Source organism: Stenotrophomonas koreensis (assembly GCF_001431525.1).
GTDB classification, from domain to species: domain Bacteria; phylum Pseudomonadota; class Gammaproteobacteria; order Xanthomonadales; family Xanthomonadaceae; genus Stenotrophomonas; species Stenotrophomonas koreensis.
The window spans coordinates 1-55,578 of sequence record NZ_LDJH01000012.1; the positions used below are offsets into that span (position 1 = coordinate 1).

The window sequence follows — 55,578 nt, forward strand, 5'->3', positions numbered from 1 at the left end:
CTGATCTGCGATGAACCAAAAAACACCCGGCACAGACCGGGTGTTTTCATTCTCGGCCCAGGGCGTGGCGGCCGTCTCAGCGGTTGGCCACGTCCTGGTCACGCAGTTCGCGGCGCAGGATCTTGCCGACGTTGGTCTTGGGCAGCTCGTTGCGGAATTCGACATACCGCGGCAGTTTGTAGCCGGTGAGCTGGCTGCGGGCGTAGTCCTTGACCTGGGCCTCGGTCAGGGCCGGGTCCTTCTTGACGATGACCACCTTGACCGCCTCGCCGGATTTCTCATCCGGCACGCCGTAGGCGGCCACTTCCAGCACGCCGGGCATTGCCGCCAGCACGTCCTCGATCTCGTTGGGGTACACGTTGAAGCCGGAGACCAGGATCATGTCCTTCTTGCGGTCAACGATGTAGACAAAACCGTTGGCATCCATCCGCGCCATGTCGCCGGTGGCCAGCCAGCCATCGGCATCGATCGCCTTGGCGGTTTCCTCCGGGCGCTTCCAGTAACCGACCATCACCTGCGGGCCGCGGATGCACAGCTCGCCGACCTCGTCCACGCCCAGCGCCTGGCCATCCTCGCCACGGATCATCGCCTCGGTGGACGGTACCGGCAGGCCGATGGCGCCATTGAACTGCTCAAGGTCCATCGGGTTGATGCAGGCGGCAGGGCTGGTTTCGGTCAGGCCATAGGCCTCCACCAGGGTGACCCCGGTGACCTGTTTCCAGCGTTCGGCCACTGCCCGCTGCACCGCCATGCCACCGCCCAGGGTCAGCTTGAGGGTGGAGAAATCCAGCTGCTCGAAGCCCGGGGTGTTGAGCAGGCCATTGAACAGGGTGTTGACCCCGGTGATCGCAGTGAAGGGCACCTTGCCCAGCTCCTTGACAAAGCCAGGCAGGTCGCGCGGGTTGGTGATCAGGTGGTTGCGCGAACCAAACTTCATGAAGACCAGGCAGTTCGCGGTCAGGGCGAAGATGTGGTAAAGCGGCAGCGCGGTGATAACGATCTCATGGCCGGGCTTGACGTTGGTGCCGACCCAGGCCGCGGCCTGCTGCATGTTGGCCACCATGTTGCGGTGGCTGAGCATCGCGCCCTTGGCCACGCCGGTGGTGCCGCCGGTGTACTGCAGGAAGGCGATGTCATCCAGGCCGATGTCCACCTGCGGCAGTGCATGCGCGGCGCCACGCTTGAGCGCCTGGTTGAAGCGGACGGCGCCATCGAGGTGGTAGTCGGGCACCATCTTCTTGACGTGCTTGAGCACGAAATTCACCAGCAGGCCCTTGGCGCCGCCGAGCATGTCGCCCAGACCGGTGGTGATCACATGCCGCAGCTGGCTGTCGGCAATGACCTGCTGCACGGTGTGGCCGAAGTTGTCCAGCACCAGCATCGCCACCGCACCGGAGTCCACCAGCTGGTGCCGGAGTTCGCGCGGGGTGTACATCGGGTTGGTGTTGACCACGGTCAGGCCGGCACGCAGCGCACCGAACACCGCCACCGGGTACTGCAGGCAGTTGGGCATCATGATCGCGATGCGGTCGCCCTTTTTCAGTTTCAGCTCGCCCAGCAGGTAGGCGGCAAACTGACGGCTGAGCGTATCGAGTTGTGCGTAATCCAGCTCACGGCCCATGTGCGAAAACGCGGGACGGTTGCGATAGTTGTCTACGCTTTCCTGCAGGACCGAGATGATCGAGGTGTACGGTGCCAGTTCGATCTGGTGCGGGACGCCGGCAGGATAGTGAGCAAGCCACGGACGCTCATGCATGGGTGATGTCTCTTCCTAAAGATAAATTTTTGCTGAATTCCCCAAGCGATTGAATCACATCGTCTTGCACCCGTGCATGCGGCGCTGCCGCACAAGGCTATGCGTTGGCACGCGCCAGCGTGAGCAGGCGCTCGGCGATCCGCTCCAGCGGCACGATTTCCTCGGCAGCCCCGAGCTTGTGTGCGGCACCGGGCATGCCCCAGACCACCGCGGTCGCCTCGTCCTGGATCAGGGTGCGTGCGCCGGCCTGGCGCATGGCCAGCAGGCCACGGGCGCCGTCATCGCCCATCCCGGTCAGGATCGCGCCGATGGCATTGGCACCGACGGTCTGTGCCACCGAATGGAACAGCACGTCCACTGCCGGCTTGTGGCGGTTCACTGCCGGGCCATCATCGATGCGGCAGCGCCAGCGGGCGCCATCGCCGATCACCCGCAGATGCTGGCCACCCTTGGGGATATAGGCATGGCCTGGCAGGATCGCCTCGCCATCGCTGGCCTCACGCACGGCCATCGCGCTGTGCCGGTCCAGGCGCTCGGCGAAGGCCGCACTGAAACTGGCAGGCAGGTGCTGGGTGATGACCACCGCCGGGGCATCGGCCGGCATGCCTTCCAGCACCACCCGCAGGGCCTCGGTACCACCGGCCGAGGCACCAATGGCGATCAGCCGGTCGGTGGTACGGAAGCGCGCGCGTGCGGCGGTCAGTACGGTGGTATCCGGCGCGGATTGGGTGCCAGTGCTGCCGGGCGCCGGCAACAGCGGCCGCTCCGGCACGCGTACCCGGGCGCGCGCGGCCATCTTGACCTTGGTGATGATTTCCTCGGCAAAGCCACGCAGCCCGCGCTGCACGTCCAGGGTCGGCTTGCTGACAAAATCCACCGCACCCAGGGCCAGTGCCTGCAACGTGGTGTCGGCGCCGCGCTGGGTCAGCGAGGAGATCATCACCACCGGGATCGGGTGCAGCCGCATCAGGTTGTGCAGGAACATCAACCCGTCCATCCGCGGCATTTCCACATCCAGGGTGAGCACGTCCGGCTTCAGGAGTTTGATTTTCTCGCGGGCCACATACGGGTCGGAGGCGGTGCCGACCACCTCGATTTCCGCATCGCCAGCCAGGATCTCGCCGAGCAGCTGGCGCACCACCGCCGAGTCGTCCACGATCAGCACCCTGCAGCGCGACGGCAGGCTCATTCGAACAGCTCCACGCCACCGGTGACCGGGGCCCTGGACAGGCGCGCACGCACTGCCGATTCGGCCGCGGCCACCTCGGCTTCGTGCGCATGCGGCAGGCGCTGGACCATGACCTTGCCGGTGGTCGGGAAGTACCACACCCGGCGCGGGTGGATGCCACACAGGTCCTCGGCCAGGATCGGGATGTGCTCGTTGGTCAGGTACTGGCGCACGAATTCGGCATTGCGCGTACCTACCGGGTTGGAGGTGAATCCCTTGAGCACGTTGGCGCCGCCAAACACCTTCGCTTCCAGCCGCTTGCGGTTGGCGCCGCGCTTGAGCAGGTCGTTGATCAGCAGTTCCATCGCATAACTGCCATAGCGGGCCGGGGCGCCATCACCGCTGTTGCCATCGGGCAGCAGGAAATGATTCATGCCGCCGATGCCCAACAGTGGGTCGCGGATGCAGGCCGCCACGCAGCTGCCCAGCGTCGTGGTCAGGGCGGTCTGGTCATCCACCACCAGGTACTGGGTGGGCAGCAGCTTGGCGGTCAGCGTGCCAAAGCGTGCATCGTGGTAACGCATGACCTCGTCGCTGGCGTGGGCGGCGGTGCTCATGCGCCGGCCTTGCGTGCACGCTGGTACAGGGTGCGCCCGCACGGGGTGATCAGGTCGGCCGCGTGCAGGTAGTTTTCCGAATGGCCGGTGTAGAGCAGGCCGTCATCGGCCATGTGTGTGACCAGCCGCGCCAGGATGTCGCGCTGGGTCGGCTTGTCGAAATAGATCATCACATTGCGGCAGAACAGCGCGGTAAACGGCCCGCCGACGTCATAACGGGCATCGAGCAGGTTCAGCTGCTGGAACTGGACCAGCTTCTGCAATGCCGGCAGCACCCGGCACTTGCCCGCATTCGGGCCGGTACCGCGCTGGAAGTAACGCCGCTTGATCGCCTCGTCCAGGCCGGCAATCCGGTCGATCGAGTACACCCCGCGCGCAGCGGTGGCCAGCACCTGGGTATCGATGTCGGTGGCGATGATGCGTACCGGCGGGCTCAGGCTGTCGAAGGCCTCGCAGGCGGTGATGGCCATCGAGTAGGGCTCCTCGCCGGTGGAGGCCGCGCAGGACCAGAGCTTGATCACGCCGCCATCATGCGGATGGGCCGCCAGCTCTTCGCCCAGCCGTTGGAAATGGTGTGGTTCACGGAAGAACGCGGTCAGGTTGGTGGTCAGCGCATTGGTGAAGGCTTCCCACTCGTTGCTGCCCTGCGGGCTTTGCAGATGGTCCAGGTACTGCTGGAAGCTGCCCATGCCCAGGCTGCGCAGGCGGCGCGACAGCCGCCCGTAGACCATGTCGCGCTTGGCTGGTGCCAGGGCAATCCCGGCACGCTGGTAAATCAACTCGCAGACGCGACGGAAATCCCGTTCGGCAAACTCGAATTCGCGGTTTTCAGGCAACGCAGAAGCAGCGGTAGACATGTCGGCTCGATCAAGGAGGACACCCGGGTTATCGGCCGCAGGCCCCGCTTATTGATAGCTGCCCGCGCAGCGGTTGTGCCTGGCTGGCGGCGTGTTCATTGCTGCGGTCGCCGCTTCCGGCCATGGCTGCCGCTGGCAACGCAAACGCCCTGGCATGCGTCTGGCCAGGGCGTTGCCGACAGTGTGGGCGCAGCCCGCATGCCTGGACGCAGACATTCGAGCGCTGCAGCGGTGCCGGCCACCGGGCTGGCACAGGCCCGCACCGATGCGCGGCGTCAGCCCCGGCTGCCTTGCAGGTCGCTGCCGGTGCGGAAGGCGGCCACCGCCACGTTGAGCTGCCTGGCCTGTTCTTCCATCGCATGCGCCGCGGCAGCGGCTTCCTCCACCAGCGCGGCATTCTGCTGGGTGGTCTGGTCCATGTTGATCGCGGCAACGCTGTCGAGCATCGCGGCCGCTTCCTGGCGAGCTTCGCGTGAGCGGTCCATGTCGCGCGAGGCCATCTGGGTCACCGTCTCGCGAACCTTGGAAATGGCATCTTTGGAGCTGTGGGCCAGCTTGCGGATCTGCTCGTTGAAGGTGGTCGAGCGCTCGGACAGGTTGCGTACCTCGTCGGCAACCACCGCAAAACCGCGCCCGGCCTCGCCCGCGCGTGCCGCTTCGATGGCCGCGTTCAAGGCCAGCAGGTTGGTCTGGTCGGCGATCGACTTCACGTCTTCGAGCAGGGCGAAAATGCCGTCCAGGTGCTGTGCCATCTGGTCGATGTGGGCCACCGTGACATTGCTCTGGCCGCTGACCTGTTCCAGTGCCTCCACCAGCTGCTCCATGCGCTGGCTGGCATGCTGGGCAAAGCGCGCCACATCCACGCCATTGCTGCCGTCTTCACCGGCGCGGTCGACGATGCGCGAAACGGCCTGGCTCTGCTGGCGTGACTTGCGGTTCATCGCATCAAAGCTGCTGCCCAGGCTGGCCACTGCCTGGCGGATCAGCTCACGCGCACGTTCCACCTCGGCGCGGCTGCCTTCCACTTCACTGCCGATGAAGCCGCGCAGTTCGCCCAGCAGCTGTTCCTGTTCGCGCAGCAGGCGGCTGTTTTCCTTGTTGGGGCTGTGGCTGCTGCGCTGATGCAGCTGCCACCAGGCAAATGCTCCCCAGCTGGCAATCTGGGTAAGCAACAGTGCCCACTGCAGCGGAGCGGGTAGGGCCAGTGCCAGACTCAGGACCAGCAGCAGGGAAAAGGCTATCGGGGCGGCAAGCAGAATCAGGGGACGAGGGGTCATGTCCGTTCTCGGGAGAGTCACTACCCCCATATCGGCCCCTGGGCCTGCGGCTTTAGCCCGCCGATGGGTTTTGCCGGCTGCAGTTATTGCAGCCCACGTTCCACCGCCGCCAGCAGCCGTGCGCGGAAGAACAGGAAGTCCCAGTAATTGCCGCCGAGCTGGCGCCACAGCATCGCCGAACGTACCGCTGCCAGCAGCAGGGCGCGGATTTCGGCCACCACGCCGGGCTGGGCCAGATAGTGCGGATTGCCCTGGACCATCACCCGCGGCCGCAGCTGGCTGATGGTATCGGCATACAGGGCGCCCACCGCGGCCAGGACGTCCGGATGGGCGGCATCACCCAGCCGCTGGACCTGGCTGGCAACCGGGGCAATCCCGGCGGCAACGGCCTGGATGCAGGCCGGAGTGGCCGAAAAGCGGCGTTCCACCTGCAGTACCGCCAGGGCCAGCTTTCCCAGTGCCTTGTCCTGGTTCTGGCCGCTGAACTGGTTGTGCAGCAGGCGCAGGCCAGGTCCCAGTGCCTGGCGGCCGCCATACACGGCGGCAACGCTGGGCGCATCGATCTGCAGCACGCTGTTGATCGCGGTGGCGACAATGCGGCTGTCGGATTGGCCGGTATCGGCAATGCGGCGGACCTGCTGCAGTGCCTGTGCCATTCCGGCCAGGGCAAGAATACGGTCGTCGATGGTCGAACTCATGGGTCAGATCTCGTCTAGGGAAGTGCCGGCCAGGCGCCGTTCCATCGGGGCATCGGTGGCCGCGATCACCGCGCCACCCAGGCAGACCGCACCGTCGTACAGGACAAGTGACTGCCCCGGGGTGACGGCGCGTTGTGGCCGGTCAAAACGTACCAGCAGGGTGCCGTCGCTCAGTACGGTGACCTCGCAGTCCTCATCGGGCTGGCGGTAACGGGTCTGTGCGCTGCAGCGGAACACCCGCGCCGGCGCACTGCCGCCGATCCAGTGCATGGTCTCGCTGCGCAGCCGGCGCGACAGCATCCACGGGCTGTTGCTGTCCTGGTCGACATACAGGATGTTGTTGGCCACATCCTTGCCGACGACAAACCAGGGGGCCTGTGCGCGGCCGCGGACGCCGCCGATGTTGAGCCCCTCGCGCTGGCCGATGGTGTAGTAGAACACGCCCGGGTGCTGGGCAATGATCACCCCGTCAGGATCGCAGATGTCGCCCTGCCGCGCGGGCAGGTACTGCGACAGGAACTGGCGGAAGTCGCGTTCGCCGATGAAGCAGATGCCGGTGGAATCCTTTTTTCCGGCGGTCGCCAGGCCGGCCTCGGCGGCCAGTGCCCGCAGCGCGGGTTTTTCCAGGTCGCCGATCGGAAACAGGGTACGGGACAGTTGCTCCTGGCCGAGCTGGTGCAGGAAGTAACTCTGGTCCTTGCCGCGGTCGGCACCACGCAGCAGGCGCCAGTGGCCCAGGTGCTGGTCGATCCGCGCATAGTGGCCAGTGGCGATGCGCTCGGCGCCCAGCGCCTGCGCCGCGTCCAGGAAATGCTTGAACTTGACCTCGCGGTTGCACAGCACATCCGGGTTGGGGGTGCGTCCGGCCGCGTACTCGGCCAGGAAGTGTTCGAACACCCCGGCCCAGTACTGCTGGGAAAAATCACGGAAGTGGAAGGGAATGCCGAGCCTGCCGCAGACAGCCACCGCATCGCGGCGATCCTCTTCGGCACGGCACTGGCCGCTGCCGTCGTCGGCCCAGTTCTGCATGAACAGGCCAGCCACCGGTTCGCCGGCCTGCACCAGGCGCAAGGCAGCCACCGAGGAGTCCACGCCGCCAGAAACGCCGACGACAATGCGGGGTGTGGTCATCACACAACTTCCAATACAGATAAGGGGTAGTGCCGGCCGGCCTGCCAGTCGGCCACGCAGCGTGCCACCAGCGGGCTGCGCAGGGCCGGGTGGCCGGCCAGTTCAGCCGGATCCAGCCACAGCGCGTGCTCGATGGCGCCATCCAGCGGCCGCTGCGGATGGTGGCGCAGCGGCCTGGCGGCAAAGGCCACCCGCAGGAATTCACTGCCGTTGGGGGCCTGCCATTGGTAGAGGCCGACCAGGGCGGTCAGCTCGACCTCCCAGCCGGTTTCTTCCAGGGTCTCGCGCACGGCTGCCTGCGCCAGTGACTCACCGCTTTCCAGATGCCCGGCCGGCTGGTTCAGTACGCTGCGGCCATCAATGCTTTCGCTGACCAGCAAGACGCGGCGACCATCACTGACGATGGTGGCCACGGTGACATGGGGTGCCCAGCGGCCATCGACAAGGGGCATGTCAGAACTCGTCGGCGCCCAGGGTCAGCTCCTGCTCGAGCTTGTCGGCAGTCTTGATCGCGGCATCAATGGCATCGGAGAGCTGGTCGGCACTGGCGTTGGAATCGATCTTGACCACGTACATGGCGATGTCGCCCTGGCGTACCCAGCTGCCGATCTTGGCCGTGTTGGAATCCACCAGCAGGCGGTTGGCAACGGCCGCCGGAAAATCGCCGCCCTTGATCCGGAACCCCGGTGACCAGATCTCGCGCACGCTCAGGCTGCCGTAGTTCTCGATCGCCGAGCGCACATAGACCAGCTGGCTGCGGCCGTCGTCCATGTCAAACACCATCTGGTAGTCGCCATCGGCGTCGATTTCATGGTTGTAGCCCAGGCTGTCGAGCTGGCGGCCGATACTGCGGTCAGCCTCCGCTGCCTGGGCGGCCGCGGCGCCGAGCATCAGCGCAACACCGAGCCAACTGAGCATTTTCATCGTGTTTGCCCCTGAAGTTGTTCGCAGCGGACATTTTGCAGTGCCACGGCGGGGGCGTCCATTGCCGGCAGTCGCGGCCGGCTATAATCGGCCGATGACGCAGCAATTTGAACATGAGCATGATCTGGCCGTGGCCCCGGGGCGGGCCCAGATCAAACCGCCAGGGCGTTGGCAGGTACTACTGCTCAACGATGACTACACCCCGATGGATTTCGTCATCGAGGTGCTGCAGCACTTTTTTGCCATGGATATCGAGCAGGCCACCCAGGTCATGCTGCACGTGCATACCCGTGGCAAAGGGGTGTGCGGGACCTACAGCCGGGAGGTGGCCGAGACCAAGGTCGCCCAGGTCAATGATTTTTCGAGGATGAACCAGCACCCACTGCTGTGCACGATGCAAGCCCTGTAAGCCTTCCCTAACGCCACTTGTACAGGCCGATTGGATAGGGTGGTGATAAGCGCGCCTGGCGCCCCCATAGTGTCGACACAGCCACCGGAGCAGCTCATGTTCAGTAAAGACCTCGAACAGACCATAGGCCAGTGCTACAAGCGGGCACGCGAAGCGCGTCATGAGTTCATGACCGTGGAACATCTGTTGCTTGCCCTGATCGACAACCCTTCCGCGCAGGCGGTGCTCAGGGCCTGTGGCGTCGATGCGCCGCGGCTGGCGGCCGATCTGGAGGGCGCAATCCAGTCCTCGGTGCAGAGCATGGCCGAGGAGGATGGCCGCGACACCCAGCCGACCCTGGGCTTCCAGCGGGTGCTGCAGCGGGCGGTGTACCACGTGCAGTCCTCCGGCCGTAAAGAGGTCACCGGCGCCAATGTGCTGGTGGCGATCTTCGGCGAGAAGGATTCCCATGCGGTGTATTTCCTGTCCCAGCAGGACATCCATCGCCTGGATGTGGTCAATTACCTCTCCCATGGCGTGGCCCGCAGTGGTGCCGAGGAGGGCGAAGTGCCGCCTGCCGGCGATGCCGAGGGGCGCGCCGAGGTCGAAGGCGAGGTGCGCAACGACGTGCTGGCCGAGTTCACCGACAACCTCAATGAACTGGCCCGCGCCGGCCGCATCGATCCGCTGGTCGGCCGGGTGGAGGAAGTGGAGCGCACCATCCAGGTGCTGTGCCGTCGGCGCAAGAACAATCCGCTGTATGTCGGCGAAGCCGGCGTCGGCAAGACCGCCATCGCCGAAGGCCTGGCCAAGCGGATTGTCGATGGCGAGGTGCCTGAAGTGCTTGCCGATGCGGTGATCTACTCGCTGGATCTGGGCGCCCTGGTGGCCGGCACCAAGTACCGCGGTGATTTTGAAAAGCGCCTGAAGAGTGTGCTGGCAGCGATGCGCAAGCACCCGCAGGCGATTTTGTTCATCGACGAGATCCACACCATCATCGGGGCCGGCTCGGCCTCCGGCGGCACCATGGATGCCTCCAACCTGATCAAGCCGGCGCTGTCCTCTGGCGAGCTGCGCTGCATCGGCTCGACCACGTTCCAGGAATACCGGGGCATTTTCGAAAAGGACCGTGCGCTGGCCCGGCGCTTCCAGAAGATCGATATTGTCGAGCCCAGCGTCGGCGAGGCGGTGCAGATCCTGCTGGGCCTCAAGCCCAAGTACGAGCAGCACCATGGCGTGACCTATGACGACGAGGCGATCAAGGCGGCAGTGGACCTGTCGGTCAAGCACATCGCCGACCGTCTGTTGCCGGACAAGGCGATCGATGTGATCGACGAGGCTGGAGCCCGCCAGCGCCTGTTGCCGCAGGCGCAACGCAAGACCCAGATCGACGTGGCCGAGATCGAGGCCATCGTCGCCAGGATCGCGCGGATTCCGGCCAAGCAGGTAACGGTCAGTGACAAGGACACCCTGCGCCATCTGGAGCGCAATCTGAAGATGGTGATCTTCGGCCAGGATCCGGCCATTGAAACCCTGAGCTCGGCGATCAAGATGGCGCGTTCGGGCCTGGGCAGTGCCGACAAGCCGATCGGCAGCTTCCTGTTTGCCGGTCCCACCGGGGTGGGCAAGACCGAGGTCACCCGGCAGCTGGCGATGCAGCTGGGGATCGAGCTGGTGCGTTTTGACATGAGTGAATACATGGAGCCGCATTCGGTCAGCCGGCTGATCGGTGCGCCCCCGGGCTATGTAGGTTTCGACCAGGGCGGCCTGCTGACCGAGAAGATCGTCAAGACCCCGCACTGCGTGCTGCTGCTGGACGAGATCGAAAAGGCCCACCCGGATATTTTCAACCTGCTGCTGCAGGTGATGGACCGCGGCGTGCTTACCGATACCAATGGCCGCGAGGCCAACTTCCGCAACGTGGTGCTGGTGATGACCACCAATGCCGGTGCCAGCCAGGCGGCGCGGCGTTCGATCGGCTTTACCCGGCAGAACCATGCCACCGATGCGATGGAGATCATCCGCAAGAGCTTCAGCCCGGAGTTCCGCAACCGCCTGGATGCGATCGTCCAGTTCCAGGGGCTGGGCGAGGAGCATGTACTGCGCGTGGTCGACAAGTTCCTGATCGAGCTGGAGGCGCTGCTGATCGACAAGCATGTGACGCTGGCGGTCACCGCGCAGGCACGGACCTGGCTGGCCGAGCATGGCTTCGACCCGGAGATGGGTGCGCGGCCGATGACCCGGGTGATCCAGGACCGGATCAAGCGGCGTCTGGCCGATGAGCTGCTGTTCGGTGCGCTGGTCGAGGGTGGCCGGGTGCAGGTGGATGTGCGCGATGGCCAGCTGGTGGTTGACGTGCTTTCCGAGGCTTCGGCGCCGGCCGTGCAACCGGCCGAGGCCTGATCTGCCCGCGCTGCGCCGGCCCGGTGGCTGGCGCAGCGCATACCGCCGGGGCAACGAAAAAAGCCAGCAGATGCTGGCTTTTTCTTTCCCGGGCTTACCGGGCGGTACCGCTTACTTCATGCGGTAGGTGATACGACCCTTGGTCAGGTCATACGGGGTCATTTCAACCTTGACCCGGTCACCGGTAAGGATGCGGATGTAGTTCTTGCGCATGCGGCCGGAAATGTGGGCAATGATCTCGTGACCATTTTCCAGGCGGACGCGGAAGGTGGTGTTCGGCAGGGTCTCGCTGACGGTACCTTCGAACTCGATGGAGTCGTCTTTCGACATGTAATCCTGTGCAGTTCTGTGCGGCCAACGGGCCGGGTAAGACGGGGATTTTACCCGCTCATGCCCCAAGGTGCAAAGCCTGTGTAATTTTCGTTCAGGCCAACAGGGTCGTGGCAGCCACGGTGCCGGCCTGGGCAGACCAGTTTCCCGGTGTACGTGACTGCCGGCAAAGCCGGTCGATCCGGGTCAGGAACTCGCGGCGTGGCAGGGGGCGGGCGCCCAGCAGGGCCAGGTGCGGGTTGTACACCTGGGCGTCCATCAGCGGCATCTGCCATTGCGCCAGCCAGTGACAGGCGCCAGCCAGGGCCAGTTTGGAGGCGCCGGGACGGCCGCTGAACATGCTCTCGGCAAAGAACATATGGCCGATGGCCACCCCGTACAGGCCGCCGATCAAGGTGTCCTGCGCATACACCTCGAAGCTGTGCGCGTGGCCGAGGCGGTGCAGCTGGCAATAGGCGGCAATCATCTCCTCGCTGATCCAGGTGCCATGCTGGCCGGGACGCCGGATGTGGGCGCACTGCTGGATAACCTCATCAAAGGCGGTATCCACCCGCAGCTGCCAGCCGGTGGGCCGCAGCTGGCGGCGGTTGCCGCGCGAGAGCCGGAAGCGGGCGGTATCGAACACGGTGCGCGGGTCCGGTGACCACCACAGCAACGGCTCGCCCGGCGATGACCACGGGAACACTCCGGCCGCATAGGCACGCAGCAGGCGCTGGCTGCTCAGGTCGCCACCAATGGCGAGCAGGCCATCGGGCTCCTCCAGCGCGGTGTCCGCCGGCGGGAAGGGCGCGTGCGGGTCATCACCCAGCTGCCAGGGAATCCGGATCGTCATGGGCAGGAACGGTCCGGGAGTACGCTGCCGCACTCCCGGTTGCCGGTCTTACTGGTTGGCCTGGGCCTCGAGCCAGCGCTCGGCATCCAGTGCGGCCATGCAGCCAAAACCGGCCGAGGTGATGGCCTGGCGGTAGTGCTGGTCGGTGACATCGCCTGCAGCAAAAACCCCTTCCACCGAGGTGGCGGTGGCATTGCCGTTGATCCCGGAGGCGATCTTCAGGTAGCCGTTGTCCATCTCCAGCTGGCCCTTGAACAGCTCGGTATTGGGCTGGTGGCCGATGGCCACGAAGAAGCCGTGGGCGGCGATCTCGCGGGTGCTGCCATCGAGGGTGGATTTGACCCGCACTCCGGTCACGCCCATCTCGTTGCCGAGCACCTCATCGACCTGGTGGTGCCACACGGTTTCGATCTTGCCGGCAGCAACCTTGGCAAACAGCTTGTCCTGCATGATCTTTTCCGCGCGCAGGGTGTCGCGACGGTGGACCAGGTAGACCTTGCGGGCAATGTTGGACAGATACAGGGCTTCTTCGACGGCGGTGTTGCCGCCACCGACCACGACCACGTCCTGGTCGCGGTAGAAGAAACCGTCGCAGGTGGCGCAGGCCGACACGCCGCGGCCCTTGAAGGCTTCTTCGGACGGGATGCCCAGGTACTTGGCGGTGGCGCCGGTGGCCAGGATCAATGCATCACAGGTATAGGTGCCGTTGTCGCCGGTCAGGGTGAACGGGCGCTTGGACAGATCGGCGCTGTGGATGTGGTCGAAGATGACCTCGGTATCGAAGCGTTCGGCATGGGCCTGCATGCGTGCCATCAGGTCCGGGCCCATCAGTCCATGCGCATCACCGGGCCAGTTGTCGACCTCGGTGGTGGTCATCAGCTGCCCACCCTGCTGCAGGCCGGTGATCACCACCGGCTTGAGGTTGGCGCGCGCGGCGTAGACCGCAGCGGTCCAGCCGGCCGGGCCGGAACCAAGGATCAACAGGCGAATATGCTTGGGGGTGCTCATAGGGGCTCGCAGAATCATCGTCGGGCGCAACAGCGCGCAGAAGCCCATAGCGTGGCGTGAGTCCGCCGCCTGATCAAGGTCGGCCGTGCAACAGCCCGATCCGGCATCGTGTCCTGGCCACTTCAGGGCTCAACGTGCAGCTGCCGCATCGTTTACCATCAACAGGTAACGTGACATTTTTGAAGGATCAGGCGCAGTGGCCAAACGGATCAGCGACAACGGCAAGACGACCAGCAAGGCGGGCGCGGCAGCCAGGTCCGGCGGCCCGGCGTTGGCCGCTGGCCTGCAGCGTTTCTGGCGTGACCTGAGCCTGATCGCCATTGCCCCGGCCCTGCTGTACCTGGTCGCCAGCCTGCTGACCTATTCCCCGGAGGATCCGGGCTGGTCGCGTACCGGCTCGCTGGTCGGGCCGGTGCACAATGTCGGTGGCCGCTTCGGTGCGTGGACGGCCGATGTGCTGATGCAATTGCTCGGCTATCTGGCCTTCCTGCTGCCGGTGATCCTGGGCGCGGTGGCGTGGTATGCGCTGTTCGGTGGGCGGCGCAACCAGCCGCGGGCCGAAGGTGAGCTGGAACCGGCCCTGCGCCTGATCGGCCTGGTGGGTTTCATCGTCGCTGGCGCCGGCTTCCTGCACCTGCGTCTGTTCAGTGGCGACGTCGCCCAGGCCGGCGGCATTCTTGGCCGGCTGGTCAGCAACTCGCTGGCCGCCGCGTTTGGCCCGTTGGGCAGCAACCTGTTCGTGATCATGCTGCTGCTGGCCTCGATCACCCTGGCCACCGGGCTGAGCTGGCTGGCGGTGATGGAGCGCATCGGCAAGTGGGTGATGGCGCTGGGGCCGTTGCTTGCGCGTGGCCAGAAGCAGGCGGTCCAGATCCAGCAGGCCCGCGCCGCACGCGAGGAGCGCGAGGTGGTGCGCAAGGTCGATGCCGAGGTGCGTGCCAAGCGCGAGCCGGTACGGATCGAACCGCCGCCGGCAGCACCGGTGGAAAAAAGCGAGCGCGCCAAGCGCGAGACCCAGATTCCGATGTTCACCGGGGTGCGCACCGCGGCCACCGGTGATCTGCCCTCGCTGTCGCTGCTGGATGACCCCAAGCCGCAGCCGGCCGGCTATGACGCGCAGACGCTGGAAACGCTGTCGCGGCAGATTGAATTCAAGCTCAAGGATTTCCGCATCGAGGCCCAGGTGGTCGGCGCCTATCCGGGCCCGGTGATCACCCGCTTCGAGATCGAACCCGCACCGGGGGTGAAGGTCAGCCAGATCTCCTCGCTGGACAAGGACATCGCCCGTGGCCTGTCGGTCAAGTCGGTGCGCGTGGTGGATGTGATTCCGGGCAAGTCGGTGGTCGGACTGGAAATTCCCAACGTCACCCGCGAGATGATCTTCCTGTCCGAGCTGCTGCGCTCCAAGGAATACGACAAGTCGGCCAGCGTGCTGACCCTGGCGCTGGGCAAGGATATCGGCGGCCGCCCGACGGTAGCCGACCTGGCACGCATGCCGCACCTGCTGGTGGCCGGTACGACCGGTTCGGGTAAATCGGTCGCTGTGAATGCCATGGTGCTGAGCCTGTTGTTCAAGGCCAGCCCGAAAGAGCTGCGCATGCTGATGATCGACCCGAAGATGCTCGAGCTCAGCGTCTACGAGGGCATCCCGCACCTGCTGGCGCCGGTGGTCACCGACATGAAGGAGGCCGCCAATGGCCTGCGCTGGTGCGTGGCCGAGATGGAGCGCCGCTACAAGCTGATGAGCGCGGTCGGCGTGCGCAACCTGGCCGGCTTCAACAAGAAGGTGCGCGAGGCTGCCGAGGCTGGCCAGCCGTTGATGGACCCGCTGTTCAAGCCCAATCCGGACGCCGGCGAGATGCCGCGCGAGCTGGAGCCGATGCCCTACATCGTGATCTTCATCGACGAATTTGCCGACATGATGATGATCGTCGGCAAGAAGGTCGAAGAGCTGATCGCCCGGCTGGCGCAGAAGGCGCGTGCGGCCGGCATGCACCTGATCCTGGCCACCCAGCGTCCGTCGGTGGATGTGATCACCGGCCTGATCAAGGCCAACATCCCGACCCGGATCGGCTTCCAGGTTTCCTCCAAGATCGACTCGCGCACCATTCTGGACCAGAGCGGCGCCGAGGCCCTGCTGGGCAACGGCGACATGCTGTATCTGCCACCGGGTACCGCCTTGCCCGAGCGTGTGCATGGCGCCTTTGTCAGTGACGAGGAAGTGCATCGGGTGGTCGAGGACCTGAAGGCCTCCGGCCCGGTGGTCTATGTGGAAGGGGTGCTGGACGAGGTGCAGACGATGGGCGACGGCACCATCGTCGGCGCCACCGGCCTGCCGGAAAGTGGCGGCGGTGGTGATGAGTCCGATCCGCTGTATGACGATGCGGTGCGGATCGTCACCGAGACCCGGCGTGCCTCGATTTCCGGCGTGCAGCGCCGCCTGAAGATTGGTTACAACCGTGCCGCGCGCCTGATCGAGGCGATGGAGGCGGCCGGCATCGTCAGCCCGCCCGAGCACAATGGTGACCGCAAGGTGATTGCGCCGCCGCCGCCCTCGCATTGATTGTCGGTTGTGTCGCCACGCATTCAGCTTGTTGCGCACACACTTGAACCATCCCACATCACAGGTGTTCCCATGCAGCTGACGATCCGTACGCTTGCCGCTGCTTTTGTGTTGACTGCCACCACGCTGGCCGCGCTGCCGGCCCAGGCCGGTGGCCGCGATGACCTGAAGCGTTTTACTGCCAACCTGCAGGGTCTGGATGGCCAGTTCAGCCAGCAGGTCACCGACAGCCGCGGGCGTGTCAAGGAGCGCTCTTCCGGCCGCGTGGCCATCGCCGCTCCGCGCCAGCTGCGCTGGGAATATGTCCGCCCGCATGCGCAGCTGATCATCGCCGATGGTCGTCGGGTGTGGGCTTACGAGCCGGATCTGGAGCAGGTCACGGTACGTGCGCAGGGTGAGGAAGAGCGCAACAGCCCATTGGCCGCGTTGGTCAACCCGGCGCTGCTGGAGCGTCAGTACGACCTGAGTGAGGAGGCAGCGCCGCGAGACGGCCTGAACTGGCTTGCGCTCAGCCCGAAGGCCGGCCAGGAGGCCAACTTCGATTACGCCTCGCTGGGTTTCAATGCCCAGGGGCTGGCGAAGATGGAAATCCTCGACAGCTTGGGCCAGCGCACGCTGATTGAATTCAGCCGTTGGCAGCGCAACCCCCGTTTTGCCGCTTCCACGTTCAAGTTCACGCCGCCGGCCGGGGTTGATGTGGTTGGCGAGCCCTGATCAGGCACGCGTAAACCACGGCATTGCCAGCCTCTGCGACGGGCCACCGGGTACACTTGCCCGGTGGCCCGTTCGCATTCCTCCTTCCCTCAAGACCAACCGGACCTGCTCAGCGGGGCCGGCCATGAGCCGTTGCGTCCGCTGGCTGAGCGGATGCGCCCGCAGACCCTGGACGAAGTGGTCGGCCAGCAGCGCCTGCTGGCCGCTGATAGTGCCTTGCGCCGTGCGGTGGAGTCCGGGCGCGTGCACTCGATGATCCTGTGGGGGCCGCCGGGGTGTGGCAAGACCACCCTGGCGCTGCTGCTGGCGCGTTACGCCGATGCCGGGTTCCGCGCGATCTCCGCCGTACTGTGTGGCCTGCCAGAAGTGCGGCAGGTGCTGGCCGAGGCGGCCAACCGCTTTGCCCAGGGGCAACGGACGGTGCTGTTCGTTGACGAGGTGCACCGCTTCAACAAGACCCAGCAGGATGCCTTTCTGCCGCATATCGAGCGCGGCACGATCATCTTTGTCGGTGCGACCACCGAAAACCCGTCCTTTGAACTCAACTCGGCGCTGCTTTCGCGTTGCCGCGTGCATGTGCTGGAGGCGGTGTCGCCGGAGGACGTGGTGGTGGCCTTGAACCGGGCGCTGCAGGACAGCACCCGCGGCTTGGGGGATATGCACATCCAGGTCGAGCCGGCGCTGTTGCTGGAAATTGCGCGGGCGGCCGATGGTGATGTGCGTCGTGCCCTGACCCTGCTGGAAATTGCTGCCGAACTGGCGGTGGGCGAGGGTGGGCAGATCACCGAGGCGACCCTGCTGCAGGTACTGGCCGACCGTACGCGCCGGTTCGACAAAAGTGGCGAGCAGTTCTATGACCAGATCTCGGCATTGCACAAATCCGTGCGCAGCTCCAATCCGGATGGGGCGATCTACTGGTTGGCGCGGATGCTCGATGGCGGCTGCGATCCCTCGTATCTGCTGCGCCGGATGACGATCATGGCGGTGGAGGATATCGGCCTGGCCGATCCGCGCGCGCTGGAGATGGCGCTCAACGTCTGGAATGCATTTGAGCGGATAGGTCCGCCTGAAGCCCATATCGCGCTGTCCAATCTGGCCATCTATCTGGCCAGCACGGCCAAGTCCAATGCCAGTTACATCGCCCTGAAGGCGGCGCGGGCGGACGTGCAGGCGCATGGCAGCCTGCCGGTGCCGATGCACCTGCGCAATGCGCCGACCAAGCTGATGGGCCAGCTCGGCTATGGTGCCGGCTACCAGTACGACCACGATGTTGCCGGCGGGGTGGCGTTGGAACAGACCGCCCTGCCCGATGCGCTGGACGAGAAGATCTATTACCAGCCGGTGGCGCGCGGGATGGAAATCAAGCTCAAGGAAAAACTCGACCGCCTGCGCGAGCAGCGCCTGCAGGCCCGCCAGCATCAGGCGGCACAGGACGGGAAACCACGGGGGCAATGATGCCGGTCGGTTCTCCAGGGGCAGGCATCACCCTGCTGTGGGTCATGCTCGGTGGCGCGCTCGGTGCCGGCCTGCGCTGGTGGGTGGGAGCCGCGCTGCTGCGCCAGCTGCAGGCGGGATTCCCCTGGGCCACGTTGACGGTGAACATTGCCGGTGCGCTGGCGGCCGGCTATTTATTGGTGCGGCTGCAGGGCCATCCCCAGGCGACGCTGCTGCGTGCGCTGCTGGTGGTTGGCTTTCTGGGTGGTTTGACCACCTTTTCCAGCCTGATGGTGGAGCTGTTGCTGCTTGCACGCCACGCCCGCCCAGGCCTGGCCGTGCTGTATCTGGCCGTCAGTATTGCCGGTGGTCTGTCCGCGGTGTGGGTCGGGGCGCGCCTGGCCGAGGCCAGCCTGCGCGGGTGAGGCTGCCTGGCCCGGGATCAGACCGGGCCGAACAGGTGCAGTGCCTGCTCGTGGCTGATCGTGTAGGGCGGGCGGACATGCAGCCAAACCTGCTGCGGGTCCACATCCGGGTGGACACCGAGGTGGCTGAGCACCGCATCGGTCGGGTCCAGTCCCCAGACGGTATCGGCCGACTGGGGAGCTGCCAACTGTGCGCGCACGCGCTCCAGCTGTGTCTCGTCGATCAGGAAGGTATGCTCGGCCAGCCCCTGGAAGGCGGCCAGGATATCCAGCGGGTTGTCACTGTCGCGGTCGCTGATCAGGGTGACGGCCTGATGCCGCGTCGGGGAGTAGCTGTACAGCCTTGCCATGCGGGTCGTTTCCTTGTGTTGCAAGCCATGCCCTGCCTCTGTCGGCACAGGGCGCCTGTTCCTGGTTGCTGCCCGCTTCCGCCCGGAAGGCAGGCGTGTCGATCACCCCAGTGCGCTGAGTGCAGGCACAGTGGCCAGTTCCGGCCAGCGCTTGAGGATGGCGTTGCGGATGCCGGCGGCGTCGATGCCGGCCTCGGCCAGCAGGTCCTCGCGGCTGGCGTGGTGCTGGTAGGCATCGGGCAGGCCCAGGTGCAGTACCGGGCGCAGCACGCCTTCGGCATTGAGCAGCTCGGCCACCGCCGAGCCGGCGCCGCCGGCCACCACGTTGTCCTCCACGGTGACGAAGCCCTCGTGGCTGGCGGCCAGCTCCAGCACCATGGCGCGGTCCAGCGGCTTGATGAAGCGCATGTTGACCACGCTCAGGCCCAGTTCGCGGCCGATGGTTTCCGCTGCCGGCACACAGGCGCCGAAGGCGAGGATGGCCAGCTTGCGGCCGCTCACGCGCAGCTGCGCCTTGCCGATCTCCAGCGTCGACAGATCGGTGCCGGCAGCCACGCCGGTACCCGAACCGCGCGGATAGCGCACCGCGGCCGGACCCTTGAATTCCAGACCGGTGGAGAGCATCTGGCGGCACTCGGCCTCGTCGGCCGGGGCCATCACCACCATGTTGGGCACGCAGCGCAGGTAGCTCAGGTCCAGGTTGCCGGCGTGGGTGGCGCCGTCCGGACCGACCACGCCGGCACGGTCGATGGCAAACAGCACATCCAGGTTCTGGGTCGCCACGTCGTGTACGAGCTGGTCATAGGCGCGCTGCAGGAAGGTGGAGTAGATCGCCACCACCGGTTTGGCGCCCTGGGTAGCCATGCCGGCTGCCAGGGTCACGGCATGCTGCTCGGCAATGGCGACATCGAAATAGCGGCTGGGATATTCCTTGGAAAAACGCACCAGACCCGAGCCCTCGCGCATGGCCGGGGTGATGCCCATCAACAGCGGCTCGGCGGCGGCGGCATCGCACAGCCAGTCGCTGAAGACATCGGTGTAGGTCGGTTTTTTCGGTGCGGACTTGGCCGGCAGGCCCTTGGACGGATCAAACGGCCCCACGGCGTGGTAGCCGATCTGGTCGCCTTCGGCCGGCTCGTAGCCCTTGCCCTTGGTGGTCATGATGTGCAGCAGCTGCGGGCCCTTGGCATCCTTCAGGCGCTTGAGCGTGGACAGCAGCAGGGGCAGGTCGTGACCATCGATCGGGCCGGTGTAATGGAAACCCATCTGCTCAAACGCGGTGGAGGGCACGAACATGCCTTTCCACTGTTCTTCCCAGCGTTTGACAAAGCGGGCCGGGGGGCTGCTGCGCTTGTCACCGAGGATCTTCTTGCCGCCCTCGCGCAGCGCATTGAAGGTGCGGCTGGCGGTGGCGCGGCCGAGCATCTTGGTCAGCCCGCCGACGGCTTCGGAGATGGACATGTTGTTGTCGTTGAGGATGACCAGCACGCTGGGCTCCTCATCCATGCCGCCGGCATGGGCCAGCGCCTCGAAGGCCATCCCGGCAGTCATCGCGCCATCGCCGATCACCGCCACCGCCTTGCGGCTGTCGCCACGGGCCTGGTTGGCAATGGCCATGCCCAGCGCGGCGGAGATCGAGGTGGAGGAATGACCGACGCCAAAGGTGTCGTATTCACTTTCCTCGCGCTTCGGGAACGGTGCCACGCCGTGCTTCTGCTTGACGGTGTGGATGCTGTCGCGGCGGCCGGTGAGGATCTTGTGCGGATAGGTCTGGTGGCCGACATCCCACACCAGCTGGTCCACCGGGGTGTTGTACAGGTAGTGCAGCGCCACGGTCAGTTCGATCACGCCCAGGCCGGCAGCAAAATGGCCACCACTCCTGCCTACCGATTCGATCAGGTAGGCCCGCAGTTCTTCGGCCACGCCAACCAGCTCGTCTTCAGCGAAGCGGCGCAGGTCATGGGGCGTCTGGATGCGCGAAAGGCGCGGATAGCGGGTCGAATCGATCATCTGTCTGCAGGCTCTATATCAACGGCTATTGTCACCGTGGCAGCCGGGAGCAGCAAGCAGTCGATCATGAATGCTGTGTTCGCTGCAGTGGGTTGTTGCGCGGCTCAGCCGCTATGGCGGCTGTTGCGCGGAAGCTGGGCGGCGAGGAAGGCCATCTGGTCGGCAAGGATATGCCGGTTGGACAGGATCATGTGCTCCACCCAGCTCGGGCTGTAGGGCACGGCCAGCAGGGGCATGCGTGCCTGGGCAGGGGTGCGTGCGGCTTTGCGGGCATTGCAGTGGGTGCAGGCGCTGACCACGTTTTCCCAGCAGTCCAGGCCGCCGTGCGAAAGCGGAATGACGTGATCGCGGGTGAGCTGGCTGCGCGAAAATTGCTCGCCGCAGTACAGGCACAGGAACTGGTCGCGGGCGAACAGCGCGCTGTTGCTCAGGTGTGGGGTCGGGTTGATGGCGCGGGTGCGTGCATGGCCACGCGCGGCGATGATCGGATGCAGGTCCAGATGGCTGCGCAGGCCGCTCAGGCGGCTGGTGCCACCGTGGATGCGCAGGCAGGGCTCGCCCAGGGTCCAGGCCACGGCACCGCGGCTGTACAGGCAGGCAGCCTGCTGCCAGGAAATCCATTCCAGCACCCGTCCCTGCGCATCCAGGGCAAGCAGGCGCACGGGCGAGGCGGGGGCCGACAGGGGAATGCACGGGTCTGCCGCTGGTACTGCAGCGGTGTCGATCAGACCCAGCGGGGAGGTGTCTGTCTCCATCGCCTGTCAGCTTATACCTGCACTGATGACCGTCTGTCGACAGTGGCAGACGGCGCTGGCCTGAAAAACGACAAGGCGGCTTGCGGCCGCCTTGTCGTTGTTTGCCGGAAGGATCTGCCGGTCAGGCGTCGAAGCGCTCGTCGGCCATGGCCATCAGGCTGTCGGCACCGGCGGCGATGCCGGCGGCGTGGCTCAGGGTGCGCGGCAGGATGCGTGCATAGTAGAAACGCGCGGTTTCCAGCTTGGCCTGCTTGAAGGCCTCGCTCTGGCTGGAGTGGGCCGTGGCCGCGACACTGCGCGCCCACCAGTAGGCCAGTACGACATAGCCCGAATAGAACAGGTAGTCGTTGGAGGCGGCACCAAGCTCTTCCGGGTTGCTGGCTGCGCGGGTCAGCACGTCGATGGTCAGCTTGCCCCACTCCTTGGCCTTGGCCCCGAGTGCCGGCAGGAACTCGGCCAGCAGCGGGTTGGCGGCATTGTCAGCGATGAACTGCTCGACCTCGGCCAGGAACAGCTTCAGCCCGGCGCCCTGGGAGGCGGCGGTCTTGCGGCCGATCAGGTCCAGTGCCTGGATACCCGTGGTGCCTTCATACAGGGTCAGGATGCGGGCATCGCGGGCCAGCTGTTCCATGCCGTGTTCGGCGATGAAACCGTGCCCGCCGAAGGCCTGGATGCCGTTGTAGGTCGCCTCGATGCTCCATTCGGTCAGGCAGGCCTTGGTGATCGGGGTGAGGAAGCTGACCAGGGTATGGGCACGCTCGCGCACAGCCGGATCGCTGGCATGTTCGGCGGTGTCCAGCTGGGTGTAGGCATGCATGGCCAGCAGGCGGCCGCCTTCGGTCAGCGCCTTGTTGGTCAGCAGCATGCGGCGCACGTCGGGCTGGGCGATGATCGGGTCGGCCGGTTTTTCCGGCAGCAGCGGACCCTTCGGGGCGCGGGTCTGCAGGCGCTCGCGGGCATAGCGCAGGGCGCCCTGGGTGGCACGCTCGGATTGCGACAGGCCCTGGATGCCCACGCCCAGGCGGGCGGAGTTCATCATCACGAACATTGCCTGCAGGCCCTTGTGCGGTTCGCCCACCAGCCAGCCTTGGGCGCCATCGAAGTTCATCACGCAGGTCGAGCTGCCGTGGATGCCCATCTTGTGTTCCAGCGAGGCGCAGCGCAGCGCATTGCGCTCGCCCATCGCACCGTCCTGGCCGACCTTGAACTTCGGGGTGACGAACAGCGAGATGCCCTTCGGCCCCGGCGGCGCGTCCGGCAGCTTGGCCAGCACCAGATGGACGATGTTTTCGGCCAGGTCATGCTCGCCGGCGGTAATGAAGATCTTGGTGCCGGTGATGGCGTAGGAGCCATCGTCATTGGCCTGGGCGCGGGTCTTGATCAGGCCCAGGTCGGTGCCGGCATGCGGCTCGGTCAGGCACATGGTGCCGGTCCAGCGGCCATCCACCAGTGGCTTGAGGAAGACTTCCTTCTGCCAGTCCAGGCCGTAATGCTTCAGTGCCTCCACCGCCCCGTGGGAAAGCAGCGGGAACAGGCTCCAGGCCAGGTTGCCGCCGGAGATCATCTCGCTGGTGGCCATGCCGAGGGTTTCGGGCATGCCCTGGCCGCCAAATTCCGGCGCCGAGGTCAGGCCGGTCCAGCCGCCTTCGACGAATTGTGCGAACGCTTCCTTGAACCCGGGAGCGGTGGTGACTTCGCCGGTGGCCTTGTCCAGCGTGCAGCCGTGTTGGTCGCCAATGGCATTCAGCGGTGACAGTACGCTGCTGCTGAAACGTGCGGCCTCTTCCAGGACCGCGTCGATCAGCTCGGTGTTGGCATCTTCAAAGCCAATGCTGGCAAACAGCGATTCAGCCTTGATCACGTCATGGAGGGCGAAGCGGATGTCGTTGAGTGGTGCGGTGTAGGTACTCATGGCGTCATGCCTCGTGCAAAAAAGTGGCGCACTGGGATGCAGTGCTCGGTGGAGGAGGGTGGAGCGTGCTCAGCGCAGCACGCCACTCAGCCCGGGGGCCGGGTGCAGCGAGCTGCGGAAGGTGATCGGGTACTCACGCGAGCGGCCATCCACGGGCGAGGCCTGTAGTTTGCCGCTGAGCTGATAGGGCAGGGCGCGTGCATCGGCCAGTGCCCCGGCTGCCAGCAGACGGCCTGTGGCAGTGGGCTGTACGCCGATGGGGTGGATGTCAGCCGATTCGGCGCCAACATTCAGATCCGGTTCGCTGCGCAGTCTGGCCAGGACCTCATCGCCACTGCGCAATTCCAGCTCCAGGCCTTCAAAGCGCATGGCCATGCTGCTGAAATTCTGCAGGCGCAGGTCCACCTGCCATTGGCCATCGGCCTGCACGCTGAGCTGGGCTACGCTGACCTGTGGCGGAGAAACGCGTTTCACCGGCCCGGTCGAGCAGGCGGTCAGTAGGCTGGCAGCCAGGGCCAGTGGGAATAAGCGTGCGCGCATTGCTGCTCCGTGCTGACTTAACCACCCAAGCATACTACTGCGTATGGGCTGTCGGTAGTCGGGTGCATACCTGGGCCAGCGCCATTGTGCAGGAATCGTCGCAAGGCCTGCATACGGGCAGGCGGCAGGCACAAAAAAACCCGCCGGATGCGGGTTTGATGATTGGTGGCCGAGGACGGAATCGAACCGCCGACACGGGGATTTTCAATCCCCTGCTCTACCAACTGAGCTACTCGGCCAACAGATCGCTGCATTTCGCTGCGATGTGAAGATAATACCCAGCCGCTTTGGCGGGCGCAAGTGTTTTGTGAAGAGATTTCACGGCGTTGCTGCTTGATTGTATTCGGCAGCCTTCATATTACGTAATGCGATTTTGCAATCCTTTTTCTGATAGGGGCTATGGTCACGGCCCTCTGGCTGCCCTGGCGCTGCCGTGTCAGGTTGCATGGGGTTCTGCCCGCAAGGCTGTCTGGCCGGTCGCTTCGGCAGTTGTGTCGGATTTGCCAGTTGCACTGTCTGTCGGGTAATGCAGTGCCCGCGTCATCCGTAGCGGGCAGAAGAAGGGTCGGGGCTTTCCGGTGTCCGGGCGTGGTGAGGGCTGCGAGTGGAGTGTTGACGTGCCAGTGGCAGGTGTTGCCGGGTGCGGCGTGGGGTCCGGGCAACAAAAAGGGCCCGGAGAGGATCCGGGCCCTTTGGTTTGGTGGAGCGGAGGAGGATCGAACTCCCGACCTTCGCATTGCGAACGCGACGCTCTCCCAGCTGAGCTACCGCCCCATCGTGCCCGCTGATTCTACTCCCGTGCCGGTGCGCAAGCCAAGATGGTCATGGCGGGATTGTGCAAGTGGGGCTGGAGCCGGCCCGCCGATGACCTGCAGCTGTCGGAATGGTGCGGTTGATGCGAGCAGGCTGGTTTCTGCTCTGCAGCTCAACTCCCGGTGGCGCAATGGCAGTGGCTGTCCGGCGATCAGGGAAGTGGGCTGGTCGTCGTGAGGTACCAGTGGCAGCCCTCGCTGCGGGAGCGGCAGGCTGTTGAATAATGCTGCTGTTCCGGCGCTGATTGCAGGTACAAAAAAAGCGCCTGCAAGGGCGCTTTTGATGGTGGCCGAGGACGGAATCGAACCGCCGACACGGGGATTTTCAATCCCCTGCTCTACCAACTGAGCTACTCGGCCAATGCACTTGGCGTGTTGCCAAGGACGCGAATCATACGCAGGCTTTTAACATTTGGCAAGCCCTGTTCTTCACGGCAACAGCGGGGTCAGCAGCTGGCCAAGTTGTTGCTGCCGCCAGGCAGTCAAGGAGGCGGGTGGCTGGCGCTGTTCAAGCCAGGCTTCCAGTTGCTTGCGTGAGGCCAGGACGCCATCAGGCAGGCCCAGTTCGCTGGCGCGCGTAGCCACGGCCTGCTGCAGGCGCTTGAGCGGTGCCCGCAAACGGTCGCTGTTGTCCGCCGCCAGGGGCGCCTGGTCTTCATCGGCCAGCGGTGTGGTCATGGCCTGCCAGAGTGCCGCGGCCAGTTTCCTCGGTGCCTTGGGGTTGCGTTCCAGGATGGCTTCCAAGGCCGCTGCGGAAGCTGGCGGTGCCTTGGCCAGCAGCGCGGCGAGCTCATTGTCCAGGATCCAGCTGCGGGGTTTGTCGCTGCTGCGTGCCTGCAGGTCACGCCAGCGCAGCAGCCGCAGCAGGATGCGCTGGGCAGCGGGCTCCATGAACTGTGCCGCGCGCAATCCAAGGTGCGGCCAGGTGTCGCCGCTGTCATTGGCGATGCCGTCGAGCAGGCGATTGGCATCTTCCTCCTGCCAGTGCACGCGGTCACGGGCCTGCAGTGCCTGCAGCAGGTGGTCATGCAGGGCAAACAGGTGGACGACATCAGCGGCGGCGTAATGCAGCTGCGACTGGCTCAGGGGCCGGCGCATCCAGTCCGAGCGTTGTTCGCCCTTTTCCAGTTCGACGCCGGTGACGTGGGCAACCAGCTTCTGATAACCCATGCCGGCCCCGATGCCGCAAAGTGCTGCGGCAATCTGGGTATCGAACAACGGGCGTGGCAGGCAGCCGCAGGCATGCTGGAAAGCCACCAGGTCTTCGCTGGCGCTGTGCATGATCTTGGTGATCGAGGTGTCTTCCAGCCAGGGCCGCAGTGCAGCGGTCATGCCCGGCTGCAGTGGGTCGATCAGCAGGATGTGTTCGCCAACGGCCATCTGCACCAGTGCCAGTTGGGGCCAGTAAGTGCGTTCGCGGATGAATTCGGTATCCAGGCCGATGCGCGCAGGGCGCAGTGCCCGGTAGGCATCGAGCTGATCGGGAGCGTTGATCCAGGTGGCCACGTGAGATTGTGTACTGCAATGTCGGGGTGGCGAGGATAGCCTATGTGCTGGCGATGGCTCGACGGTGGGTATAGATGACGGTGCGGCGCGGGATCGGATGGCTGCTGGCAGGCGTGCTGTGCGTGGGGTGTGGCGGGCGCGAGCCTGGCACTGCCGCCGGGCACGACCCGGCCAGGGTCAGCACACCGGTGCGCGAACAGATCGCGCCTGCTGCGCCGCGCGTGTCGGGTACGGCCGTAGCCTCGGAGCTGGTGCTCAAGCCGTGGGTGATGCCGGAGGTGGCCTTCGACCCGGAGCAGTGGAGCCAGGCCCGGCGCAAGGTGCGCCAGGCCATCGCCGCCAACCATCTGTATGAAGATGCCGACGCCGTGGTGCCGTGGCTGCTGGCCATGCAGCAGGCCCGCCCGGAGGATCGCCAGGTCAGCCGGCAGCTTGAGCAGGTCAGTCAGCGTCTGCGCCAGCAGTTTGAGCGCCTGTTGCGCGAGCCCGAGCGCCAGCGCGTGGCGCTGGCCCAGGCAGGATTGCGCCTGCAGGTCCTGCAGTACCTGCCTGTGGAGGCATCGGCAATGGCGCAGATGGAACAGGCGCTGGAGCAGGCACGTGAGCGTCTGGCGCTGAATCGTCGGGGCGAGGCCTCGCTGCGACGCGGCCAGCTGGGCATCAGCGAGCCAGGTGCGCTGGCCGATTTCCAGACTGTACTGGAACGCTGGCCGGGCGATGCGCGCGCGCTGCAGGGGATGGCCGCGGTGGAGAGCGCACTGTTGCGCCGGGCCGAGGAACAGGCCGCTGCCGGCAACTTCACCCAGGCCGAAAAACTGTTGTCCACCGCAGCGCCGCTGCGCGAGCCGGTGGGAACCGTGGAGCAGGCGCGGGAGCGGGTCGAGCAGCTGCGCAACCTGCGCGTGGAGTCCCTGCTGCGCTCGGGGCTGGAGGACATCCAGACCGCCGCCGGCCTGCGCGCGGCCAATGAGAAACTGCAGCTCGCCACCCAGGTGGCACATGCCGGTGATGCGCGCGTGCGGCAACTGGCCTGGCGTATCGAGCTGGCCACTCGCTATGGCCTGTATGCGCCTGGTCAGGCGTTGCGTGATCGCCTGTCCAGCGGCGGCTTCGCGCCACAGATGGTGGTGGTTCCGCATGGCCAATACCTGATGGGGGCGGGCGAGTCCGAACTCGGTGCGGTGGAGGCTGAGCAGCCCGCCCATTGGGTGCGCCTGGACCGGGGGTTTGCGATCGCGGCCACCGAAGTGACGGTGGCGCAGTTTGGCCGCTTCGTTGCTGCGGCCGGGGCGCGGCCGCGTGCGACCCGGCGTGGCCATTCGATGGTGTATGAGCCGCGTACCGGCAACTTCATCCGCCGCAGCGGGGTGGACTGGCGCAGCGATTATCTCGGGGCGCCGGCGCATCCGGATGCACCGGTGATGCATGTCAGTGTGCGCGATGCCGAGGCCTATGCGGCCTGGTTGTCCGAGCAGACCGGCCACTACTACCGGCTACCGAGCGAAGCGGAATTTGAATACGCACTGCGGGCCGGCCGTCAGGGGCGCTATCCGTGGGGTGAAGCGGCCAGTCCGCCCGCCAACAGTGGCAACTTCACCGGTGACGGTGACCTGTCACCCAGCGGCCGTCGCTGGAGCAATGCCTTTGTCGGTTATGCCGATGGCTGGTGGGGAGCGGCCACGGTCGGCAGTTTTGCCCCCAACCCGTTCGGGCTGTATGACATGGAGGGCAACCTGTCTGAGTGGGTGGCCGACTGCTGGCATGCCAGCTACCGGCGTGCACCGGCCGATGGGGTGGCCTGGTTCAACCCGGGCTGTCGCCGGCGGGTGGTGCGCGGTGCCAACTGGGCCAACTCGCCCTTGCAGACGCGGGCGGCCTGGCGCTGGCTGCAGGAGTCCGATGTCACCAACGCGCGGATCGGGTTCCGCGTGGTCCGTGGCTTGTGAGCCTGCGCTGATGCGGTCATCGCAGTGGCGGCAGTACCATCGCCGACTATCGGTCTGGCAACGGTGGTGTGGCAATGCAGAACAACGTCTCTGGAAATGACAGCCGTCAGCCCCGTCGGCGTGGGCGCGGTGGCGGTATCCGCTGGATCATCCTGCTGGGGTTTGCCATCTACGGTGGGTGTTACTACTTCTCCAACCGGTCGGTTGATCCGTATACCGGGCAGAAGGTGCTGATCGATGCCGGCCTGGATGCGGGCCAGGAAAAGGCACTCGGACTGCAGGCCTACCAGCAGATTCTCAGCCAGGAACGCCCGCTGGATCCGGCTGCGCCCCAGGTGCAGCAGGTGCGCGCCATCGCCCAGCGGCTGATTGCCAGGGTGCCCGAGGTGGAGACGGCACTGGCGGCGGAAAATGGCCTGCAGGCCGGGCATTTTTCCCGTGATTTTGACTGGGAGGTCAATGTCATCGCCTCCGATCAGGCCAATGCGTTCTGCCTGCCCGGTGGCAAGATGGCCGTCTACACCGGCCTGCTGCCGGTGGCGCAGACCGCCGATGCGTTGGCCGTGGTGATGGGCCATGAGATTGCGCATGCACTGCTGCGGCATGGCGCGCAGCGGATGGCGCAGCAGAAGCTGACCCAGATTGGCGAGATGGCCGGGGCTGCCAGTGGCATGGATGCACAGCAACAGCAGATGATGATGGCGGCGATGGGCTACGGCTATCTGCTGCCGTATGCGCGCGAGCACGAGACCCAGGCCGATGAGGTTGGGCTGATGCTGGCCGCTGCGGCGTGTTATGACCCGGCCCAGGCCATGCCGCTGTGGGAGCGGATGACCCAGTCCAGTGGCGGCCAGGCAGCGCCGGAGTTTGCCTCCACCCATCCCAACCCGGGCACCCGGATCCAGAACCTGACCGCGCTGCAGCCCAAGGCGCTGGAGTATCGCCAGCGGTTCTGCCAACCGGTGCAGTAAGCGGCGCAATCAACACGGCATTTCCGACCGCCGGGGGCGAAGCCGCCGTGCCGGCGGCCTTGTCGGATCTGCGCGTGGGGCCGGGCCAGCGGTCAGTCAGGGGTCCGGGGCGCCGGGGTGATGGCGGTGACCACGGCACTGAGCTGGCCATCGGCCAGGCGGGCGGTCAGCGTCTGGCCAGGCTGGACCTGGGTCACGCTGCGTACCAGGGCGCCGTCCTGGGTGCTGACCAGGGCATAGCCGCGGGCAACGGTGGCCAGCGTGCTGACTGTCTCCAGTGCGCGGACCAGGCCCATCAGCTGCTGCCGCGCCACGGCCACGCGGGGGGCGGGGTGATGGGCCGCCAGGCGCTGGCGCAGCTGTTCCAGCCGCTGCCGGTGGCTGGCCAGTACGGCCTGGCTGGCGTGTTGCAGGCGCTGGCCGGCCGTTGCCTGGCGATGGGCCAGGGCATCGAGCGCGCGTGCCGGGTGATGGCGCTGCAGGCGGGTGTCGAGCAGGGCCAGCTGTTGCTGCCGGCGGCCGACATGCTGGTGCCAGGCCGCCTGCAGACGGTCGAGCAGGTGCTGCTGGCGCTGTTGGAGCAGCCCCAGCCGCTGCTGCGGCCGGTAGCGCTCCAGGCGCAGGAAGGCATGGTCGGCGCGCTGGTTGGCCGCTTCCAGCACGCGGCGCTCGGAGTGGACCAACTGCCGGGCCAGCTGGCGCAGGCGTGCGCGCAGGTCGGCGATGTCCGGCACCAGCAGTTCGGCGGCAACCGACGGGGTAGGGGCTCGCAGGTCGGCGGCAAAGTCGGTCAGTGAAAAATCGGTTTCATGGCCGACCGCCGAGATCACAGGGGTGTGGCTGGCGGCCACGGCGCGGGCCAGGGCCTCGTCATTGAAGGCCCACAGGTCTTCCAGCGAACCGCCGCCACGGGTGAGCAGGATCACGTCATAACGCCCGCTGGCATCGGCGGCCCGGAGCAGGCGGGTGAGCTGTGGCGCGGCGGTCTCGCCCTGCACCAGGCAGGGCAGCAGGTCGACCTCAAGCAGTGGGTAGCGGCGGGCCAGCACGCTCAGTACATCGCGCACGGCGGCGCCGGTGGGCGAGGTGATCACTGCGATCCGGCGCGGATGCAGCGGCAGTTCGCGCTTGCGCGCCGGCTCGAACAGCCCTTCTGCCTGCAGCCGGGCCTTGAGTTGCTCGAACGCCCGGCGCAGGGCGCCTTCGCCGGCTTGCTCCATGTGCTCGACCACCAGTTGGTAGTCGCCTCGTGGCGCGTACAGGGTCAGTTTGCCACGCAGCAGCACGCGCAGCCCTTCGCGCGGGGCAAAGCGCAGTGTGGAGGCGCGCAGCTTGAACATGGCCGCGCGCACCTGGGCGCCGGCGTCCTTCAGCGTGAAGTACAGATGCCCTGACGCCGGGCGGGTGACATTGCCCAGTTCGCCTTCCACCCACACCGACGGAAAACTGTCTTCCAGCAGGTTGCGGGCCAGGGTGTTGAGCTGGGTCGGGGTAAGGACGTGGTCGGGCGAGGACATGCAATCAGGATACGTCGGTATGGCGCTCGAGCGCCCAGGCCACATGCTCGCGCACGATCGGTGAAGGGTGCCCGGCACGGCCGAGCAGGGCGGCGCGGTGCGCCGGGGAAGGCGCGTTGCCCATCGCCACGGCGATGTTGCGCAGCCAGCGCTCGTGCCCGGAGCGGCGGATCGCACTGCCCTCGGTGCGGCGCAGGAATTCCTCTTCGTCCCATGCAAACAGCGCGCACAGGCTGGCGCTGTCGAGCTGGTTGCGTGTGCGGAAGTCGGGCTCGTCGGTACGCCGGGCGAACTTGTTCCATGGGCAGACCAGCTGGCAGTCATCGCAGCCATAGATGCGGTTGCCGATCAGTGGCCGCAGCGCTGGATCGATGCTGCCTTCATGCTCGATGGTCAGGTAGGAAATGCAGCGGCGGGCATCGAGCCGGTACGGGGCGATGATTGCCTGGGTCGGGCAGATGTCGATGCAGCGCTGGCAGCTGCCGCAATGGGCGCTGGCGGGGGTGTCGGTGGGCAGCGGCAGGTCGATGTAGATCTCGCCGAGGAAAAACCACGAGCCGCCGCGCTTGTCGATCAGGCAGGTGTGCTTGCCGATCCAGCCCAGGCCGGCATCGCGGCCCAGTGCCCGTTCCAGCACCGGGGCCGAATCCACGAACACGCGAAACCCCAGCGGACCAAATTCCTGCCCCAGCTGCGCGGCCAGTTTCTGCAGCCGGTTGCGCATCAGCTTGTGGTAATCGCGCCCCAGCGCATAGCGGGCCACATATGCGCGCTGGCCGTCTTCCAGCGTGGCCCAGGCAGCATCCGGGTCCTGGCCGTAATCCAGGCCGACGCTGATCACCCGTACGGTACCCGGCAGCAGGGCCGCCGGATCGGTGCGCAGTGCGGTGTTGCGTGCCATCCAGTCCATCGTGCCGTACAGGCCCTTGCCCAGCCAGTCGGCCAGATGCGCCGCATCCTGGCCCAGATCGGGGGTGCTGATCCCGCAGCGGGAAAAACCCGCGGCAGTGGCCAGGGCCAGTACCCGCTCACGCGCGCGCTGCAGCGCGCTCAGGGGTGGCGGGGGAGGGGATAACGGGCTCATGGCGCCAGTATAGAATTGATGCATGGCTGCCTTGAGCGAACTGTACAAAAGCGCCGCAGTGCGCACACTGGAAACCCAGGCGATCGAGCGTGCCGGCGATGGCGGCTGGGGGCTGATGCAGCAGGCCGGCCAGGCCGCATGGGCGTTGCTGCAGCAAGAGTGGCCGCAGGCACGCCGGCTGCTGGTGCTGGTCGGCAGTGGCAACAACGGCGGCGATGGCTATGTGCTGGCGCGGCTGGCGGTGCAGCAGGGCTGTGCGGTTACGGTGATGGCGCTGGCCGCTGGCGGTCCACGCACCGAGCTGGCGCGGCGTGCCTGCGCTGATTATTTCGCTGCCGGTGGCCAGCTGCAGGTGTTCTCCGGCCAGCTGCCGGTGGCCGATGTCGTGGTTGATGCGCTGCTTGGGCTGGGCCTGGCGCGCGCGCCGGAGGCGGAGGTGGCGCAGCTGATCCAGACGCTCAATGCCTCGGCGATGCCGGTGCTGGCCATCGACCTGCCCAGCGGGGTCAGTGCCGATACCGGCGCGGTTGCCGGTGTGGCGGTGGTGGCCGAGCGCACCCTGGCGATGCTGCTGCCGCATGTTGGCCTGTATACCGGTGCGGCCCTGAACCATGTCGGCAAGGTCAGCGTGGCATCGCTGGATACTGCCCCGGCAGCTTCGGCCGGATTGCAGCCCTGCGCCCATCGCGCCGATGCCGCCGACCTGCCACGGCTGCTGCCGCAGCGGCAGCGCGACTGGCACAAGGGGCGCAATGGCCATGTGCTGCTGCTGGGAGGCGATCACGGTACCGGCGGTGCTGTGCTGCTGGCGGCACAGGCGGCATTGCGCAGTGGTGCCGGCCTGGTCAGCGTCGGGACACGCCGGCTGCATGTGCCGGCGTTGCTGGCGCAGTGCCCGGAGCTGATGGCGTTTGATGCCCGGCAGGGTCCGCTGCTGCAGGCGCGGTTGAGCGCAGCCACGGTAGTGGCGCTGGGCCCCGGCCTGGGGCAGCAGCCATGGGCCGAAGCGCTGTATGCGCAGGCCACGCAGGCAGCATTGCCGCTGGTGCTCGATGCCGACGGGCTGAACCTGCTGGCCGCACGGCCGCAGCAGCTGCCCGGGGCGATCCTGACTCCCCATCCGGGCGAAGCGGCGCGCCTGCTGGGCTGGTCCACCGCGGCGGTCCAGGCCGATCGACTGGCGGCGCTGCAGGCCCTGGTCGAGCGCTACCAGAGCGTGGTCGTGCTCAAGGGCGCCGGCAGCCTGGTCGGTGCGCCGCAGGCCTTGCCGTGGTTGATCGATGCCGGCAACCCGGGCATGGCGGTAGGCGGCATGGGCGATGTGCTTACCGGGGTCATTGCCGGTTTGCTGGCGCAGGGGCTCAGCCCCCTGCAGGCGGCGCGTGCCGGGGCCCTGCTGCATGCGCTGGCCGGCGACCGTGCCGCCGGCAACCAGCCCTGTGGGATGATGCCGTCTGATTTATTGCCGCACCTGCGGGTGCTGGCCAATCCGGAAGTGGTTAGATGATGCACTTACATCTGCAAGACGCCGCCGCCACCGATGCGCTGGGACAGCGTCTGGCCGCACAGCGCCCGGCCCATGCCGTGGTCCATCTGTACGGGGACCTGGGGGCGGGCAAGTCCACCCTGGCGCGCGCGCTGCTGCGCGCGCTGGGTGTGACCGGTACGATCCGCTCGCCCACCTACACCCTGGTCGAACGCTATCCGTTGGCCGATGGCAGCGAAGCCTGGCATCTGGATCTGTACCGGATCGGTGATCCGGGTGAGCTGGATTTCCTCGGCCTGGATGAAGGTGCTGCCAGCCTGTGGCTGGTGGAGTGGCCACAGCGCGCCGGGGCGGCATTGCCGCCGGCGGACCTGCGCATTGATCTGGCCATTGATGGCCACGGACGTTCGGCGCAGCTGTCGGCCTGCAGCCAGGCCGGCAAGGTGTGGCTGGCGGCGATCTGATCCGTCCAGTCAGTTGCAGCCGATAGTTCGCTGCTTACTGCAGGTAAGTGCTACAGGTCGCGGATTGTCAAAGGAAAATCATTGCAATTGCCCAGCCGTGGTGGTTAGATCGCGAACATGCCTTCCCGGATTGCCCGTGCCGCCGGTCTGATTGCTGCCCTGTGTCTGGCGGCAACCTTCGGTGTGCAGGCCGCGCAGCTGCAGTCGGTGAGCCTGGAAAGTGGCAGTTCGGGTACCCGCGCCGAAATCGTCGTTGACACCCAGGGCCGCTACCGCACCCTCGCATTGACCCAGCCGGATCGGCTGGTGGTGGATTTCGAGCAGTCCACCCTGGCCACCGGTCTGAAATTGCCTGCCGCTTCCGGGCTGGTCACCTCGGTGCGCACCGGCAACCCGACCCCGGGCACGGTGCGGGTGGTGTTTGAACTCAGCGCGCCGGTACAGGCGTTGCCACCGCAATGGGTGGTCGGTGCACAGCCGACCCTGGTCCTGCAATGGCCCGGGGCCACGCCCACCGCAAACAGCAACCCGCCGCCAGTGGTCGCGGCCGTGTCCGCCAGCAATCCTGCCCAGGGATCGGCCACGCCAGCAGCGGACAGTGCTGCCAGCAGTGCCCAGGCCCGTGCCGAGGCGGCGCGGGCCACCGCTCTGCTGACCGCTGGTGCCGCCTCGCGTGCCGCTGGCCAGGGCCCTGCCGCCACCAACCCGGCCAGCATCCTGCAGGGCGCACCGGTAGCCACCCCGCCGCCGCCGAGCAGTGGTGCCACCGAGACCACCCCGGCCACTGCAACGGTGGCGGCCAGCCCCGCCGCGGCCGCTGCCCGCCGGGGAGCGGTGGTCATGCGCCCGGGCATGCGTGAACTGGTGGTAGCCATTGATGCCGGCCATGGCGGGCAGGACCCGGGGGCAGTGGGGCCAACCGGTAAATACGAAAAGAACGTGACCCTGGCCGTTGCGCGTGAGCTGGCCCGGCAGGTGGATGCCACCCCCGGCCTGCGTGCGTTCCTGATCCGCGACAGTGACGTGTTCATTCCACTCAATGCCCGCGCGGCAAGGGCGCGCCAGGCGCGCGCCGATATCTTCATTTCCATCCATGCCGACGCGGCGGAAAACCGCAATGCGCGTGGCTCATCGGTGTATGTGCTCTCCACCAAGGGGGCGTCCAGCCAACGCGCACGCTGGCTGGCTGACAAGGAAAACGCGGCCGACCTTATCGGTGGCGTTGCCCTGCAGCAGGCTGAGGGGACCCTGGCCAATGTGCTGCTGGACCTGGCCCAGAGCGGCCAGCAGAAGGCCAGCGAAGAGGCAGCCGACCAGGTCCTTTCCGGCCTGAAGCGGATCGGCAACAACCACAAGCCAAACATCGAGCGGGCCAACTTTGCCGTGCTGCGCACGGCCGACATGCCGGCGATGCTGGTGGAAACGGCCTTCATCTCCAACCCGGACGAGGAGCGGCGTCTCTTCCAGCCGGGCTTCCAGCGGCAACTGGCCGCGGCGGTACTGGATGGCGTGCACAGCTATTTTTCCCGCCAGCCGCCCCCGGGCACCCTGTTTGCCGCCCAGGCCGAGGCGGAAAGTGCGCGCGGCAACACCGGCCGCGGCAGTCCGTAAGCGCACCTGTCCGGCTGGCCGGCGATGCGCGGTATGATCAGTGGCTTGCCCGCTGCTTCCCTCGCTGACCATGTCTTTGTTTACCTGCGTTGATGCTGCTGCCGTGTCGGGGTGCCGATGAGCATCCGGCCGTTGCCAGAGATCCTGATCAACCAGATCGCTGCCGGCGAAGTGGTCGAACGTCCGGCTTCGGTGGTCAAGGAGCTGGTCGAAAACGCCATCGATGCCGGGGCCAGCCGCATCGACATTGATCTGGAAGAAGGTGGTGCCCGGCTGATCCGCATCCGCGACAACGGCTGTGGCATCGTCGCCGACGAGCTGCCGCTGGCGATCAGCCGGCATGCGACCAGCAAGATCGCCAGCCTGGATGACCTGGAAGCGGTGGCCACGCTGGGGTTTCGTGGCGAGGCGCTGCCGTCGATTGCCTCGGTCAGCCGCTTTACCCTGGCCAGCCGACGCCATGATGCCGAACACGGTGCCGCCCTGCAGGTCGATGGCGGAAGGGTGGGCGAGCTTGCTCCGCGGGCGCATGCGCCGGGAACCACGGTGGAAGTACGCGACCTGTTCTACAACGTGCCGGCGCGGCGCAAGTTCATGCGCGCCGAACGCACCGAGCTGGGGCATATCGAGGAATGGCTGCGCTCGCTGGCGCTGGCGCGCCCGGATGTGGAGCTGCGCATTTCCCACAACGGCAAGCCCTCGCGGCGTTACCAGCCCGGTGAGCTGTATTCGGAGCTGCGGCTGGAGCAGACCCTGGGTGAGGACTTTGCCGGCCAGTGCCTGCGCGTGGACCATGCCGCTGCCGGGCTGCGCCTGCATGGCTGGATTGCCCTGCCGCAGTATTCGCGCGCTTCCACGGACCAGCAGTATTTCTACGTCAATGGCCGCGCGGTGCGTGACCGCAGTGTTGCCCATGCGGTCAAGCTGGCCTATGCCGATGTGCTGTTTCATGGCCGTCATCCGGCCTATGTGCTGTTCCTGGAGCTGGATCCGACCCGGGTCGATGTCAATGTGCATCCGGCCAAGCACGAGGTACGTTTCCGCGACGCACGCCTGGTGCATGATTTCGTTTACCGCACCTTGAAGGATGCGCTGGCGCAGACCCGCGCCGGTATCAGTGGCGAGCAGCTCGCTGCCAGGGGCACATACGATCAGCAGTCGCCCGGCGTGGCCCCGGCGGCCATGCCCGGGGCGGGGTTTGCACTGGCACGCGGCCCGGCCGCGGCCGTCACCGGCGGTCCGGCCAGCTGGGCGCCGCGGCAAAGCCCGCTCGGCCTGCAGGTTGCCGATGCCACCAGTGCCTATGCGGCACTGTATGCGCAGCCGTCGCCGGCAGCCGATGCCGGTGCGCTGACGGCCGATTTCCAGCCCGGGCTGCCGCCCGCCAGCGGCGATGGCCAGGTGCCACCGCTGGGCTTTGCCATTGCCCAGCTGCATGGCATCTACATCCTGTCCGAGTGTGCCGATGGCCTGATCGTGGTCGACATGCATGCCGCCCATGAGCGCATCGGCTATGAGCGCCTGAAAAGCGCCCACGACAGCATGGGGCTGGCCGCCCAGCCGTTGCTGGTGCCATTGACCCTGGCACTGGGCGAGCGCGAGGCGGAAACCGCCGAGCGTGAGCAGGCGACCTTGGCCGCGCTGGGCTTTGAGGTCACCCGGGCCGGACCGGGGACGGTACTGGTGCGCTCGGTACCGGCGCTGCTGGCGCATGCCGAGCCGGACGCATTGCTGCGCGATGTGATTGCCGACCTGCGTGAGCATGGGCACAGCCGGCGGGTGGACAGTGCGCGCGATGAATTGCTGGCGACCATGGCCTGCCATGGCGCGGTGCGTGCCAACCGGCGGCTGGGCATTGCCGAAATGAATGCGTTGTTGCGTGACATGGAGGCCACCGAGCGTTCCGGCCAGTGCAACCATGGCCGCCCGACCTGGGCGCGCTTCACGCTGGCGCAGATTGATCGTTGGTTCTTGCGGGGGCGTTGATGGACAGGAAAATTTCCGGGCTGCCGATGGCGGCCTTGCTGATGGTCGTCGGCCTGGCCGGTTGCGGGCAGGGCTCGCAGGCGGTCAGTGAGCAAGAGGCAGCGGTGTCAGCCGAAGACTTGAGCTTTCTCAATGACAACCAGGCCTGGCGGATCGAGCGCCACAGCCGCCTGGTCCAGCCTGATGGCTGGACCAGTCTGGTCGGCCTGCACTGGCTCACCCTGAAGGCGCACTACATCGGCAGCGGTGCGACCAGCGGCATGCGCCTGGCCGTGGGGCCGGAGCGGATGGGGCTGGTCCAGCGCGAGGGCGGCAAGGTCTGGTTCACCCCTGAGTCCGGGGTCGACCTGCGCGTGAACGAGCAGCCGCTGCGTGGGCGGATCCAGCTGCACAGCGACCAGGAGGCCGAGCCGACGGTGGTGGTGTTTGACCAGGGCAAGGGCAGCCTCAGCCTGCTGCAGCGTGGCCCCCATCAGGCGCTGCGGGTCCGGCATGCCGATGCGGCAACCCGTCAGCAGTTTTCCGGTCTGGACTATTGGCCGGCAGACCGGCGCTGGGTGCTACCGGCACGCTTTGTCGCCCACAACCCTGCGCGTACCCTGCAGGTGGTGGACATGGTCGGCATGAGCAACACGCTGGCCAACCCGGGGCGGCTGGTTTTCGAGCGCGATGGGCAGTCCTACGCGCTGGAAGCGGTAGCCAATGCCGACGGCAGCCTGCTGGTGATGATGGCCGATGGCACCAGTGGCCATGGCAGTTACGCCGCCGGTCGCTATCTGGACGTTGCCGCCCCGGATGCGCAAGGGCAGACCCTGCTGGATTTCAACCGCAGCTACAACCCGCCGTGCGCGTTTTCGATCTATGCCACCTGCCCCTTGCCGCCGGCCGAGAATCGCCTGGACCTGCGCATCGAGGCCGGAGAAAAGGCCTATGCCCACAAGCCCGTTGCCGGGCAGGAGGTTTGATCATGCGTTGGTTGCTGGCGGCGTTGAGCGCCTGTGTGTTGGCTGTCGGCTCCGTGTTGCCAGCGGTGGCGCGGCCCGAACCGCTGCCCGCTACCGTGGCGTCCGCGCCGGCAGCGAGCTGGGTGCCGCTGTTGTGGGAAGTGCGCGGACAGGGGCAGGCGCGCGTGCTGCTGCTCGGTTCGATCCATCTGCTTGAGCCTGCCGACTATCCATTGCCGGCCGAGGTCCAGCAGGCCTATGCGCAGGCGGACCGGGTGGTTTTCGAGCTGGCGCCCGAACAGATGCTGTCTGCGGAGTTGGCGCAGGCGATGTTGCGCGCTGCTGCCCGGCGCAGCGGCCGCTTGCAGGATGACCTGTCGCCGGCGCAGTGGCAGCGGCTGCTGCAATGGGCACAGCAGCGGCAGATGCCGGTCGAGCGTCTGCAGCTGCTCAAGCCCTGGTTTGCGGCCTTGACCATCTCGTTGCAGGAAATGGCCGCCGCAGGCCTGCAGGCCGAGCTGGGGCTGGACCGACACCTGATGCAGCGTGCACGTGCCGATGGCAAGTCGGTGCTCGGGCTGGAGGATGGACTGGCGCAGATTGCGTTGTTCGAGGCGATGGGCCATGCCGAACAGCAGCAGATGCTGGCCGAAGCGCTGGACGAGGCCGACAGCAACGGCGCCCGCAGCCAGCGCCTGCTGCAGGCCTGGCGCAGCGGTGAGCCGGCGGCGTTCTGGGCCCAGGCGGGCGAGCCGTTGAAAAAAGACTATCCGGCGCTTTACCAGAGCATCAATGTCCAGCGCAACACGGCCTGGCTGGCGCAGTTGCCGCAGTGGTTGCAGGACGGACATGGCACCACCCTGGTCGTCGTCGGGGCGCTGCACCTGGTCGGCAGTGATGGCCTGGTGCAACGGCTGCAGTCCCAGGGCTACAAGGTCCAGCGTCTTTGTCGCGCCGGTGCCTGCCCGAACGAACAACGCCGGCGTAGCCGGCGTTGAGGGAGTGGTTGATCGGGCCTTGGTGGCCGGGTTCAGCGCCGGGTTGAGCCGCTGCGGGTACCCGGACGCGGCGGCTGGCTGCTGCCTGCGGTGCGGCTGCTGCTGCGCTCCGGCGCTGCCTGCTCGGGGCTGTTGCCCGGGCGCACGCTGTGGCCGGCGGCCATGTTGCGCTGGAACTCCTGCCACAGCTCGAGGTTGCGCTCGGTAAGCTGGTTCATCATCGCCCACGGGCCCTGGCCGAGCAGGCTGCCCATCTGCTGGCGGAACACCTGCTGCTGGTCCAGGAAGACCTGCATGCTGCGCTCCAGATAGTTGCCCATGAAGCCCTGCAGGGAATCGCCGTAGAAGCGGATCAGCTGCGACAGCATCCGCGTGGAGAGCATCGGCTCGCCGTCCTGTTCCTGGTCGGCGATGATCTGCAGCAGCACCGAACGGGTCAGGTCTTCGCCACTTTTGGCGTCGCGCACCTCGAACTGCTCGCCCTCCAGGATCAACTGGCGTACATCCTCGATGGTGATGTAGCTGGAAATCTCCGTGTCATACAGGCGGCGGTTGGGATACTTTTTGATGATGCGGATTGCAGACATGAAACGGTCTTCTCCCTCGTCGTTGTTGCAGCATGGCGCAGTGCAGCAGGGCTTGCAACCGGCAAACGTACAAGTTGACAGCCAGACGCTGGCCGGGCCTGCGCCTGGATGGCCGGCTTGCGGCGTTACCAGCCCATATGATGGCCGCCGTTGATGTCCAGGTTGGAGCCGGTGATCCACGCGGCCTGTTCGGCCACCAGGAAGGCGACCGCATAGGCGATCTCTTCCGGCCGGCCCAGGCGCCCGGTGGGAATGTCGGCAATGATCTTGGCGCGCACCTCTTCGGGCACGGCCATCACCATGTCCGTGGCCACATAGCCCGGGGAGATGGTGTTGACGGTGATGCCGAAGGCGGCGTTTTCGCGCGCCAATGAAATGGTGAAGCCATGCATGCCGGCCTTGGCGGCGGCGTAGTTGGCCTGTCCGTACTGGCCCTTCAGGCCATTGATCGAGCTGATCTGGATCACCCGCCCCCAGGCCCGTCGACGCATGCCTTCAATGACCGGACGGGTGACATTGAAGACCGAGTTCAGGTTGGTGTTGATCACCTCGTGCCACTGCTCGGCGTGCATCCGGTGAAAGGTGGTGTCACGGGTGATGCCGGCGTTGTTGACCAGGATCTCCACCGGGCCCAGTTCCTGCTCGACCGCAGCCACCATCGCTGCCGACTGCGCGGTGTCGGCCACATCGCCCTGGAAGATGCCGATGTCATAGCCGGCCTGGCGCATCTGTTGCTGCCAGAGCTGTGCCTTGGCGGCATCGCGGTAATTGCTGGCGACGCGATGGCCCTGATCGTGCAGTTGTTTACAGATCGCGGTACCGATGCCACCAGTGCCGCCGGTAACCAGCGCAACGCGGGATGTCATGGAGTGGGCCTGTCCTTTGGGAAGTCAGGCATTGTAGGGGCAGGCAGCAGGGTCTGGGGCAACCGGCCCGGATCAAACCACTGCGCCGCCAGGGCCAGTCGCTGGGGGGCAGTGTCTGCGCCATCGAGTGCGCCTTCGGCCTGGCCAAGCAGGTGCCAGATCCAGCGCAACAGCTCCGGTCCGTGCCGGGCATCCACCGGCAGGGCCGCTTCGGATTTGGACAGCTTGCGACCCTGCGCATCGGTGAGCAGCGGCAGGTGCAGGTAATGCGGAGTAGGCAGGCCCAGGCAGCGCTGCAGCCAGATCTGACGGGCAGTGGAGTCGAGCAGGTCGGCGCCGCGTACCACATCGGTCATGCCCTGGTCGGCATCATCAACGACCACGGCCAGCTGGTAGGCCCAGCAGCCATCGGCGCGGAACAGCACCACATCGCCGACCTCGGCAGACACATCCTGCCGTTGCGGCCCCTGCAGCTGGTCATCAAAACCAATCACGCCGCTGCCAGCCGTGTGCAGGCGCACCGCGTTGTGGCCATCGCTGCGCGGTGGCGCCACACAGTGCCGGTGCACCCCACCGGTGGCAGCCAGTTGCGCGCGGCTGCAGCCGCAATAAAAGGCATCGCCCTGAGCCAGCAGTTGATCCAGTGCCTGCTGGTAGCGGGGCGTGCGCTGGCTTTGCCGGATGACCGGGCCGTCGGAGTGCAGGCCCAGGCTGGCCAGGGTCGCCAGCTGGTGTTCGGCCGCCCCGGGCACGCAGCGGTCGTGGTCGACATCCTCGATGCGGATCAGCCAGTGGCCCCGGGCATGGCGGGCCAGCAGCCAGCTGGCCACTGCGGTGAACAGCGAGCCGGCGTGCAGGGGGCCGGTAGGGGAGGGCGCAAAGCGTCCGCGGTAAGGAGGGGAAGGCATGGTTTGCTGAATTTTCGCTCAGGTTCAGTCTTGAATCAGGCTGGGGGAGGCCGCACATTCCACCCAGTAGATTTTCCTACGGAGTTGTCCCTCTATGTTTACCCGCATCGCCCTGTTCCTGGCGACCAACCTTGCGGTGCTGGTGCTGGCCGGCATCGTCATGTCCGTTCTGGGCGTGGATTCGCGCTCGATGTCTGGCCTGCTGGTGATGGCTGCCTGCTTCGGCTTTGGTGGTTCGATCATCTCCCTGCTGCTGTCCAAGTGGATGGCCAAGCGTTCCACCGGTGCGGTGGTGATCACCGAGCCGCGCAATGCCACCGAGCGTTGGCTGCTCGATACCGTGGCCCGCCAGGCCAAGGCTGCCGGCATCGGCATGCCCGAAGTGGCCGTGTATGAAGGCCCGGAAATCAACGCCTTCGCCACCGGTGCCAACCGCAACAACGCGCTGGTCGCGGTGTCCACCGGGCTGCTGCACAACATGACCGAGGACGAAGCCGAAGCCGTGCTGGGGCATGAAATCGCCCACGTGGCCAATGGCGACATGATCACCATGGCTCTGTTGCAGGGTGTGCTGAACACCTTTGTGATCGTGCTGGCGCGCGTGGTCGGCGGTTTCATCGACTCGGCGCTGTCGGGCAGCCGCGAGGGTGAGGGCCGTGGCTTTGCCTACTACATCATCGTGTTCGTGCTGGAGATGGTGTTCGGCCTGTTTGCGAGCATGATCGCGATGTGGTTCTCGCGTCATCGCGAGTTCCGTGCCGATGCCGGTGGTGCCTCGCTGGCCGGTCGCCAGAAGATGATCGCCGCGCTGGAACGGCTGCAGCTCAATCATGGCCAGAGCACCCTGCCCAGCCAGATTGCTGCCTTCGGCATTGCCGGCTCCACCGCCAAGAAATTGCTGATGAGCCATCCGCCGCTGGAAGAGCGCATTGCCGCCCTGCGCAACAGTACGGCGATGTAAATCCCGTCGCCAGGCGTGGAGGTGATCAGGGCGTGCCGCAAGGTGCGCCCTTTTCATTGCGCCAGATGGCGTTGCAGCGGCTGCGCTGCCGGGCGATTGCCGTTGGCGGCCACGGCCGCGCGATGGGCGGGCGCAGGCGCAGGCGTTGGCGCTGGAAAAAAATACGGCGCGGTTGCCCGCGCCGTGGTATCGACAAAAGGTGTCGATGAAACTGCTTGCACGCCCTGCGGCGTGGCTCAGAACTTGTTGGCGTCGAACTCGGCCGCGTAGCCGCTGTTGACCAGCACGGCCTGCAGTGCGGCGCCGACCTTCAGGTTGCCGGCCACAATCTGCTGGGTTTCCGGGCCACGCTGGTCAACGCGTGCCGGCGGTGCGCCGCGGTAGTTGCTGACCCGGCCACCGGCCTCGCGCACCAGCAGCATGCCGGCAGCAATATCCCAGGCTTTGACGCCGGCTTCGAAATAGGCGTCGGTACGGCCGCAGGCCACATAGGCCAAGTCCAGCGCAGCCGAACCGGTACGGCGGATGTCCTCGGCCTGCACCAGCAGGGCATCGAGTGCCTTGAGCTGGGCGCTGGCACGGTTGCGCTCGCGCGGGGCAAAGCCGGTGTGGATCATCGCGCCAGCCAGGTCCTTGCGGTCAGAGACACGGATCTTGCGGTCATTGAGCACGGCGCCGGCACCCTTGGAAGCGGTGAACAGCTCGTTGCGCAATGGGTCGAAGATCACCGCATCGGTGGTTTCACCGTTGTCCACCAGCGCAATGGAGACGCAGTAGTGCGGGAAGCCACGCAGGTAGTTGGAGGTGCCATCCAGCGGGTCGACAACCCACATGAAACGGCCGGGGTTCTGGCAGCCACTTTCCTCGCCGAGGAAGCCGTAGTCCGGGTAGGCGCGCTTGAGTTCCTTGATGATGACCTTTTCGGCATCGGCATCCACTTCGCTGGCATAGTCCAGACGACCCTTCTGCACGACATTCAGGGCCTCCAGCTTGTTGATGCTGCGTAACAGCACGTTGCCGGCGAGGCGGGCGGCCTTGACCATGACGGTGACGGCGGGTTTCTGCATGGCGATAGGCTCCCGTAAAGGCGAAAGGGCAGAGGATAGCGGGGGAAAAGAACAGTCCGGCGCAGTGGCCGTGCCGGACAGTTTACCATCTACACCTGTCTGTCTCCTTAGTTTTTTGCCCATGTCCGCATCTGCCCGCATTCGGTTTGTTCTTGTCGGTACCCAGCACCCTGGCAACATCGGCGCCGCCGCGCGCGCGCTCAAGACCATGGGGCTGGCACGGCTGGTGCTGGTGGCGCCGGAAAAGGGCGTTGATGAGGAGGCGCTGCGGCGTGCCGCCGGCGCCGATGACCTGCTGCTCGATTCCCCGGTCTTCGCCAACCTGGCCGAGGCGGTGGCTGATTGCCAGCTGGTGCTGGGGTGCACCGCGCGCTCGCGCCGGGTGGCACTGGAAGAACTGTTGCCGGCTGTTGCCGCGCAGCAGGCCGTCCAGGCCGCCCACGCCGGTCAGGAGGTGGCCCTGGTCTTTGGCCGTGAGCGTACCGGCCTGAGCAATGACGAGCTGGAGCTGTGCCAGCGCGCCATCCATATTCCCTCCGACCCGGCCTTCAGCTCCTTGAACCTGGGCGCGGCGGTGCAGGTTCTGGCCTATACCGTGCGGATGGCGATGCTCGGCGAGGTGGCGCCGGCAGCGGCCGAGCCCGGCCCGCGCGAGTTGCCGGCAGCCCACGGCCAGCTGGAGGGTTTCTACACCCAGCTGGGCCAGACCCTGGACATGATCGATTTCCACAAGGGACGCAGCCCCGATTCGGCCATGCGCAAGCTGCGCCGGTTGTTTGGCAAGGCTGCACTGACCGAGCAGGAGGTGCGGCTGCTGCGCGGAATACTCGCCGATGCGCAGCGCATGGCACGCCTGGCGGGGCAGGCGGACCCGGTCTGAACAAACCTGCCCAAGCATTCAGCGATCAGTTAGCATTGACAGGTTTTTTACGGTCTCCGTTTCCACCATGCCGCCATCGCAGCGTCTGAAGTGTGTGGTACATCGTCTGCTGGGCCAGTGCCTGCTGGTGCTGTCGGCGTTGGTGTACCCATTGACGGCGGTGGCTGCTGCGCAGGACCGGAGCAGCCATGTACTGGTACTGGGGCGGATCAGTGACGATCCGCGCCAGCATCACGGCCAGCTCAAGCCACTGCTGGATTACGTCGTGGCGCGGATGGCCAGTGTCGGCATCCGCGAAGGCCGCATCCTTATGGCCCGTGATGCCCAGCAGATGGCCAGTTACCTGCGGCGTGGCCGGGTAGACTGGGTGACCGAAACCTCCGGTGGTGCCGTGCTGTTGGCCGAGCGCAGTGGCGCCGAGCCTTTGCTGCTGACCGAGCGCAACGGCGTGGCGCAGTACCACACGGTTTTTTTTACCCGCCGCGACAGCCCGGTGAGCGCGCTGACGCAGCTGCGGGGCCGGCGTCTGGCGGTGCAGGGGGTGATGTCCACCAGTGCCTACATGGTGCCGATGACCACCCTGCTGGCCCACCAGGTGCAGCCGGAGATCCTGATGGGCCTGGATGACACCCCGGCCGCGGATCGGCTGGGCTATGTGTTTGCGCGCAGCGAGCTCAACATTGCCACCTGGGTCCATCGCGGCCAGGTCGATGTCGGGGCGTTCAGCAATATCGACTGGGACAGCCCGGGCGCAATGCCGGCGCGCTACCGGCGTGACCTGCACATCATCCACCGCACCGCCAGCTACCCGCGGGCACTGGAACTGGTGCGCGCCGACCTGTCCCCGGCCGTGCGCGCGCGGTTGCGCGAGGTGCTGCTGGAGGCCAGCAGTGACCCGGCGGCACGGCCTGCATTGCAGCAGTTTTTTGGTACATCGGCATTTACCCGTGTCGACCCGGACTCACAGTCGCGGTTGGACGAGCTGCGTCAGGGGTTGCGCCGGGTCAGGATGGAAGTGGAATGAGCAAGATGCGTTTTGGGTTGCAGGCACGTGCGGTGGCCGTGATGGGGGTCGCGCTGCTGGTGGTGGCGATCATGGTCGGCCTGTGGCTGGCGCGGCTGGGCTCGCTGCAGACCGAAGTGCGCACCCTGGGCGGCCAGCTGATTGTCAGCCTGTATGACGATCAGGCCCAGCGTCAGGGCACCAGCCTTGCCAGCGACCTGGCCCAGGCCCTGGTCAACCCGATGTACTACAACGACAGCGAGCAGGTCGCACAGCTGGTGCGTGCGCTGAAGGCGCAACCGCTGGTCAGTTATGTGCGGGTCTTCGATGCCCAGGGCTACCTGGTGCACGACGGCAGCGAAACGGTGGTTGATTACGGCCAGCGCCTGGATGACCCGCTGGCGGAAAAGGCCTTTGCCGCCAGCGACACCCTGCTGCAACGCACCGATCATGTCCTGGAGGTCACCGTGCCGGTGCTGCTCGGCGAGCAGCGCCTGGGCGGGGTCCGGGTCGGCATGGATCTGGACCGGATGCGCCTGCAGCAGGCCCAGGCGGGGGCACGTCTGGACTCAGGGATTGAAGTGGTCAGCCGGCGCTATCTGTACACCGGTCTGGGGCTGCTGGCAGGCCTGCTGCTGCTGACCGTGGTTGTGGCGGTGTATGTGCAGCGCACGCTGGTGCATCCGGTGCGGGCCCTGGTTGCCGCGGCACGGCGGATGGAGCAGGGCGATTACGAAGTGGAGCTGTCGGTAACGCGCAGCAATGATGAAATCGGCGAGCTGGTACGCAGCTTTGCCACGATGAGCCAGGCCATCGCCCGGCACGACCGTGAAGTGCGCAAGCTGGCCTATACCGATGCGCTGACCGGTCTGGCCAACCGGCTGGCCTTCCGGCAGACGCTGGAGGCACGGATGGCGGCCATCCCCGATGCCGATCAGCGCCTGGCCTTGTTGTTCGTCGATGTCGATGACTTCAAGCGGGTCAATGACACCCTGGGCCACGAGGCCGGTGACGAGGTGCTGCTGCGCTTTGTCGAGCGGATCAAGACCGCAGTCAACCTGTACGGTGGCGCCGATTCGCTGCTGGCCCGCTTTGGTGGTGATGAGTTCGTGATCCTGCTGGGCGATGGCGATGCCGCGACCAGTGCGCTGCGCCTGGCCGAAGAGCTGGTGGTGGAACTTTCCAAGCCGCTGTCACTGTCCGGGCGGGATGTGTTCCTGGGCAGCTCGATCGGCATCACTGTCTTCCCCGATGATGCAAACGATGCCACCGGCCTGCTGAAAAATGGCGACATCGCGATGTACCAGGCCAAGCTGGCCGGCAAGAACTGCTACCGCTACTACAGCCGTGCGATGGACCATGCGGTGGAGCGGCGCGTGCACATGGAGCAGGAGCTGCGCGGGGCCTGGGAGCGTGGCGAGCTGCACCTGGTCTATCAGCCGATCTACCGCACCCGTGACCGCCGGCTGGTCGGGGTGGAGGTGCTGCTGCGCTGGCAGCACCCGCAGCTGGGGGCGATTCCGCCGTCGGTCTTCATCCAGGTGGCCGAGCAGAGCGGGCTGATCGAGCAGCTCGGCCCGAAGGTGCTGCGCGCGGCCTGCATGGAGGCGCGGCGCTGGGAAATGGTTCCCGGTGGTGAGCAGCTGTTTGTCTCGGTCAACGTCTCGCCGCGTGAGCTGCGCAATGGCGACCTGTCCGATGTCGTGGTGGCCTGCCTGGCCGAATCCGGCCTGCCGGCTTCCCGTCTGCATATCGAACTGACTGAAACGGCGGTGATCGGCGATGAGATGCTGGCCGCGTCATTGCTGGACAAGCTGCACCGGCATGGGGTCAAGGTCTGGCTGGATGATTTCGGCACCGGTTTTTCCGGCCTCAGCCACCTGCGCCAGGTGCCGGTGGACGGGGTCAAGATCGACAAGAGCTTTGTCGCCGACATGCAGCGTGACCCGGATGATCTGGCACTGACCACCGCGATCATCGCCATGTGCCATGCGTTGGGCATCACCGTGGTGGCCGAGGGGATCGAGCAGGAGGCGCAGTTCGACCTGCTGTCCCAGCGCAGCTGTGACCTGGCCCAGGGCTACTGGCTGAGCCGGCCGCTGTCTTCGACCCAGCTGGTGGCGCTGCTCAAGACCAAGGACTGACGCCAGCGCGCTACCGCTGGCGTGTCACAGCGGGCGTTTGCCGGTATCGCCGGCAATCTCGCGTACCAGCCGCGGGACCAGGTAGCCGGACAGGCGCGCACGCAGGCCCTGCATCAGGGCCAGTGCGCGCTGGTCACTGACCTCGAAGTGCGCCACCCCCTGCACCCGGTCGATCTGGTGCAGGTAATACGGCAGCACACCGGCGGCAAAGGCGCGTTCTGACAGTTCTGCCAGCGCCTGCACGCTGTCATTGACCCCGGCCATCAGCACGGCCTGGTTGAGCAGCTGCACGCCGGCAGCACGCAGCTCACCCAGGGCGTGGTCGACCTGGGCATCGAACTCGTTGGCGTGGTTGGCATGGATGACAAAGGCCACCGGCCACGGCAGGCCGGCCAGCCAGCCGAGCAGCTCGGCATCCACCCGCTCGGGCAGCACCACCGGCAGTCGTGAGTGGATGCGCAGGCGGCGGATGTGGGGCACCTGGGCCAGTGCATCGGTCAGTTCGGCCAGCTTGGACGTGGTCAGCGACAGTGGATCGCCGCCGGAGAGGATCACCTCATCGATGCCCGGATCATCGGCAATGGCCGCCACCGCCTCGGCCCAGTTGCCACGGGCGGCATTCTCGCCGGCGTAGTCAAAATGCCGGCGGAAGCAATAGCGGCAGTGGATCGCGCAGCTGCCGGTGGTCACCAGCAACGCGCGTCCCTGGTATTTCTGGATCACCCCGGTGGCCTTTTTCGCGGCACCGTCGCCGACCGCATCCAGGCTGAAACCCGGGACGATGGCCAGTTCGTCGGTTACCGGCAGCACCTGGCGCAGCAGCGGATCGTTCAGGTCGCCGCGACGCATGCGGTTGATGAAGCCCTGCGGCACGCGGGTGATGAACTGCGCAGCGGCCTCATCGGACAGCCGCGCGGCGGCCTCGTCCAGGCCCAGGCGGGCGAGCAGGCGGCGGGGATCACGTTCGGCCTGGCGCCACAACTGCTGCCACGGCGCGGCAGGGCGGGCAGGCGGCGTGGCATTGTGCTTTTGTGCGGCGGGGGCTGCAGGTATCATAGGCGGTCTGGGAAAAACAAAGCCCGCCTCACCGGCGGGGCCCACCATTCTAACGGCCGTGGCGTCCTGCTGCCGGCTGCAACATTCAGGAGACATACCCATGGCCACTTACGGCATGAATGACGTCAAGAACGGGATGAAGATCCTGGTCAACAACGAACCGGCGGTCATCTTCGAAACCGACTACGTCAAGCCGGGCAAGGGCCAGGCCTTCACCCGCGTGCGCTACCGCCAGATCCGTTCCGGCCGCGTGCAGGAAATCACCATGAAGTCCACCGACTCGGTGGAAGCGGCCGACGTGGTCGATACCGACATGCAGTACCTGTACTCCGATGGCGAGTACTGGCACTTCATGCAGGCCGAGACCTTCGAGCAGGTCCAGGCCGACAAGAACGGCATGGGCGGCGCCGAGAAGTGGCTCAAGGGTGAGGAACAGTGCGTGGTCACCCTGTTCAACGGCAGCCCGATCATGGTCACCCCGCCGAACTTCGTCGAGCTGAAGATCGTGGAAACCGATCCGGGCGTGAAGGGTGACACCGCCGGTACCGGCGGCAAGCCGGCCACGCTGGAAACCGGTGCAGTGGTGCGTGTGCCGCTGTTCGTGCCGCAGGATGAAATCATCCGCGTCGATACCCGTACCGGTGAATACGTCGGCCGCGTCAAGTAAGCCGTACTGACCACGGCGCCGGTGTGCCTGCTGGAGCTTCCAGCCTGAGCACCGGCGCCGAGTCGTATCTGCACCTTGGACACAAGGCTGCACGCAGGCCGCCAGCGGGCGGCCAGGACCAGAATTTCAGGAGTGCCACCGATGTCAGAACACCTTCCCCAACCCTGCGACCTGTTGATCGAGGCCGGGCATGTGGTGCCGGTGCAGCCACACGCGGTGGTGCTGGAAGACACGGGCGTGGCCGTGCGCGACGGGGTCATCGTCGGCATCGGCCCGCGCAGCGAAATGCGCGCCGATTGGCAACCGGCGCGTACCGTGAGCCGGCCCGATGCGGTGCTGATCCCGGGCCTGGTCAATGCGCATACGCATAACCCGATGACCCTGCTGCGTGGCATTGCCGATGACCTGCCGCTGATGACCTGGCTGCAGGAGCATATCTGGCCGGTGGAAGCGGCGGTGATCGGGCCGCAGTTCGTTGCCGACGGTACCCGCCTGGCCATTGCCGAAATGCTGCGTGGCGGCACCACCTGCGCCAACGAAAACTATTTCTTCCCCGATGTGCAGGCGCAGGTGTATGCCGAGCACGGCTTCCGTGCCTTGGTGGGTGCGGTGATCATCGACTTCCCGACCGCCTGGGCCAGCAGCAGCGATGAATACTTCGCCAAGGCCGAAGGTCTGCGCGAGCAGTGGCAGGGCCATGACCTGATCGGCGTGGCCCTGGCCCCGCATGCGCCCTACACCGTGTGCGATGCCAACTTCGAGCGGGTGGCCGCGATGAGCGCGCAGCACAACCTGCGCGTGCACCTGCACACCCACGAGACCGCGCAGGAAGTGAGCGACTCGGTGCGCGACCATGGCATGCGCCCGCTGGCGCGCCTGCAGCGCCTGGGCCTGGTCAACGAGCGCCTGATCGCCGTGCACATGACCCAGCTCACCGGCGAGGAGATCGCCCTGTGCGCCGAACACGGCGTGCATGTGGTGCACTGCCCGGAATCCAACCTCAAGCTGGCCTCGGGTTTCTGCCCGGCCTGCGCGCTGGCCCGCGCCGGGGTCAACCTGGCCATCGGCACCGACGGCTGCGCCTCCAACAACGACCTGGATATGTTCAGCGAGAACCGCACCGCGGCGATCCTGGCCAAGGCGGTGGCCAACGATGCCACCGCGCTGGATGCGGCCAGTACGCTGCGTGCGGCCACCCTGGGCGGCGCCACCGCATTGGGCTTTGCCGATCGCATCGGGTCGATCGAAGTGGGCAAGCAGGCCGACCTGGTCTGCGTGGACCTGGGGCAGCTGGAAACCCAGCCGCTGCACAACGTGATCTCGCAGCTGGTGTATGCCACCGGTCGTCACCAGGTCAGCGATGTCTGGATCGCCGGTGTCTCCAGGTTGGAAAACCGCGTGCTGGTGGACATGGATATCGATGGCATCATGGCCAATGCCCGCCAGTGGCGTGAGCGCATCGCCAGCGTGCGTGGCTGACATTCCGGAGTGATGTGATGAGCAAGGTGCAAGCCAGTCCAGAAGGCAATTTCGACCCCGCCGAACTGGAAAAATTCGCCGCCCTGGCCGACCAGTGGTGGGATGCCGATGGCCCGCAGAAGCCACTGCACGCATTGAACCCGGTGCGGTTGCAGTACGTGGCCAGCCGGGTTTCCCTGTCCGGCAAACGGGTGTTGGATATCGGCTGTGGCGGTGGCCTGCTGTCGGAGGCGCTGGCCGGGACCGGGGCGCAGGTCACGGCGATCGACCTGGGCGCCGAGCTGATCGCGGTGGCCGATGCGCATGCGCGCCAGTCCGGCGTGGCGGTGGATTACCGGGTCATCAGTGCCGAGGACCTGGCCGCCCAGCAGCCAGGCAGCTTCGATGTGATCACCTGCATGGAAATGCTCGAGCATGTGCCCGATCCGGGCTCGATCCTGGCCGCCTGCCGCGCCCTGCTCAAGCCCGGTGGCCAGCTGTTCTTGTCCACCATCAACCGCACCCCGGCGGCCTTTGCGGTTGCCATCCTTGGCGCGGAATACATCGCGCGGCTGTTGCCGCCGGGCACCCACAGCTACCAGGAGTTCATCACCCCGGCCGAACTTGCACGCTGGGTGCGTGAGCAGGGTCTTGATGTGGAGGATGTCTCCGGCATGGCCTATGAACCGTGGGCCGGCCGGGCCCGGCTCTCGCGCAACACCGCCATCAATTACCTGATGGCCGCGCGCCTGCCACTTGTCGGTGGCAGCAATGGCTGAGCGTTTCCCTGCGGCCGTGCTGTTCGACCTGGACGGCACCCTGCTTGACAGTGCACCGGATTTTTTCGCCACCCTGGCCGTGATGGCCGAGCGGCGTGGCTGGGAGGCGCCGGCCGACGCGCTCATCCGTCCGGTCGTGTCCAAGGGCTCGCGGGCGATGCTGGCTGCGGCCTTTCCGCAGCTGGAACAGGATCAGCGCGAAGCCCTGGTCGACGAGTTCCTGGACACCTACCAGGACCTGATCGGCCAGCATGCGCGGCTGTTTGATGGTGTCGAGCCGATGCTGCAGGCGCTGGAACAGGCCGGTTGCCGCTGGGGCATCGTCACCAACAAGCCTGAATACCTGGCGCAGCTGATCCTGCCGCAACACGGCTGGCAGCAGCGCTGCGCGGTGCTGGTCGGCGGCGATACGCTGGCTGAAAAGAAACCGCACCCGCTGCCGCTGCTGCATGCCGCGCAGGCGATCGCCGTGCCCGCGGGCCAGTGCGTGTATGTCGGCGATGACCAACGTGATATCCAGGCGGCGCAGGCCGCGGGAATGCCGTCGGTGGCAGCACTGTGGGGTTACCGGCTGGCCGACGATGTGCCGCAGGACTGGGGCGCGGATTGTCTGCATGAAAGTGCCGCCATCCTCAGCCAGCCAGCGGCGTGGCCGCAAGTCATCCATGAGTCTGAAATGTCATGAGTAGTTATTCGGCGCTGGACAGCTTTCTGGCCAAGTGGCACCAGCGTTGGCCGGAATGGTCACTGGTGGAGCCGTTCATTGCCGTGGACCAGCGTGAGCGGTGCGTGGCCTGGTTTGCGCTGCTGCAGGAGTTTGACGACATCCTTGCCGCCCAGGGCGACACCACGGCCCAGGATGCCAAGCTGGCGTGGTGGGCACAGGAGCTGCGCAGCTGGCAGGGACAGCGCTCACGCCATCCGTTGGGCAGGGTGCTTGATCCGCTGCGTGCGCCATGGATGGGCCTGGCCGACGTGCTGCCGGATCTACCCGCCGCACGTGCGGCGCTGAGCGATCCCGGCGTTGCCCAGCGTGCGCTGCAGGCCTATGCCGCGGCGGTGGCGGCGGTGGAAGCAGTGGTGTTCGATGCGCCGCTGCAACCGCAGGCGGCGCAGGCGGTTCTGGCGCATACCCTGGGCCAGCGCCTGCTGCGCAGTGGCCAGCAGGCGGTGCCGGCCAGTATTGCCGGCAACGATGCCGGCCAGGCCGTCGCGGCCTGGGCGCAGCAGCTGCTCAAGGGCTGGGGCGTCCGGGTGGCCGGCCCGCGTCCGCGCCGGGTGCTGGCGCTGCTGGCGCGCTTGCGTCTGCAGGGGCTGGCAGCCGACAAACCGTTGACCCCGCATCAGGCCACGGTGCTGCTCAAGGCCTGGTGGGCCGCGCGTGGACGCTGACAGGCGAGGAATGAGTGCAGAGTAACGAGGAGTGAGAGGACGCTGCCTTGTTTCTCTTGCTGTTGCTAAAGCCAAGCCCATGACCATCAAAAAGGCGCCGACAGGCGCCTTTTTGTTTTCCGGATGTCAGCGGTGGGAGGTGTACTGGTTTTTCCTCTCGTTCCTCACTCCTCGCCACGGTGCTGCTCAAGGCCTGGTGGGCCGCGCGTGGACGCTGAGGGGCGAGAAACGAGTGCAGATGAGTGAGGAACGAGAGGGTTTTCTGCCACTCTTCCGGCGCTTCTCAAACCCGGCTCACAGCCAGCAAAAAGGCGCCGCAAGGCGCCTTTTTGCTTTGTGGATGTCGCAGGTCGAGGCTTGTCGGTTTTCGTCTCGTTCCTCGTTTCTCTCCACTCACTCCTGCTTTGATCGCTCCAGCACCAGCAACGGGTCGATGCGCACGTCAAACCAGTTCATGCCCCAGTGCAGGTGTGGCCCGGTCGAGCGTCCGGTCGAGCCGACCGCGGCGATCACCTGGCCCTGCTCGACCCGGTCGCCAACCTTTATGTCGATCCGTGACAGGTGCAGGAAGTTGGAGCTGATGCCAAAGCCATGGTCCAGCACCACGGTGCCGCCGGTCAGGTACAGGTCGGCATCGGCAAAGGTGACCACCCCGCCGGCCGGGGCCTTGACCGGGGTGCCGGTCGGGGCGGCGATGTCCATGCCCGAATGACCGCTGCCGGGTTGGCCGTTGTAGACCCGGGCATTGCCGAAGCGGCCACTGATGCGCCCGTTCACCGGCCAGATGAAGGCGGTGGCGAAGTCGGTGCGGTTGTCGTCGCGGGTGCGCGCAGCGGTCACGGCTGCCTGCTCGCGGGCGATGCGCGCGGCCAGTTCCGGTGGCGGGTTGACGGTGCGCGGCGGCACGCCATTGACGTGCTGGAGCGGCCAGTTGCGCCGGTCCACCGCAATTTCGGCATCGACCCGGCTGCCATCGGGGCGGGTGACGGTGAGCTGCAGCGGGTCGCGCTGGTCGCGGCCCACCCCCAGCACTACCGTGCCGTAACCGGATACGCGCAGGTCGCGCTCACCCTGCCGGACCTGGCTGCCGGGCGGTACCCGGCCGATCACCAGCGCGCCCTGCTGCACGCTGGCCGGAAATACCACCCGCACGTTGTCCTGGGCCTGGGCGCCGGCGCAAACCAGGCCCAGCGCCAGGAGCAAGCCCGCGATGCACTGCCTCGCCACGATCAACGGTCAAATTCCAGGCGCTGGCCGGCCGGTTCGCCGAGCAGCTTTTCGCCGTCCCAGACCTGCTGGCCATTGACGAAGGTCGCGGCCACGCGCGAGCGGAAGGTGGTGCCTTCAAACGGCGACCAGCCGCACTTGCCCAGCACGTCCTCGCGCTTGACCGTGAACGGCACATCCTCCACCAGCACCAGGTCGGCGTAATAACCCTCGCGCAGGAAGCCGCGCTGGGCCACATCGAACAGCTGGGCCGGGGCATGGGCGAACTTCTGCACCACCTGCTCGCGGCTCAGCTTGCCCTCGTGCACGCGCTCCAGCGCGGCCACCAGCGCGTACTGCACCAGCGGCAGCCCGGACGGAGCCTGGGCATAGGGTTTTTGCTTCTCTTCCCAGGTATGCGGGGCATGGTCGGTGGCCAGCACGTCGATCACATCATTGGCCAGCGCCGCGATGAGCGCCTGGCGGTCGCTTTCTTCCTTGATCGCCGGGTTGCACTTGATCAGGTTGCCCTTCTCCTTGTAGTCGGGACGGGCGAAATGCAGGAAGTGCACGCAGGTCTCGGCGGTGATCTGCTTGCGGCTGCCATCGGCGCGCACCAGCGGGCCGGGCTCGAACAGCTTGAGCTCGTCGGCGGTGGAGATGTGCAGCACATGCAGGCGAGTGCCGTGCTTTTTGGCCAGTGACACCGCCAGTTCGGAGGACTTCAGGCAGGCGGCGCGCGAACGGATGTCCGGGTGCTGTTCGGCGGTCAGCGCATCGCCGTATTTTTCTTCGTACTGCGCGGCCAGCGCGTTGATCATCGGCGTGTCTTCGCAATGGGTGATGATCGGGGTCGGGCAGTCGCGGAAGATCGCGTCCAGCGTCTGCGGGTTGTCCACCAGCATGTTGCCGGTGGAGGCGCCCATGAATACCTTCACCCCCGGGGTGGCTTTCGGGTCCAGTGCGCGGATGGCTTCCAGGTTGTCGTTGGAGGCGCCATGGTAGAAACCGTAATTGCCCCAGGCACGCCCCTCGGCCAGCGCGTACTTGGCCTCCAGCGCGGCCGAATCCAGGGTCGGCGGGTTGGTGTTGGGCATGTCCATGAAGCTGGTCAGGCCACCGGCAACCAGTGCCGCCGATTCACTGGCGATATCGCCCTTGTGGGTCAGGCCCGGTTCGCGGAAGTG

50 protein-coding genes and 3 tRNA genes (1 of these 53 only partly in view) are annotated in these 55,578 nt (G+C 66.3%); 23 read left to right on the forward strand and 30 right to left on the reverse strand.

The features are described 5' to 3' along the window. Positions 1–76 precede the first annotated feature (76 nt). From ABB25_RS07095 to ABB25_RS07135, 9 genes are all read right to left on the reverse strand, one after another. Positions 77–1,756: an AMP-binding protein gene (locus tag ABB25_RS07095; RefSeq protein ID WP_057665389.1), complete on the reverse strand. Its 1,680-nt coding sequence runs from the start codon at positions 1,754–1,756 to the stop codon at positions 77–79. 97 nt (positions 1,757–1,853) lie between these two features. Beyond that, the gene (locus ABB25_RS07100; RefSeq protein ID WP_057665394.1) at positions 1,854–2,945 is read right to left on the reverse strand and encodes a protein-glutamate methylesterase/protein-glutamine glutaminase; all 1,092 of its coding nucleotides are present in this window, start codon (positions 2,943–2,945) and stop codon (positions 1,854–1,856) included. After that, complete coding sequence (gene cheD, locus ABB25_RS07105) at positions 2,942–3,541, reverse strand: chemoreceptor glutamine deamidase CheD (RefSeq protein WP_057665398.1); 600 nt, start codon at positions 3,539–3,541, stop codon at positions 2,942–2,944. The genes ABB25_RS07100 and cheD overlap by 4 nt, the downstream gene beginning before the upstream one ends. Continuing rightward, a complete protein-coding gene (locus ABB25_RS07110) occupies positions 3,538–4,398 on the reverse strand; it encodes a CheR family methyltransferase (RefSeq protein ID WP_057665399.1) in 861 nt (286 codons plus the stop codon). Before ABB25_RS07110 ends, cheD begins: the two co-directional genes overlap by 4 nt. Before the next feature lie 275 nt (positions 4,399–4,673). Next, entirely contained in the window at positions 4,674–5,762 is a 1,089-nt protein-coding gene (locus ABB25_RS07115) for a methyl-accepting chemotaxis protein (RefSeq protein ID WP_425477317.1), read from the reverse strand. Beyond that, positions 5,759–6,373 (reverse strand): high frequency lysogenization protein HflD, encoded by a 615-nt coding sequence (gene hflD / locus ABB25_RS07120; RefSeq protein WP_057665400.1) that lies wholly within the window; start codon positions 6,371–6,373, stop codon positions 5,759–5,761. Before hflD ends, ABB25_RS07115 begins: the two co-directional genes overlap by 4 nt. Before the next feature lie 3 nt (positions 6,374–6,376). Then, complete coding sequence (mnmA, locus tag ABB25_RS07125; RefSeq protein WP_057665401.1) at positions 6,377–7,504, reverse strand: tRNA 2-thiouridine(34) synthase MnmA; 1,128 nt, start codon at positions 7,502–7,504, stop codon at positions 6,377–6,379. Next, on the reverse strand, positions 7,504–7,956 hold the full coding sequence (locus ABB25_RS07130; RefSeq protein WP_057665402.1) for an NUDIX hydrolase: 453 nt from the start codon (positions 7,954–7,956) through the stop codon (positions 7,504–7,506). The genes mnmA and ABB25_RS07130 overlap by 1 nt, the downstream gene beginning before the upstream one ends. Position 7,957: 1 nt before the next feature. After that, positions 7,958–8,428, reverse strand: a complete 471-nt coding sequence (locus ABB25_RS07135; RefSeq protein ID WP_057665404.1) for a hypothetical protein — start codon at positions 8,426–8,428, stop codon at positions 7,958–7,960. Positions 8,429–8,522: 94 nt separating this feature from the next. Here ABB25_RS07135 and clpS point away from each other — a divergent pair, with 94 nt between their 5' ends. Next, a complete protein-coding gene (clpS, locus tag ABB25_RS07140) occupies positions 8,523–8,837 on the forward strand; it encodes an ATP-dependent Clp protease adapter ClpS (protein WP_057665405.1) in 315 nt (104 codons plus the stop codon). 96 nt (positions 8,838–8,933) lie between these two features. Next, positions 8,934–11,219, forward strand: a complete 2,286-nt coding sequence (clpA, locus tag ABB25_RS07145; RefSeq protein WP_057665406.1) for an ATP-dependent Clp protease ATP-binding subunit ClpA — start codon at positions 8,934–8,936, stop codon at positions 11,217–11,219. A gap of 111 nt (positions 11,220–11,330) precedes the next feature. On the opposite strand, the gene infA is transcribed toward clpA, so the two are convergent. The 3 genes from infA to trxB form a co-directional block, all read right to left on the reverse strand. Continuing rightward, positions 11,331–11,549 (reverse strand): translation initiation factor IF-1, encoded by a 219-nt coding sequence (infA, locus tag ABB25_RS07150; RefSeq protein WP_005409596.1) that lies wholly within the window; start codon positions 11,547–11,549, stop codon positions 11,331–11,333. A 94-nt stretch (positions 11,550–11,643) separates the two neighbouring features. Then, positions 11,644–12,381 (reverse strand): leucyl/phenylalanyl-tRNA--protein transferase, encoded by a 738-nt coding sequence (gene aat, locus ABB25_RS07155; RefSeq protein ID WP_057665407.1) that lies wholly within the window; start codon positions 12,379–12,381, stop codon positions 11,644–11,646. 48 nt (positions 12,382–12,429) lie between these two features. Beyond that, positions 12,430–13,389: a thioredoxin-disulfide reductase gene (trxB, locus tag ABB25_RS07160; RefSeq protein WP_057665408.1), complete on the reverse strand. Its 960-nt coding sequence runs from the start codon at positions 13,387–13,389 to the stop codon at positions 12,430–12,432. A gap of 271 nt (positions 13,390–13,660) precedes the next feature. On the opposite strand from trxB, the gene ABB25_RS07165 reads away from it, so the two are divergent. The 4 genes from ABB25_RS07165 (at position 13,661) to crcB (ending at position 18,525) form a co-directional block, all read left to right on the forward strand. Continuing rightward, the gene (locus tag ABB25_RS07165; RefSeq protein WP_244477775.1) at positions 13,661–15,952 is read left to right on the forward strand and encodes a DNA translocase FtsK; all 2,292 of its coding nucleotides are present in this window, start codon (positions 13,661–13,663) and stop codon (positions 15,950–15,952) included. 72 nt (positions 15,953–16,024) lie between these two features. Then, complete coding sequence (gene lolA / locus ABB25_RS07170) at positions 16,025–16,666, forward strand: outer membrane lipoprotein periplasmic chaperone LolA (protein ID WP_057665411.1); 642 nt, start codon at positions 16,025–16,027, stop codon at positions 16,664–16,666. Positions 16,667–16,819: 153 nt separating this feature from the next. Further along, positions 16,820–18,121 carry a replication-associated recombination protein A gene (locus ABB25_RS07175; protein ID WP_083488190.1) on the forward strand — a complete coding sequence of 434 codons (1,302 nt, stop codon included), beginning with the start codon at positions 16,820–16,822 and terminating at the stop codon, positions 18,119–18,121. Continuing rightward, positions 18,121–18,525, forward strand: a complete 405-nt coding sequence (gene crcB, locus ABB25_RS07180) for a fluoride efflux transporter CrcB (RefSeq protein WP_057665721.1) — start codon at positions 18,121–18,123, stop codon at positions 18,523–18,525. The genes ABB25_RS07175 and crcB overlap by 1 nt, the downstream gene beginning before the upstream one ends. 17 nt (positions 18,526–18,542) lie before the next feature. On the opposite strand, the gene ABB25_RS07185 is transcribed toward crcB, so the two are convergent. The 9 genes from ABB25_RS07185 to rnd all read right to left on the reverse strand — a co-directional run bounded on the left by ABB25_RS07185 (position 18,543) and on the right by rnd (position 26,410). After that, entirely contained in the window at positions 18,543–18,875 is a 333-nt protein-coding gene (locus ABB25_RS07185) for a hypothetical protein (RefSeq protein ID WP_057665413.1), read from the reverse strand. A gap of 102 nt (positions 18,876–18,977) precedes the next feature. Further along, the gene (gene dxs, locus ABB25_RS07190) at positions 18,978–20,885 is read right to left on the reverse strand and encodes a 1-deoxy-D-xylulose-5-phosphate synthase (protein ID WP_057665415.1); all 1,908 of its coding nucleotides are present in this window, start codon (positions 20,883–20,885) and stop codon (positions 18,978–18,980) included. A 104-nt stretch (positions 20,886–20,989) separates the two neighbouring features. Next, positions 20,990–21,640, reverse strand: a complete 651-nt coding sequence (locus ABB25_RS07195; protein WP_057665416.1) for an HNH endonuclease — start codon at positions 21,638–21,640, stop codon at positions 20,990–20,992. Positions 21,641–21,761: 121 nt separating this feature from the next. Next, positions 21,762–23,552: an acyl-CoA dehydrogenase C-terminal domain-containing protein gene (locus ABB25_RS07200; RefSeq protein WP_057665418.1), complete on the reverse strand. Its 1,791-nt coding sequence runs from the start codon at positions 23,550–23,552 to the stop codon at positions 21,762–21,764. A gap of 69 nt (positions 23,553–23,621) precedes the next feature. Continuing rightward, on the reverse strand, positions 23,622–24,092 hold the full coding sequence (locus ABB25_RS07205) for a hypothetical protein (RefSeq protein ID WP_057665420.1): 471 nt from the start codon (positions 24,090–24,092) through the stop codon (positions 23,622–23,624). A gap of 163 nt (positions 24,093–24,255) precedes the next feature. Beyond that, positions 24,256–24,331, reverse strand: a tRNA-Phe gene (locus tag ABB25_RS07210). Positions 24,332–24,790: 459 nt separating this feature from the next. Beyond that, positions 24,791–24,866 (reverse strand) — tRNA-Ala (locus ABB25_RS07215). A 322-nt stretch (positions 24,867–25,188) separates the two neighbouring features. Beyond that, positions 25,189–25,264: transfer RNA gene (locus tag ABB25_RS07220), tRNA-Phe, on the reverse strand. 69 nt (positions 25,265–25,333) lie between these two features. Continuing rightward, positions 25,334–26,410 carry a ribonuclease D gene (gene rnd / locus ABB25_RS07225; RefSeq protein WP_057665422.1) on the reverse strand — a complete coding sequence of 359 codons (1,077 nt, stop codon included), beginning with the start codon at positions 26,408–26,410 and terminating at the stop codon, positions 25,334–25,336. A gap of 74 nt (positions 26,411–26,484) precedes the next feature. On the opposite strand from rnd, the gene ABB25_RS07230 reads away from it, so the two are divergent. After that, positions 26,485–28,356: a formylglycine-generating enzyme family protein gene (locus ABB25_RS07230; RefSeq protein WP_057665423.1), complete on the forward strand. Its 1,872-nt coding sequence runs from the start codon at positions 26,485–26,487 to the stop codon at positions 28,354–28,356. A gap of 74 nt (positions 28,357–28,430) precedes the next feature. Then, positions 28,431–29,327 (forward strand): M48 family metallopeptidase, encoded by an 897-nt coding sequence (locus ABB25_RS07235; RefSeq protein ID WP_057665426.1) that lies wholly within the window; start codon positions 28,431–28,433, stop codon positions 29,325–29,327. A gap of 92 nt (positions 29,328–29,419) precedes the next feature. Here ABB25_RS07235 and xseA read toward each other — a convergent pair whose 3' ends face one another. Next, positions 29,420–30,844 carry an exodeoxyribonuclease VII large subunit gene (gene xseA, locus ABB25_RS07240; protein WP_057665427.1) on the reverse strand — a complete coding sequence of 475 codons (1,425 nt, stop codon included), beginning with the start codon at positions 30,842–30,844 and terminating at the stop codon, positions 29,420–29,422. Positions 30,845–30,848: 4 nt separating this feature from the next. Beyond that, positions 30,849–31,928 (reverse strand): tRNA epoxyqueuosine(34) reductase QueG, encoded by a 1,080-nt coding sequence (gene queG / locus ABB25_RS07245; RefSeq protein WP_057665429.1) that lies wholly within the window; start codon positions 31,926–31,928, stop codon positions 30,849–30,851. Positions 31,929–31,950: 22 nt separating this feature from the next. Here queG and ABB25_RS07250 point away from each other — a divergent pair, with 22 nt between their 5' ends. The 6 genes from ABB25_RS07250 to ABB25_RS07275 all read left to right on the forward strand — a co-directional run bounded on the left by ABB25_RS07250 (position 31,951) and on the right by ABB25_RS07275 (position 39,417). Continuing rightward, positions 31,951–33,435 carry a bifunctional ADP-dependent NAD(P)H-hydrate dehydratase/NAD(P)H-hydrate epimerase gene (locus ABB25_RS07250; RefSeq protein WP_057665432.1) on the forward strand — a complete coding sequence of 495 codons (1,485 nt, stop codon included), beginning with the start codon at positions 31,951–31,953 and terminating at the stop codon, positions 33,433–33,435. After that, on the forward strand, positions 33,432–33,878 hold the full coding sequence (gene tsaE / locus ABB25_RS07255) for a tRNA (adenosine(37)-N6)-threonylcarbamoyltransferase complex ATPase subunit type 1 TsaE (RefSeq protein ID WP_057665434.1): 447 nt from the start codon (positions 33,432–33,434) through the stop codon (positions 33,876–33,878). Before ABB25_RS07250 ends, tsaE begins: the two co-directional genes overlap by 4 nt. A gap of 117 nt (positions 33,879–33,995) precedes the next feature. Continuing rightward, positions 33,996–35,489: an N-acetylmuramoyl-L-alanine amidase gene (locus tag ABB25_RS07260; RefSeq protein ID WP_057665436.1), complete on the forward strand. Its 1,494-nt coding sequence runs from the start codon at positions 33,996–33,998 to the stop codon at positions 35,487–35,489. 117 nt (positions 35,490–35,606) lie between these two features. Continuing rightward, the gene (gene mutL / locus ABB25_RS07265; protein WP_057665438.1) at positions 35,607–37,475 is read left to right on the forward strand and encodes a DNA mismatch repair endonuclease MutL; all 1,869 of its coding nucleotides are present in this window, start codon (positions 35,607–35,609) and stop codon (positions 37,473–37,475) included. Beyond that, a complete protein-coding gene (locus ABB25_RS07270; RefSeq protein WP_057665440.1) occupies positions 37,475–38,440 on the forward strand; it encodes a DUF1684 domain-containing protein in 966 nt (321 codons plus the stop codon). The genes mutL and ABB25_RS07270 overlap by 1 nt, the downstream gene beginning before the upstream one ends. Before the next feature lie 2 nt (positions 38,441–38,442). Beyond that, on the forward strand, positions 38,443–39,417 hold the full coding sequence (locus ABB25_RS07275; RefSeq protein ID WP_057665442.1) for a TraB/GumN family protein: 975 nt from the start codon (positions 38,443–38,445) through the stop codon (positions 39,415–39,417). A gap of 32 nt (positions 39,418–39,449) precedes the next feature. Here the strand turns inward: ABB25_RS07275 and phaR are convergent, their stop codons facing one another. The 3 genes from phaR to gluQRS form a co-directional block, all read right to left on the reverse strand. Beyond that, positions 39,450–40,004 carry a polyhydroxyalkanoate synthesis repressor PhaR gene (gene phaR, locus ABB25_RS07280; RefSeq protein ID WP_057665443.1) on the reverse strand — a complete coding sequence of 185 codons (555 nt, stop codon included), beginning with the start codon at positions 40,002–40,004 and terminating at the stop codon, positions 39,450–39,452. Between the two features lie 125 nt (positions 40,005–40,129). After that, a complete protein-coding gene (phbB, locus tag ABB25_RS07285) occupies positions 40,130–40,870 on the reverse strand; it encodes an acetoacetyl-CoA reductase (RefSeq protein ID WP_057665445.1) in 741 nt (246 codons plus the stop codon). Then, entirely contained in the window at positions 40,867–41,778 is a 912-nt protein-coding gene (gene gluQRS, locus ABB25_RS07290) for a tRNA glutamyl-Q(34) synthetase GluQRS (protein ID WP_057665447.1), read from the reverse strand. Before gluQRS ends, phbB begins: the two co-directional genes overlap by 4 nt. 94 nt (positions 41,779–41,872) lie before the next feature. On the opposite strand from gluQRS, the gene htpX reads away from it, so the two are divergent. Next, positions 41,873–42,739, forward strand: coding sequence for a protease HtpX (htpX, locus tag ABB25_RS07295; protein WP_057665449.1), 867 nt, complete (start codon positions 41,873–41,875; stop codon positions 42,737–42,739). 236 nt (positions 42,740–42,975) lie between these two features. Here the strand turns inward: htpX and ABB25_RS07300 are convergent, their stop codons facing one another. Beyond that, on the reverse strand, positions 42,976–43,806 hold the full coding sequence (locus tag ABB25_RS07300; RefSeq protein WP_057665450.1) for an inositol monophosphatase family protein: 831 nt from the start codon (positions 43,804–43,806) through the stop codon (positions 42,976–42,978). A gap of 121 nt (positions 43,807–43,927) precedes the next feature. Here ABB25_RS07300 and ABB25_RS07305 point away from each other — a divergent pair, with 121 nt between their 5' ends. From ABB25_RS07305 to ABB25_RS07315, 3 genes are all read left to right on the forward strand, one after another. Further along, the gene (locus ABB25_RS07305) at positions 43,928–44,686 is read left to right on the forward strand and encodes an RNA methyltransferase (RefSeq protein WP_057665452.1); all 759 of its coding nucleotides are present in this window, start codon (positions 43,928–43,930) and stop codon (positions 44,684–44,686) included. Between the two features lie 67 nt (positions 44,687–44,753). After that, positions 44,754–45,710 carry a phosphate/phosphite/phosphonate ABC transporter substrate-binding protein gene (locus ABB25_RS07310; RefSeq protein ID WP_083488172.1) on the forward strand — a complete coding sequence of 319 codons (957 nt, stop codon included), beginning with the start codon at positions 44,754–44,756 and terminating at the stop codon, positions 45,708–45,710. Continuing rightward, on the forward strand, positions 45,707–47,833 hold the full coding sequence (locus ABB25_RS07315) for a putative bifunctional diguanylate cyclase/phosphodiesterase (RefSeq protein ID WP_057665454.1): 2,127 nt from the start codon (positions 45,707–45,709) through the stop codon (positions 47,831–47,833). Before ABB25_RS07310 ends, ABB25_RS07315 begins: the two co-directional genes overlap by 4 nt. Positions 47,834–47,857: 24 nt before the next feature. Here the strand turns inward: ABB25_RS07315 and epmB are convergent, their stop codons facing one another. Then, a complete protein-coding gene (gene epmB, locus ABB25_RS07320; protein ID WP_057665456.1) occupies positions 47,858–48,889 on the reverse strand; it encodes an EF-P beta-lysylation protein EpmB in 1,032 nt (343 codons plus the stop codon). A 100-nt stretch (positions 48,890–48,989) separates the two neighbouring features. Here epmB and efp point away from each other — a divergent pair, with 100 nt between their 5' ends. The 5 genes from efp (at position 48,990) to ABB25_RS07345 (ending at position 53,185) form a co-directional block, all read left to right on the forward strand. Continuing rightward, positions 48,990–49,556 (forward strand): elongation factor P, encoded by a 567-nt coding sequence (efp, locus tag ABB25_RS07325; RefSeq protein WP_057665458.1) that lies wholly within the window; start codon positions 48,990–48,992, stop codon positions 49,554–49,556. Between the two features lie 141 nt (positions 49,557–49,697). After that, positions 49,698–51,035, forward strand: coding sequence for a TRZ/ATZ family hydrolase (locus ABB25_RS07330; RefSeq protein ID WP_057665459.1), 1,338 nt, complete (start codon positions 49,698–49,700; stop codon positions 51,033–51,035). Between the two features lie 17 nt (positions 51,036–51,052). Next, a complete protein-coding gene (gene ubiG / locus ABB25_RS07335) occupies positions 51,053–51,793 on the forward strand; it encodes a bifunctional 2-polyprenyl-6-hydroxyphenol methylase/3-demethylubiquinol 3-O-methyltransferase UbiG (RefSeq protein WP_057665461.1) in 741 nt (246 codons plus the stop codon). Beyond that, positions 51,786–52,478: a phosphoglycolate phosphatase gene (locus tag ABB25_RS07340; RefSeq protein ID WP_057665464.1), complete on the forward strand. Its 693-nt coding sequence runs from the start codon at positions 51,786–51,788 to the stop codon at positions 52,476–52,478. The genes ubiG and ABB25_RS07340 overlap by 8 nt, the downstream gene beginning before the upstream one ends. After that, the gene (locus tag ABB25_RS07345) at positions 52,475–53,185 is read left to right on the forward strand and encodes an isoprenoid biosynthesis enzyme family protein (RefSeq protein ID WP_057665465.1); all 711 of its coding nucleotides are present in this window, start codon (positions 52,475–52,477) and stop codon (positions 53,183–53,185) included. Before ABB25_RS07340 ends, ABB25_RS07345 begins: the two co-directional genes overlap by 4 nt. A 393-nt stretch (positions 53,186–53,578) precedes the next feature. Here ABB25_RS07345 and ABB25_RS07350 read toward each other — a convergent pair whose 3' ends face one another. Then, positions 53,579–54,397: a M23 family metallopeptidase gene (locus tag ABB25_RS07350; protein ID WP_425477318.1), complete on the reverse strand. Its 819-nt coding sequence runs from the start codon at positions 54,395–54,397 to the stop codon at positions 53,579–53,581. Positions 54,398–54,414: 17 nt separating this feature from the next. Then, positions 54,415–55,578 carry the 3' portion of a dihydroorotase gene (locus ABB25_RS07355; RefSeq protein WP_057665469.1) on the reverse strand. 183 nt of this gene lie beyond the right edge of the window, so 1,164 of the gene's 1,347 nt are visible here — the last part of the coding sequence; its start codon lies beyond the right edge, outside the window; the stop codon is at positions 54,415–54,417.

Excerpts from the sequence above, each read along its gene's own strand:
- htpX (WP_057665449.1), top strand. The coding sequence starts at position 41,873 with ATGTTTACCCGCATCGCCCTGTTCCTGGCGACCAACCTTGCGGTGCTG.
- ABB25_RS07135 (WP_057665404.1), bottom strand. The coding sequence starts at position 8,428 with ATGAAAATGCTCAGTTGGCTCGGTGTTGCGCTGATGCTCGGCGCCGCG.
- ABB25_RS07185 (WP_057665413.1), bottom strand. The coding sequence starts at position 18,875 with ATGGCAAGGCTGTACAGCTACTCCCCGACGCGGCATCAGGCCGTCACC.
- mutL (WP_057665438.1), top strand. The coding sequence starts at position 35,607 with ATGAGCATCCGGCCGTTGCCAGAGATCCTGATCAACCAGATCGCTGCC.
- clpA (WP_057665406.1), top strand. The coding sequence starts at position 8,934 with ATGTTCAGTAAAGACCTCGAACAGACCATAGGCCAGTGCTACAAGCGG.
- trxB (WP_057665408.1), bottom strand. The coding sequence starts at position 13,389 with ATGAGCACCCCCAAGCATATTCGCCTGTTGATCCTTGGTTCCGGCCCG.
- xseA (WP_057665427.1), bottom strand. The coding sequence starts at position 30,844 with ATGTCCTCGCCCGACCACGTCCTTACCCCGACCCAGCTCAACACCCTG.
- ubiG (WP_057665461.1), top strand. The coding sequence starts at position 51,053 with ATGAGCAAGGTGCAAGCCAGTCCAGAAGGCAATTTCGACCCCGCCGAA.
- ABB25_RS07270 (WP_057665440.1), top strand. The coding sequence starts at position 37,475 with ATGGACAGGAAAATTTCCGGGCTGCCGATGGCGGCCTTGCTGATGGTC.
- infA (WP_005409596.1), bottom strand. The coding sequence starts at position 11,549 with ATGTCGAAAGACGACTCCATCGAGTTCGAAGGTACCGTCAGCGAGACC.
- ABB25_RS07200 (WP_057665418.1), bottom strand. The coding sequence starts at position 23,552 with ATGAGTACCTACACCGCACCACTCAACGACATCCGCTTCGCCCTCCAT.
- efp (WP_057665458.1), top strand. The coding sequence starts at position 48,990 with ATGGCCACTTACGGCATGAATGACGTCAAGAACGGGATGAAGATCCTG.
- ABB25_RS07305 (WP_057665452.1), top strand. The coding sequence starts at position 43,928 with ATGTCCGCATCTGCCCGCATTCGGTTTGTTCTTGTCGGTACCCAGCAC.
- phaR (WP_057665443.1), bottom strand. The coding sequence starts at position 40,004 with ATGTCTGCAATCCGCATCATCAAAAAGTATCCCAACCGCCGCCTGTAT.
- dxs (WP_057665415.1), bottom strand. The coding sequence starts at position 20,885 with ATGATCGATTCGACCCGCTATCCGCGCCTTTCGCGCATCCAGACGCCC.
- ABB25_RS07330 (WP_057665459.1), top strand. The coding sequence starts at position 49,698 with ATGTCAGAACACCTTCCCCAACCCTGCGACCTGTTGATCGAGGCCGGG.
- ABB25_RS07260 (WP_057665436.1), top strand. The coding sequence starts at position 33,996 with ATGCCTTCCCGGATTGCCCGTGCCGCCGGTCTGATTGCTGCCCTGTGT.
- tsaE (WP_057665434.1), top strand. The coding sequence starts at position 33,432 with ATGATGCACTTACATCTGCAAGACGCCGCCGCCACCGATGCGCTGGGA.
- ABB25_RS07195 (WP_057665416.1), bottom strand. The coding sequence starts at position 21,640 with ATGGAGACAGACACCTCCCCGCTGGGTCTGATCGACACCGCTGCAGTA.
- ABB25_RS07340 (WP_057665464.1), top strand. The coding sequence starts at position 51,786 with ATGGCTGAGCGTTTCCCTGCGGCCGTGCTGTTCGACCTGGACGGCACC.
- ABB25_RS07130 (WP_057665402.1), bottom strand. The coding sequence starts at position 7,956 with ATGCCCCTTGTCGATGGCCGCTGGGCACCCCATGTCACCGTGGCCACC.
- ABB25_RS07275 (WP_057665442.1), top strand. The coding sequence starts at position 38,443 with ATGCGTTGGTTGCTGGCGGCGTTGAGCGCCTGTGTGTTGGCTGTCGGC.
- ABB25_RS07110 (WP_057665399.1), bottom strand. The coding sequence starts at position 4,398 with ATGTCTACCGCTGCTTCTGCGTTGCCTGAAAACCGCGAATTCGAGTTT.
- phbB (WP_057665445.1), bottom strand. The coding sequence starts at position 40,870 with ATGACATCCCGCGTTGCGCTGGTTACCGGCGGCACTGGTGGCATCGGT.
- ABB25_RS07310 (WP_083488172.1), top strand. The coding sequence starts at position 44,754 with ATGCCGCCATCGCAGCGTCTGAAGTGTGTGGTACATCGTCTGCTGGGC.
- cheD (WP_057665398.1), bottom strand. The coding sequence starts at position 3,541 with ATGAGCACCGCCGCCCACGCCAGCGACGAGGTCATGCGTTACCACGAT.
- hflD (WP_057665400.1), bottom strand. The coding sequence starts at position 6,373 with ATGAGTTCGACCATCGACGACCGTATTCTTGCCCTGGCCGGAATGGCA.
- gluQRS (WP_057665447.1), bottom strand. The coding sequence starts at position 41,778 with ATGCCTTCCCCTCCTTACCGCGGACGCTTTGCGCCCTCCCCTACCGGC.
- ABB25_RS07235 (WP_057665426.1), top strand. The coding sequence starts at position 28,431 with ATGCAGAACAACGTCTCTGGAAATGACAGCCGTCAGCCCCGTCGGCGT.
- ABB25_RS07100 (WP_057665394.1), bottom strand. The coding sequence starts at position 2,945 with ATGAGCCTGCCGTCGCGCTGCAGGGTGCTGATCGTGGACGACTCGGCG.
- lolA (WP_057665411.1), top strand. The coding sequence starts at position 16,025 with ATGCAGCTGACGATCCGTACGCTTGCCGCTGCTTTTGTGTTGACTGCC.
- ABB25_RS07205 (WP_057665420.1), bottom strand. The coding sequence starts at position 24,092 with ATGCGCGCACGCTTATTCCCACTGGCCCTGGCTGCCAGCCTACTGACC.
- queG (WP_057665429.1), bottom strand. The coding sequence starts at position 31,928 with ATGAGCCCGTTATCCCCTCCCCCGCCACCCCTGAGCGCGCTGCAGCGC.
- ABB25_RS07095 (WP_057665389.1), bottom strand. The coding sequence starts at position 1,756 with ATGCATGAGCGTCCGTGGCTTGCTCACTATCCTGCCGGCGTCCCGCAC.
- aat (WP_057665407.1), bottom strand. The coding sequence starts at position 12,381 with ATGACGATCCGGATTCCCTGGCAGCTGGGTGATGACCCGCACGCGCCC.
- clpS (WP_057665405.1), top strand. The coding sequence starts at position 8,523 with ATGACGCAGCAATTTGAACATGAGCATGATCTGGCCGTGGCCCCGGGG.
- ABB25_RS07300 (WP_057665450.1), bottom strand. The coding sequence starts at position 43,806 with ATGCAGAAACCCGCCGTCACCGTCATGGTCAAGGCCGCCCGCCTCGCC.
- ABB25_RS07345 (WP_057665465.1), top strand. The coding sequence starts at position 52,475 with ATGAGTAGTTATTCGGCGCTGGACAGCTTTCTGGCCAAGTGGCACCAG.
- mnmA (WP_057665401.1), bottom strand. The coding sequence starts at position 7,504 with ATGACCACACCCCGCATTGTCGTCGGCGTTTCTGGCGGCGTGGACTCC.
- crcB (WP_057665721.1), top strand. The coding sequence starts at position 18,121 with ATGCCGGTCGGTTCTCCAGGGGCAGGCATCACCCTGCTGTGGGTCATG.
- ABB25_RS07230 (WP_057665423.1), top strand. The coding sequence starts at position 26,485 with ATGACGGTGCGGCGCGGGATCGGATGGCTGCTGGCAGGCGTGCTGTGC.
- ABB25_RS07315 (WP_057665454.1), top strand. The coding sequence starts at position 45,707 with ATGAGCAAGATGCGTTTTGGGTTGCAGGCACGTGCGGTGGCCGTGATG.
- ABB25_RS07175 (WP_083488190.1), top strand. The coding sequence starts at position 16,820 with ATGCGCCCGCAGACCCTGGACGAAGTGGTCGGCCAGCAGCGCCTGCTG.
- ABB25_RS07250 (WP_057665432.1), top strand. The coding sequence starts at position 31,951 with ATGGCTGCCTTGAGCGAACTGTACAAAAGCGCCGCAGTGCGCACACTG.
- epmB (WP_057665456.1), bottom strand. The coding sequence starts at position 48,889 with ATGATACCTGCAGCCCCCGCCGCACAAAAGCACAATGCCACGCCGCCT.